Raw genomic sequence first — 43,445 nt, 5'->3', positions numbered from 1 at the left:
GGCGCCGCGGCGACGGTGGCGAAGGTGACGGCCGCCCATCTGCCGGCCGCCAGCCGCCGCGCCGGCGCCCTGGGCCAGCCGGGCGGGCCGGAACAGCTGAGACTCCAGTGGCTGACGGCGCTGGAGGTGCGCGGCATCCGCCCGTTCATCGACCAGCAGCGGGTACTCATCGCGTCCACCGGCCCGAAGAAGGGGGCGCCACAGCTGCGGCGTACCGACAAGAGCGCGGCGGCGCGCAGGCGCAGCGTCCTGGAGCGGTCCTTCGACCAACTACCGGAGCCCGACGGTCCGTTCGCGGGCCGCAGGCAGGAGCTGTCACGGGTGGCGCAGTGGGTGCACGCGGCCCGCGCGAGCACGGAGACCAAACCGACGGTGGTCGTGCTGCACGGCGCCCCGGGCTCGGGCCGCAGCACACTCGCCGTCCGCGCCGCGCACGAGCTCAAGGACCAGTTCCGGGGGGCGTGCGTGGTGGACCTGCGCGGCGACAGCCCGGAGGAGCCGCCGCTGCCCACCCGCGACGCGCTGCTGCACCTGCTCAACCGGCTCGGCGCCTCGCGCGAGCAGCTGCTGTTCCGGGAGCGCTCCTCGCCGGAGCAGCAGGTACGGCGGCTGAGCGAGCTCTACCACCAGCATCTGACCGGCCTGCCCGTGACGATCGTGCTGGACGACGCGAGCGATGCGGAGCAGGTGCGGACGCTGGTGCCCGAGCGCTCCGACAGCCTGGTCGTGGTCACCGCCCGCAAACCGCTCGACCTGCCCGCCGACCTCCCCGCCTGGGTGCATCAGCTCGCCGTGGAACCGCTGGACGCACCGGGCGCCGAGGAGCTGCTGAACGCGGCGGCGCAGGACACCTCGGGCCCGTACGACGCCGAATCCTCCGACCAGGTGCGGGAGTTGTGCGGCGGTCTGCCGCTGGCGCTGCGTATCGCGGGCTCGTCGATCGGCCCGCGTACGCCCCGGCAGCTCGCCTCGGATCTGGCGGCCTACGGCCCGGTCGAGCCGGCCGAACGGGCGCTGTGGCTGCGGTACACGGACCAGTCGGACTCGGCCCGGCGGCTGTTCAGAAGACTGGCCCTGGCGGGCCGGGCCTCGCTGGGCGCGGCCGCGGCGGCGGCCCTGCTGGCGACGGACGAACCGGAGGCGACCCGCCACCTTCAGGCGCTGTCACGCGCCGGACTGATCGACCACGTACGCGGCAGCCGCTACCGCCTGCACGACGTCGTCCGCGCCTTCGCGCAGGCCCGCCTGCTGGACGAGGAGGAACCGGCCGAGCGTACGGCCGCCCAGGAACGACTCATCGTGAACTACGGGGAGTTGGCGGACTCGGTGATCCGCCTGGTGGACGGCAAGACGTCGACGCGCGCTGACACGGTCGGCCCGCACGGGTTCACCTCGCTGGACGCGGCGCTGCGCTGGCTGGACGACGAGTCGAGCTTCATCACGGCGGCCCTGCGGCACGCGGAGGGCGTGAACCAGGCGGCGGTGCTGAACCTGCTCGGCGCCCTGTGCGACTACTGCCTGCTGCGCGGTGACCTCTACCGGCTGGGCGAGATCAGCGAGCTGACGCAGGCGGTGGACCAGGGATTGCTCATGCGCTCGGTCCAATGGCGCACGGGCATCGCCGCCCGTCAGCTCGGCGAGCTCGACAAGGCGCGGACGACCCTGACCTCGGTGGTGGACCTCTACTTCGAGGCCCACCACGACGCGGGCGCGGCACGCGCGCTCTGCTCCCTCGGGATCACGCTCCACCACCAGGGGAACCTGTCCGAGGCGGCGGCGAGGCTCCAGGAGGCCATGGACCTCCAGGCCTCCCCCGAGCTCGCGGCGGACCGTGCCTGGACGATGCACGCACTGGCGGCGGTGGAGCGGGACCGCGCCCGTCTGGCCGAGGCCCTGGATCTGCTGACCAACGCGCTGGTCCTGCACCGGCAGGGCGAGTCCGTGCACGGCGAGGCCTGGGCCCATTTCCAGCTCGGCCAGCTGGGGCTGCGCATGGGTGACGTACCGCGCGCCGAGGCGGAACTCCGCGACGCCCTCGAGCTGTACGGCCGCACGCGCGACGCCCGGGGCGAGGCCTGGGCCCTGACCCAGCTGGCCCGGGCCCGTCTGGTCGACGGCGATCCGTCCTCCGCGATGGACGGGCTGCGCCAGGCGGCCGCCCGCCACCGCGACAACGAGGACGCGCGGGGTGAGGCGTGGACGGTGTACTACCTGGGCCAGGCCCTGGAGGAGTCGGGCAACCGGGACCAGGCGGTCAGGGAGCTGGAGCGCTCACGCACGATGTTCTCCCGTATCCGCGACGTCTACGGTCTGGCCTGCGCCCGTCACCACTCGGCCCGCGCGACCCGTGACCAGCGGGCGGCCCAGACGGGCTCGCTGCGCAACTCGGGCTTCGCCCGTCAGCTCCTGGTGGACGCCCGCGCGGACTTCCAGCGCATCGGTGTCGCCCACGGCGAGGCCTGGACCTGCCTGGAGCTGGCGGTGGTGGACGCGGGCAACGCCCGTACCCAGTCCGCTCTCTCGCTGTGCGACGAGGCGGCGTCCCTGTTCGCCTCCTACGGCGACCGCCGAGGCGAGGACTGGGCCCGTTTTCTGAGGTGCACGTTGCTGCCGTACGCCTCCCCCGGCGGCGTCGAGATCGGCACCGCCGTCGCCCAGGAGGAACTGGCCCAGCTCTCCCGCACCGGTCATCCGGCCCGCGACGGGAAGCTGGACGACTACATCGAGGCGTATCAGCTGCTGCTGGAGCGGGGCGCCGACCTGGACGCGGGCTGGCAGGCGTGGCGGCTGGGGATGGTGCCGAACCGGCATGCCCGGGAGGTGATGGGAGTCACAGTGACGGCTCCGTCTTCGTAGGGGCGACGAGCCTTCGTAGGGGCCGACGATCCTTCGTAGGGGTCGACGAGGCGCAGCGGCCTGCGGACGCGCTCCACTCCGTCCACCGGAACTCCGTCCACCGGAAAGTCCGGGCCCGGCACGTATGTACCGGGCCCGGGTGTCGGCTCAGCCCTTCGCGGGCGAGGCCTTGCCTTCCGAGCCGCCGCCCTCACCGGAGTCGCCCCGCTCGGACGTCTCCTTGAAGTCGACCTTCCCCATATGCCGGTTCATCGACTTCATGAGCCCCCACACCGCGAGAGCCATCACCGCGAACACGATGAAGCCGAGGACACCAGGGGTCACCTTGTCCTCGTCGACCTCTTTCGCGAGAGGGACGAGTGCCATTGCCAGGCTTGCGCTTGCGCTCATGTCAGGCATTGTCGCGGATGCCCGCAAAGAGGTCGTCCTCGGGGAGGGACGTATCGACGAGAGACTTCGCGAGCTCGTACTCCTCCGTCGGCCAGACCTTCCTCTGGAGCTCCATCGGCACGCGGAACCAGCCCCCGTCGGGATCGATCTGCGTGGCGTGCGCGATCAGCGCCTTGTCGCGGATCTCGTAGAAGTCGCCGCACGGAACGTGCGTGGTCAGGGTCCGCTCGACGTGCTGGAACTCGTCCCAGCGCTTGAGCCACTCCCCGTAGGGGGACTCCAGGCCGCGCTCCAGCATGGCGTTGTGCAGCGCTTCGGTGCGCGGGCGGTTGAAGCCCTGGTTGTAGTAGAGCTTCTGCGGCTGGTAGGCCGGGCCGTACTCCGACTCCGGGTACGTCTCGGTGTCCGCCGCGCCCTCGAACGCCACCATCGAGATCTTGTGGGTCATGATGTGGTCGGGGTGCGGGTACCCGCCGTTCTCGTCGTAGGTGGTGATCACCTGCGGACGGAAGGAGCGGATCTTGCGGACCAGCTCGCCCGCCGCCTTGTCGACGTCCTCCAGGGCGAAGCAGCCGTCGGGGAGGGGAGGCAGCGGGTCGCCCTCCGGGAGGCCGGAGTCCACGAAGCCGAGCCACTCCTGCTTGACGCCGAGGATCTCGCGGGCCTCGTCCATCTCCTTCTTGCGTACCTCGTGGATGTTCTCCTCGACGTACTTGTCACCCTTCAGTTTCGGATTGAGGATGGAGCCGCGCTCCCCGCCCGTGCAGGTCACGACCAGCACGTCCACCCCCTCGGACACGTACTTGGCCATGGTGGCCGCGCCCTTCGACGACTCGTCGTCGGGGTGCGCGTGCACGGCCATCAGTCGCAGCTGGTCAGTCAAGACACAATCCTCGTATGTCGGCGCCCCGTGGGAAACGGTGCGATCGGCGGCTTCTATAGTGACCGAATCGGGGGGCGAAAAATTCCGGGGCCCAGTCCTGTGCGCCCCCGCAGAGAGGACGATCATGAGTACGGCGAGCACGCAGCTGCCCGAGGGCCGGTACGGCCACTCCGCGGACGAGCGTGCCGATCGCAAGCTCAAGATCGTCGGCAGCGTCCTGGGCGCCGCCCTGGTCGTCCTCATCGGCTGGTTCGCGTACCACTACGTGGCCGGCAACAAGATCAGCGCCGAAGTGATCACCTTCAAGACCTCCGGCACGGCGGTGCAGGTGCACTTGGAGGTACGCAAGGACGCGGACGCCAAGGGCTACTGCACCGTGCGCTCGCAGGCCGAGGACGGCGCCGAGGTGGGCCGCGCGGACTTCCGCTTCGACCAGGACGCCTCACGCATCGACAAGGTCGTCACGCTGCGCACGACCAGCCGGGGCACCACCGCGGAACTGCTCGGCTGCCACGCCGACTGAGACCGGCACGCCGGAGGACGCCGGACACGCCGCGAACCCGGGGCCGAGGGGCCACGGGCGCGCCGCGAACCGGGGCCGCCGGGCGCGTGGTGGCCGGATCCGCGCCCCCAACGCCCGAGGTCACCCCATGGAAACGGGACGCTGACCTGCGGTGACGCAAATCTGATGGCTTATGTCCTCCCCCTTCCGTCGCTGAATTGTTAGGCTCGTGGTTTCGCCCACCTCTGAAGGAACATTCTTCTGGGTAGGGCGATGCTTTGTATTCCCAGTACCGACGAGGAGCACCTGTGACCCAGACCAGCGAGAACGTCACCTGGCTGACCCAGGAGGCGTACAACCAGCTGAAGGCCGAGCTGGAGTACCTGTCTGGTCCTGCGCGCACGGAGATCGCCGCCAAGATCGCGGCCGCGCGCGAGGAGGGCGACCTGCGCGAGAACGGCGGGTACCACGCGGCCAAGGAGGAGCAGGGCAAGCAGGAGCTCCGGGTGCGCCAGCTGACCCAGCTCCTCGAGAACGCGAAGGTCGGCGAGGCGCCGGCGGCGGACGGCGCGGTCGCGCCCGGCATGGTCGTCACCATCGCCTTCGACGGCGACGAGGACGACACGCTGACGTTCCTGCTCGCCTCGCGCGAGTACGCGAGCGCGGACATCGAGACGTACTCGCCGCAGTCCCCGCTGGGCTCCGGCGTGAACGGCAAGAAGGTCGGCGAGGACGCCGAGTACGAACTGCCCAACGGCAAGTTCGCCTCGGTGAAGATCCTCGAAGCCAAGCCGTACGCGGCCTGAGCTCACACCCGGGTCCACGCGAACCGGCCCGCCTGTTCGGCCTGTCCGCCTGGACCGAGCCCGGCCGACGCAGCACCTCCGGTACGCCCCGGCGTTCCCGCGCCGGGGCGTAGCCATGCCCGCGTCACCTGCGTCGGCTTGCGGAATATTGATTCTCTGCAAGCCATTAAGGCTTACCGGGAAGTTTTTCCTCAAATAAAGCTCAAGTGACTCGATGTGCCGCCTGCGGGGCCACTTCTTCCAAGGCTTCCCGGACGCGAACTTTCCCCCCTACAGTGCTACGTGAAGTTGCATGAAAACGGGGAAGGAGTCCATCACTGTGACGAACCAGGAGGCGGAGCGTGACTACCTCCGCAGCCCACTTCACAGGTCCGGAGAAATGCACTGCCCGTGCGAACTCGCCGTTCACCCCGCCGGACACGAACCGGCGTTCAACGAGCTGACCGACCGCGAGAGGCAGGTCCTCATACTCCTTGGCGGTGGCCTGCCCAACCGCACCCTTGCCCGGAAGCTGGGCATCGCGGAGCGCACCGTCAAGGCTCACGTCGCGCACATCGTCGGAAAGTTGGGATTGCGGACTCGCCTTGAGGCTGCCGTTATCTCGAATGTCTACCATAACCAGATATGCCCGGGCCTGCATTTGAGGGATGGTTAGGGAGCCGGCGCTTCAAGTGCTGAAGTAAAGGGCGAAAGTCGGCCGCCGTCGGCAGGTCCACCACCACGGCTGACGGCGCCCCCCCCCGGCACCGGACTGGTCATTCCACACCGCCGCGAGTGCGGCCCATCCGAACTCCCGACGTGGAAAAGAAGAAATCACCGCCGCGCTCATTCCCGAGCGACTGTTGCCTCTTCGGGCAATGCACCAAGGTCCAATAGCGGCGGACACAGGGCGCAGGCAGGATGACATGTGCAGGCCAACCTGCCTGCTCCGCCCCGGAAGGAGTCAGCCCAGTGCGCACAAAGCGCTCCGTCGCGGCCACCGTCGCGACCCTTGCCCTGCTCGCCGGCAGTGCCGCCACGGCGAGTGCGACCGACGTATCCCCGGCTGCTTCGAAGGACGTCAGCGTCAGCGCCGTGAAGCTGACCCCGAAGCCGCCCAAGAGGAAGAACGGGCGCGTCTACGCCCGGGCGAAGATCACGGGCACGATGCCGAAGGGCGCCAAGACCTGCGTCTCACTGCTGCAGGCGCACCCGTACACCCCCGACGTCCAGGTCGCCAACGCCTGCACCAAGCGACGCACCGGCTGGGTGTGGACGTCGGTGAAGCTGGCCGGCTGCGGCTCGTACAAGTCGCTGTCGTTCTACAAGCACAACGACAAGACACGGCAGTTCAAGCGCTCCACCAGCAACGTGCACTGCTCCTGACGGCGGTCGCTGACCTGCCGTGGACGACGGCGTGGCCCCTGTGCACATCGTGCACCGTGGCCACGTCGTCCATACGGGACGCCGGGTCGTTCGTCAGGCCGTCGCCGAGCGGTACTTGCGCACGGCCAGGGTGCGGAAGACCACGATGATCAGGACGGCCCAGAGGATCGAGGCCAGGACCGGCTGCTCCATAGGCCAGGCCCCGGTCAGCGATTTGGGCTGGTTCGCGACGGTGTTGCCGAAGAGCTGCCTGGCCGCCGCCACGGTGGCGCTGAAGGGGTTCCACTCCGCGATGTGCTGCAGGAACGTGGGCATGCCCTTGACCGGCACGAAGGCGTTCGAGATGAACGTCAGCGGGAACAGCCAGATCAGGCCGCCCGACGTGGCCGCCTCCGGGGTCCGCACCGAGAGTCCTATCAGCGCGCCGATCCACGAGAACGCGTAGCCGAGCAGGAGCAGCAGGCCGAAGCCGGCGAGGACCTTGCCCATGCTCTCGTGGGTACGCCAGCCGATGAGCAGCGCGACGACCGCGAGCACGACGAGGGTGAGCGCGGTCTGCACCAGGTCGGCGAGGGTGCGGCCGGTGAGGACCGCGCCGCGCGCCATCGGCAGCGAGCGGAAGCGGTCGATGAGGCCCTTGTGCATGTCGTCCGCGATGCCCGCGCCCGCGCCCGCCGTGGCGAAGGTGACGGTCTGCGCGAAGATGCCCGCCATCAGGAACTCTCGGTAGGGCCCGGCGCTGCCTTCGGGGGCGCCGGGGATGTCGATGGAGCCGCCGAACACATACGTGAAGAGGACCACGAACATGATCGGCTGGATGAGCCCGAAGATCACCATCTCAGGGATGCGGCTCATCCGGATCAGATTGCGCTTGGCGACGACCAGGGAGTCCCGTACGGACTGACCGATGGCACCCCCCGGCTGTACGGCCCGCACCGTGTCGGTGACGGCACTCATGAAGCGGTCTCCTTCTTGGCCTTGGCCTTGCGGCCCTTCGTGTCCTGCACCACGCCGTTCCCCTCGTCCTCCGCATCGGCGTGGTGTCCCGTCAGGGACAGGAAGACGTCGTCGAGAGTGGGGCGGCGCAGGCCGATGTCGTCGATCTCGATACCGCGGGTGTCCAGCTCGCGGATCACCTCCGCGAGGAGCTTCGCGCCGCCGGCGACGGGCACGGTCAGCTTGCGCGTGTGTTCCTCGACGCTGGTCTCGCCCTTGCCGAAGCCGCGCAGCACCTCCGAGGCGGTCGCTATGTGCTCGCGCTCGTGCACGACGACCTCGACGCGCTCGCCGCCGGTCCGCGCCTTGAGCTGGTCGGAGGTGCCGCGGGCGATGACGCGGCCGTGGTCGACGACGCAGATGTCGTGGGCGAGATGGTCGGCCTCTTCGAGGTACTGGGTGGTCAGCAGCAGTGTCGTGCCGCCGGAGACCAGCTGCTTGATGACCTCCCACAGCTGCTGGCGGTTGCGCGGGTCGAGGCCGGTCGTCGGCTCGTCCATGAACATGACCGGCGGCGATACGACGAGCGCCGCCGCGAGGTCCAGCCGGCGGCGCATACCGCCGGAGTACGTCTTGGCCGTGCGGTCGGCGGCGTCGGCGAGGTTGAACTGCTCGAGCAGCTCGTCCGCTCGCACCTTCGCGTCCTTCGCCCGCATCTGATAGAGCCGGCCGACCATCTGGAGGTTCTCGCGGCCGGTCAGATACTCGTCCACCGCGGCGAACTGGCCGGAAAGGCCGATCGAGCGCCGCACCTCGTTGGGGTGCTTGAGCACATCGATGCCCGCGACGATCGCCTTGCCCCGATCGGGCTGGAGCAGGGTCGTCAGGCATCGCACCGTGGTGGTCTTGCCCGCGCCGTTCGGGCCCAGCAGGCCCAGGACGGTGCCCTCCGGGACATCGAGATCGACGCCGTCCAGAGCCCTTACGTCACCGAAGGTCTTCACGAGACCTTCGGCGTAGATGGCGCCTGGCATGTGAGTTCCCCCAAGGGTTGCGTTTCTACGGAAGGAGCTTGCTCGTGACGCAGCTGTGGCAGGTGACACACCGTAACGCGATGTATCGCGTTTCTCAACGGGTTTTTCCGACCTGAATCCGAGCGGCTCGGCAACACCGGGGCGAGCACCGCCGACGACCCGGTACGCGGCAGCCGTACACGACGTACGACGCCCGTACGCGGCGGCCGTGCCCTCAGTCGATGACCGTGTAACCCGCCTCCCGCAGCGCCAGGCCCACCTCGGCGCAGTGCGTCGGCCCCTTCGTCTCCAGGTGCAGCTCGACCTCCGCCTCCGTGAGCCCGAGCCGCGGATCGGTCCGTACGTGGCTCACGTCAAGCACGTTAGCGTCCACCACTGACAACACCCCGAGGAGCGTGGCGAGGGCGCCGGGGCGGTCCGTCAGGCGCAACCGGACCGCCAGGTAGCGGCCGCCCGCGGCCATGCCGTGCCGCAGGATGCGCTGCATCAGCAGGGGGTCCACATTGCCGCCGGACAGCACCGCCACGACCGGCCCCTCGAACTCCTCCGGCCTGCTCAGCAGCGCCGCGACCGGGCTCGCGCCGGCCGGCTCGACGACCAGCTTCGCCCGCTCCAGGCACAGCAGCAACGCGCTCGACAGGTCGTCCTCGGAGACCGTACGGACCTCGTCCACCAGCTCGCGGACGATCCGGAACGGCACGTCGCCGGGCCGCCCCACCTTGATGCCGTCCGCCATGGTCGCCGGGTTCTCGATCGACACCGGGCGCCCGGCCGACAGCGAGGGCGGGTACGCCGCCGCGCTCGCCGCCTGCACCCCGACGATCCGTACGTCCGGCCGCAGCGACTTCACGGCGACCGCGATGCCCGCGGCGAGCCCGCCTCCGCCGATCCCGACCACGATCGTGCGCACCTCGGGGCACTGCTCCAGGATCTCCAGCCCGACCGTGCCCTGGCCCGCGATGATGTCGGCATGGTCGAAGGGATGGATGAACACGGCGCCCGTCTCGGCCGCGTACTCCTGCGCGGCGGCCAGCGTCTCGTCCACCACCGTGCCGTGCAGGCGCACCTCGGCGCCGTAGTGCCGCGTGGCGGCGACCTTCGGCAGCGGGGCGCCCGTCGGCATGAACACCGTGGAACGCACGCCGAGCAGCGAGGAGGCCAGCGCGACGCCCTGCGCGTGGTTGCCGGCGCTCGCCGCGACGACGCCCGCGGCCCTCTCCTCGGGAAGCAGCCCCGCGATCCGCACATACGCGCCGCGCAGCTTGAACGAACCCGTCCGCTGCAGGTTCTCGCACTTGAAGTGCACCGGCGCACCCACCAGCCGGGACAGGTACCTGCTGCCCTCCATGGCGGTCACGCGCGCCACACCCGTGAGCATCTTCTGGGCGCCCCGCACGTCGTCGAGGGTCACCGTCGGCAAGGAGTCAGCCGTGCTGTAGCTCATGACCACCAGTCTCGCAGGCCACGCGGAGCACCATTGGTAGTGACCACGGTCCGGGACCGGTTTGCTCAGCCCCGGTACGGCCCGCGCCCCGTCCGCGTACTCTGTCCCCCAACCCAGCCCCACGCAATGAATAGAGCCCCCGGCCATGCCCACAACACCTGAAATGTCGATGGACATGACGACCGTCGGTGACACCGGTCTTCTCGAATCGCTCCAGCATGAGGTGGCGGTGTTCGCCCGCCGTGCAGAACAGACCCGCCTCGGCGGGGTCGGGCAAGTCCGCAACTCCATGGACCGAGCCGCGTATCTGCTGCTCAACCGCCTCGACAAAGAGGGCCCGATGGGCGTCAAGGCGCTCGCCGCGAGCATGGGCATCGACTCGTCGACGGTCACCCGTCAGGTCGCCCCGCTCGTCGACACCGGGCTCGTCAAGCGCACCTCGCATCCGGAGGACGGACGCGCGGTGGTGCTCCAGCTGTCGCCACGCGGACTCTCCCGCCTGGAGGAAGTCCGCTCCTCCAGGCGCCAGTTGATGGCCGAGCTCACGCAGGACTGGGCCCCGGAGGAGCGGGAGGCGTTCTGCGCACTCCTCACACGCTTCAACGTCGCGCTCTCGGCCCGGATGGCCACGCCTTCCATGGAGGAGCCGACGCCGTCCTGAGCGCCGCGCACCACGTACCGCGCACCGCGTGCCACGCCGCCACGCCGACCGACGGCGACCACGCACCGCGGACATGGCTGCGACCGATCACGCCCGCACAGCCGTCCGGCCGCCGGAATCCGGCCGCCGGGACTGCGTCGTGCCGGACTCTTGACCGGGGGGCCGTGCCTGGCCTCATATGAGACCGGGCCCCCTTGTAGTACACGACCAGTACGCGATCGCCCTCAGTGGTACGCCGCCGCGCTCGTCGTACGCCCGGGGCCCGGTTTCCCCGAGTCGGGAGGAGCGGTGCGAGAACGGCAGGCGTTCCAAGGCGCCCGCCGAGCCCGGGAGTTCGAGGCATTCGTCGCGGGCGCGGCAGGGCGACTGCTGCATGCCGCCACGCTGCTCACCGCGGAGCCCCCGCACGACAACCCGCGCGCGCGGCGCCTGCTCACAGCGGCTCTCGCCCATACGTACGCCATCTGGGACCGGCTGCGCGGCGAGGACCCGTACGACCGCGCCCGGGAGCAATTGGCGGTGCGCTTCGCGCGCGGGGCCTGGCACCAGTACGGCGGACTGGGCTGGGCACACCCGCGCGGCCGCCCGAACACCGGCGGCGTACTGCGCCACCTCACTCCCCAGGAGCGCCTGATCCTGGTCCTGCGGATGTACGAGGGCGTGGGCGAGGAGCAGACGGCGGCGCTGCTTGGGCTGCCCCTGGAGCGCGTACGGGCGATCTGTGCCCGCGCCATGGCGACCGCGCTGCATCCACCGCGGGAGCCGGCGCCGACGGTGGCGAAGGTGGCGCCGTCATGAGCGCGCTGAACCGCAGGGAGGACGCCGTCCGCCGCATGCTGGAGGGCGCGCCGCCGTCCGTGCCGCCCGACCTGCACGCGGATGTGGTGCGGCGCGGCCGCCGCATGCTGCGCCGCAGGAAGGCGGCCCGGCGCCTGCTCTGGCTGCTGCTGCTCGCGGCGGCGGTCGCCTTCGTGGTGTGGGCGTCGATGGCCCGGCCGTGGGTGGAGCCGCCGTCGGAGACGACTCCACCACTCACCGGCTGGTAGGCGTACGGGCTGGTCGGCGTTGCGGGCTGGTGGGCACCGCGCTCGGACCGGCAGGCGTTCAGCCGAGGGCCTGTGTGAGGTCCTGGAGCAGGTCGTCGGCGTTTTCGATGCCTACGGAGAGGCGTACGAGGTCGGCGGGCACCTCGAGCGCCGAGCCGGCCACCGACGCGTGGGTCATGCGCCCCGGGTGCTCGATGAGGGACTCGACGCCGCCCAGCGACTCGCCCAGCGTGAACACCTTGGCGCGGTTGCAGACCTCGACGGCCGCCTCCTCGCCGCCCTCGACCTGGAAGGAGACCATGCCGCCGAACGCCTTCATCTGCTTGGCTGCGACCTCGTGCCCCGGGTGCTCCGGGAGACCCGGGTACAGAACGCGCGTCACGCGCGCGTGCCGGGTGAGCATCTCGGCGACCTTCTCGGCGTTCTCGCTGTGCCGGTCCATCCGTACGGCGAGCGTCTTGATGCCTCGCAGCACCAGCCAGCAGTCGAAGGGCCCCGCGACCGCGCCCATCGCGTTCTGGTGGTACGCCAGCTCCTCGCCCAGCTCTTCGTCGTTCACGACGAGCGCGCCGCCGACGACGTCCGAGTGGCCGCCCATGTACTTGGTCAGCGAGTGCACGACGACGTCCGCGCCGAGCGCGAGGGGCTGCTGCAGGTAGGGGCTGGCGAAGGTGTTGTCGACGACCAGTTTGGCGCCCGCCTCACGCGCGATCTGGGCGACGGCGGCGATGTCGGTGATGCCGAGGAGCGGGTTGGACGGCGTTTCCACCCAGACGGCCTTCGTCTTCGGCGTGAGGGCGGCCCGTACCGCTGCCGGATCGCTCGTGTCCGCGACGGACCACTCGACGCCCCACCTGGAGACGACCTTCGCGAACAGACGGAACGTACCGCCGTACGCGTCGTTGGGGATGACCACGTGGTCGCCGGGGGCGAGCAGCGTACGCAACAGGCAGTCCTCGGCCGCCAGTCCGGACGCGAACGCGAGGCCGCGGCGACCGCCCTCCAGGGCGGCGAGGTTCTCTTCCAGGGCGGTCCTGGTGGGGTTGGCGCTGCGGCTGTACTCGTAGCCACCGCGCAGCCCGCCGACGCCGTCCTGCTTGTAGGTCGAGACCTGGTAGATCGGCGGGACGACCGCGCCGGTGAGGGGATCGGCGGTGTTCCCCGCGTGGATCGCCACGGTTTCGAAGTGCTGGCTGATGTGCCTGTCGCTCATGGGCACCGAGGGTAGTGCGCCGCGGGGATTCGTGACGGTGGATGGCAGCGGGTCGGCTCTGCGGGGGGGCGCGGGGCGCTGCGAGACACCTTCGTGACTCTCTGCTTCGTGACTCTCTGCGAGACACCTTCATGCCCCTCTCCGAGGCACTTTCGTGGCCCTCTCAGGACCTTTGTTCGTGACCAGGTTGGCCAATTGTCGGACCCGTCTGGTTCGCTTGTGTCATGGAGATTCTCTGGGTCCTGATGGCGCTGGTCATGCTGGGCTTCGTCCTCGGGCCGATCTTGATGCGCAGGCGTGCCGGCATCCAGCAGGTCGCACCCGGCGACCCGGACGCGGCCGACCCGGCGAACTACGGCTTCCTGCGCCAGGAGGAGCTGGACATCCGTATGCCCGGCCCCGACGAGGACCTGCTGGAGGTCCTGGACCTGGTGCAGCGCAGCCAGGATTACCGTGCCGCGTCGCAGCTCCTCGCCGGCACCGAGATGGACGGCGAGCTGCGCTGGCAGCGCGTACAGGCCTTCGCGGGCGCCGCGTCGCTGGAGCTGCAGCAGCGCCCGGGCGGGGTCGCCGAGAGCCCCGGCGGGCAGTGGCTGCGGGTGTGGCGGGCCGAGAATCCCAAGGACGCCGGCGGCGCTGCGGTGCACGCGGAGTTCCTGGTGCAGCAGGCATGGCGCACGTCGACGCCAGGGACGGACGAGTTCCGGATCATCATGGAGGAGGCCAGGGAGGCCTGCGGCGATGCGGCGCTGCTCTCCCCCGGTGACCCGATCCCGTACATCATCGAGCTGTCCGTGGGCCGCGGGCTGGCGTATTCGCAGGCGGAGTTCGAGAAGCTCTGGCTGAAGATCCTGGACCGCGCCCCGTCGCACATGGGGGCACATCTGGCGGCTCTGCACTACTGGTGCGAGAAGTGGCACGGCTCGCGCGAGATGGCGTACGCCTTCGCGGAGGCGGCGGCGGCGCGCGCGCCGCAGGGGTCGCTGCTCGCGGCGATGCCGCTCTTCGCGGTCTTCGAGCACCTGCCGGAGGTCAACCTCGTGCGGGCCTTCTACCAGAGCGAGGTCGTCACGAAGGCGGTCCACGGCGCGCTCTACGCGGTGCACGCGGCCCGCTCCGACGACCCGATGCTCGCGCACGTCCGCCACCTCCTGGTGTTCTTCCTGGTACGCGGCGAGCGCTGGGCGGAGGCGATGAACCAGCTGGTGCATGTCGACGGCCACGTGGGGGCGCTGCCATGGACGCTGACGCCGGACCCGGCGGCGGACTACGCGGTCTACCGGGCGCTGGCGGTAGCGGGGTACGAGGCGAACGGAGGAAGCCCCGCGACGCTGCCGCACTGAGCGAGCGGGACTGAGCGAGCGGGACTGAACGAGCGGGACTGAACGAGCGGCCAGGCTGACCGGGCCCCACGCGTCGCCACGACCGACGGCTGAGCCGCACGGCTTCAGCACTGCGGGGCACTACCTCGGCGATCGGGGGGCCACCTCGCGGTCAGCCTTCCGCGCGGGCGGGCAGCCGCCATCCCGGGCGCGGGAAGTGGCAGGTGTAACCGTCCGGGTAACGCTGCAGGTAGTCCTGGTGCTCGGGCTCGGCCTCCCAGAAGGGGCCGACCGGCTCCACCTCGGTGACGACCTTGCCGGGCCACAGCCCGGAGGCGTCCACATCCGCGATCGTGTCCTCGGCGATCCGCTTCTGCTCGTCATCCACGTAGTAGATCGCCGAGCGGTAGCTGAGGCCGATGTCGTTGCCCTGGCGGTTCTTGGTGCTCGGGTCGTGGATCTGGAAGAAGAACTCCAGGATCGCGCGGAAGTCGGTCTTCGCGGGGTCGAAAAGGATCTCAATGGCCTCCGCGTGCGTGCCATGGTTACGGTACGTCGCGTTCGGCACGTCACCCCCCGTGTATCCGACCCGGGTCGCCGTCACGCCCGGGAGTCGGCGGATCAGCTCCTCCATCCCCCAGAAGCATCCGCCGGCCAGCACGGCCCTCTGCGTCTGCGCAGCCATTACGGCCCCTCTCATATCTGTCAGCTCGGTCACTCGGGCTACTCGGCTCGCACACCACCGGCATCCCATGCCCACTGTCCTCAACGCGCGAGGGTTCCAAGCGATTCCGTGCCCGTCCGACCCGCCCTGCGGTTGGCCGCCGCGAGGAGTGCACCCACCTGTTGCCTCCCCACGCCGGTGCCCTGATCCGGAGACCCCTGTGGCTCACCCGTCGCAGGCGTAGACCTGTGACCCGCTCACCTGCCAGCGGCTGGCCGAGCCCGATGGTGATCATCACTCTGTCTGCCGCAGTGCTCCTCTGGTCCTTCTTTCACGCTCCGGTGACCAGCGGGCTCCGGTCAGAGGACGCGCCGACGACTGCCGTACCAACGCGACCGGCATCCTCATGGGCTGTCCTATCCATCAACACCGGTGACAGAAGCTCAAGATGCTGATCTTCCGGCGGCGAGTGCGCGAGTTCTGCTCTGGGCTGTTCTCGGACCGGAAGGCAGCCCTCATCACGCTCGCAGCTAAGTGACCCGTCCGAGACGAACTGGGGGGGCGTCCTGCCCGACGGGCATCGGCCCAGCCCCGGACAAGTACAGTCGACCCAGCGGGCTAGCTAAACAGCGGATAGGACCTGACCATCTCAGGGCCAACTGCCAAGCGATAGGGGTGGGTTGCCTGTATCGCGGCCCCCTGCTAGCCTCTGCCCCATCCCGCCAAGGCCCCATGTGCAGCAAAGATTAATTTGCGCACATGGAAAATTGGTGGGTAAGAAATAATTTAGCCCGCCGAGAGGCGGGTTTTTTGCGTATTCGGTCAAAACAAATTCGGGGCGGGGGTGAAATGCAAATGTGGAAGAAGCTAATTGAAGAGATTGGACGGACAGTCCGGCACGCGCTGGGGAGCTCCGACCGGACTGTCCGTCTCTGTCTGATCATGACCGTAGGTGCTGGCCTCCTGCTCTTCGCGGGAGTCATGCTCCTATGGGCACAGACCGCCAAAGTCTAGCCAGAGCACGATGGCTTGCCTAGGCAGTTTCGTTTGGATCAGTCGGTCGTTGGTCCAGGTGTGCCGTTGACTGATGCGCAGTGGGCGCGGATTGAGCCCTTACTCCCGGACCGGACGCCGAAACGGGGTGGCCGCTGGCGGGACCATCGTGAGGTGATCGACGCGATCGCCTACAAGCTCCAGACCGGTACCCAGTGGGTCCATCTGCCGGAGAAGTACGGCAACTGGCGAGGGGTCTACAACCGGCTGCGGATGTGGGCCGTCGACGGGACCTGGGAGCGGGTATTCACCGCGCTGATGGCCCAGGCCGACGCGGAGGAAGACCTCAACTGGGCGGTCTCGGTGGACTCCACGATCGTGCGGGCTCACCAGCACGCGGCCGGGGCCCGCAAAAAGGGGCCCCGGCCGGTGAACCGGACGACCATGCCATCGGCCGGTCCCGTGGCGGACTGACCACAAAGATCCACCTTGCTGCCGACGACCGCTGCCGGCCTCTCGCGTTCGTCCTGACCGCAGGCCAGGTCGGCGACGCACCTGCCTTCACGGACGTCATGGCCCGCCTGCGGGTTCCCCGCCGCCGAGGACGGCCACGCACCAGACCGGACGTGGTTCTGGCGGATAAGGCGTACTCTTCCCGCGCGATCCGCGAGCACCTGCGCAAGCGCGGCATCCGGGCAGTGATCCCCGTCCCCGCTGACCAGCGCGGACACCGGCTGCGACGGGGCAGCCAAGGCGGCCGGCCACCGGCCTTCGACCTGGAGGCATACAAGCAGCGCAACACCGTCGAGCGGTGCATCAACCGCCTGAAGCAGTGGCGAGGCATCGCCACCCGCTACGAGAAGACCGCCACCATCTACCTGGCCGGACTCCACATCGCAGGCATCTTCCTCTGGTCCGGCCGATGATCCAACGAGACCGCCTAGGCGTGTCAGGGGCTCGGCGGGTTCTCGGCGCTCGGCTGGCCTCCTGGGCCCGGATTTCTCGGCGCCCGGCGGGTCTCTCATGTACTGGGCGGCCTCCCAGCGCCCTACCGGTCCCGTGGCCCCGGCGGATACGAGTGCTCGGCAAGCCTCAGGGACTCGGCGCGGTCAGGTACCGCTGGATCGTCGGTGCCAGCCATGCCACGATCTCCGCCCGCGCCAGCCCCACCGCCGGTGGCATCCGCAGCACGTACCGCGTGAGCGCCAGCCCCAGCAGCTGCGACGCCATGAGTGCCGCCCGTGCCGGGACCTGCTCGGGGTCGGGGCACACCTGCCGGGCGACCGGCAGCAGCTGGTCCCGCAGGATGCCCTGCATGCGCTCCGCCCCGGCCTGGTTGGTCACGCCGACCCGCAGCAGGGCGGTGAGGACCTCGTTGTTCTCCCACATGTCGAGGAAGTGCTCGACGAGGATCCGCCCCGCGTCCTGCCGGCGGTCCGCCCCGCTCACGTCCGGCAGCCGCAGGTCGATGGCGACGGCCGCCGCGAAGAGGCCCTCCTTGTTGCGGTAGTACCGCATCACCATCGACGGATCGATGTTCGCGTCCTTGGCGATGGCGCGGATGGTGGCTCGCTCGTAGCCGTCGGTCGCGAAGCGCTCGCGGGCCGCCGCGAGGATCGCGCCGCGAGTGGCGTCGGAGCGGCGGGGGGCGCCGGAGCCGGGAACCGTGGAGGTGCTGTCGCTGCCGTTCATGCCAACAAGCGTAGGCCAACGGGCGTAGGTCAACAAGTGTTCGCCAACAATTGTTTGCCAACGACTGTTGACATCCTTCTTGGCGTCTCGCTATCTTCGTCAACGATCGTTGGCCAACATTTGTTGGCACTAGGTGAGGGCAAGCAAGCGTTGGCAACAGGAGGCCACCATGAACGGCACCGCCACCCACCGCACCGTGATCGTCGTCGGCTCCGGCCCCACCGGCCTCCTCCTCGCCGGTGACCTCGCCACATCCGGCGTCACCGTGACCCTCATCGAGAAGCGGCCGCGCAAGATCAGCAACCTCTCCCGCGCCTTCGGGGTGCACGCCCGCACTCTGGAGCAGCTCGACGCCCGCGGCCTCGCCGACGAACTCCTCACCACCGGCGACACCATCACCGGCCTGCGGCTCTTCCGCCGCCTCTCCCTCGATCTGAGCACGCTGCCCTCGCGTTTCCCGTTCCTGCTCATCACCCCGCAGTACGAGGTCGAGCGGCTCCTGGAGCGGCGGGCCCGGGAGGCTGGGGTCGCGTTCGCGTACGAGAGCGAGGTCGTGGGGCTGCGGCAGGACGACGAGGGGGTCGACCTCGACGTGCGCGGCGCGGACGGGGCGGTCGTCACCCGCCGGGCGGCCTATGTCGTCGGCGCCGACGGTCACCGGAGCGCCGTGCGGGAGGCGATCGGCCTGGACTTCCCCGGTGTCTCCGTCATCAAGTCGCTGATCCTGGCCGATGTCCGGCTGGCCGAGAAGCCCGGGGGCGTCCTCACCGTCAACGGCCGCGGCGACACCTTCGCGATGATCGCCTCCTTCGGCGACGGCTGGTACCGGGTCATGGGCTGGAACCGCCGTAACGAGGTCTCCGACGACGCCCCGCTCGACCTCGACGAGGTCAAGGAGATCACCCGCCGTGCCCTGGGCACCGACTACGGCATGCACGACGCCCGCTGGCTCTCCCGTTTCCACAGTGACGAGCGCCAGGCACCGCACTACCGGGTCGGGCGGGTCTTCCTCGCCGGGGACGCCGCGCACATCCACTCCCCGGCCGGCGGGCAGGGCATGAACACCGGCCTCCAGGACGCCGCCAACCTGAGCTGGAAGCTCGCCGCGGCCGTCCAGGGTCGGGCGCCCGAAGGGCTCCTCGACAGCTACGAGGCCGAGCGCCACCCGGTCGGCAGGGCGGTGCTGCGCAGCAGTGGCGGACTGGTCCGGCTGGCCCGCGCGCGGAATCCGCTGCTGCGTGCCGCCCGCGCCCTTGTCTCCGCTTTCGTCGACATCGCCCCGCCCGTCCAGCGCAAGGCCCTGGGTCAGATCACCGGGATCGGCTACGCCTACCCCGCCCCCCGCGGCGCCCACCGCCTCACCGGCACCCGCGTCTCCGACGTCGCCCTGAAGGACGGCAGGCTCTACGAGGCGCTGCGCGGCGGCCGGTTCGTGCTGATCACGCCCGGGACGTACGAAGGCCCCGGTGTCCGTGAGGGGTGGCTGATCGTGGAGCGCTGGGCGGGCGACCGCCGGACGACCGTCCTGGTCCGGCCCGACGGATACGTGGCCTGGGCGGCGGAGGGTGCGGACGCGGCGGGGATCGAGGAGGCGGTGGCCCGGTATCTGGGCTAGGCCCTCTCGGCTGGATCATCCCGGCGCCGCGGGGTCAGGGCGGTCGAGAGGCGCCGCACCTCACGGCCGGGCTGATCCGAACGACAGGGCCTAGTTCGGGCGTCGCCAAGGGGTGCCTTGACCCGCGAGGTCAAGGCACCCCGTACCACACCCACCCCGGGATGAGTTCACATGGCAGCGTGCGCTCACGGGGACGGGGGCAAGCCAAGTACCCCATTAGGGACGAACTGGGGAGCCTCCCGCCCGACGGGCGTAGCTCCGGCTCCCGATGCCACGGACAAGTAGCCAGTGCCGTGAGCCCAGGTGCCTGAAGAGGGCGGCCTTGGCACAGGCAAGACGTACTACGGAACTGCGGGCCTACTACGGAACCGCGGAGTCAGGAACCGGTCTTGGCCGCGCGGCGGCGTCGGGTCGCGATGATGATCGTGCCACCGCCCGCGAGGAGCACCGCGGCGCCGGCCGCGAGCGGCATGGTGGCGCTGCTGCCGCCGGTCTCGGCGAGGGGCGGATTGGAGCCGTTGGGCGTCGGCGCGGCCGGCGGGGTGGACGACTCGGACTCGGAGGGGGTCGGGCTCGACGGAGTCTCGGAGGCGGGCGGGGGCGTCTCGGATGCCGGAGTGGTCGGCGTCGGCGGCTGGGCGGGCTCGGGTGCCGTCGGGGTCGGGGTGCCCGGCGTTTCGGACGGCTGTTGCGTGCAGTCCTTCGTGCCGCCGTTCCATGCGGCGATCAGCTTGTCTTTGATGACCGGGCGGTCCGGGCCCTTGGGCAGGTCGCCGTGCTCGAAACCGTCGTTCGCGTCGAAGTGGCCGTCGAACTTGACCGCGCCGCGGTACAGGTCGATCTGCGCGAAGCAGCCCGCGTCCGGCACCGCGATGTCGAGGGAGCCGGTGGCGCCCGGCTTGACCGTCACGCTGTCGAAGTCGTGGAAGACCTGCAGGCCGGAGGTCTTGAAGGTGGCTCCGTGGGCGCGGTACGCGGCGAGCGAGGCGGTGCAGGTGGTGGCGTCACCGGCGGTACGGACCGTGACGTGGACCTTGCCGTCGTCGCTGGGCTTGAGGTTCTGGTCGTCGACCTTGACCGAGTCGTAGAAGTTGGCCCCGTCGAGGGAGAACTGGCAGCGATCGGTCTCAGTCTTCGTGCCCGCGCCTGTGCCGGGCTTGTAGCCGTCGTCGGACTTCCAGCCGTCGCCGCCGGGTGTACCGGTGGCCCAGGCGCCGGTGGCAGAGGCGGCGCAGAGGGTGATTGCTGCGGCGCCCGTCCCCAGCAGTCGTCGCAGGGTGACACGTCTCGCTATGGACATGCGGATCCCATTCTTGGCTTGTACAGGACCCGGGTGACGGCAGCAGGGCAGCACGCGGCGGCCGGCCGTACCGGGGTGAGTGGTCGAAGACTCACTGGGCTCATTGGTCACATGCGCCACAGTGAGACCACATGGTGGATCTCCTGCCCGGACACTGTCAACCTGCGGTAATACACAGGGAGTTCACACGCCATCACATTTCCGCCACAGAGGGAATGATCTGGTCCGCCACGCAACCGCGAACGCCGGGCCGAGCCTGAGATGTCCGTTCAGCGTCTTCCGTGGCGGTCGTATCCCCGCCGGGGGGAGGCGGCGGTCAGGGGTAGGCGGTGGTGCGGGCGACGTGGGTATGCCGGGCAGACGCGCTGGCAAACCGCTTCCAGTTCGTCGCCGACCGCCAGCGCCGCTTCGGCGTGGAGCGGCTTTGCGCCACCCTCGGCATCGCCCGCTCGAGCTTCTTCTACTGGCTCCAGACCACGCCCGCGAGGGCCGAGCGTCAGGCCGCCGACGCGAAACTCGCCGCGAGAATACGCAGGTGCACCACGAATCCGACGGCACCTACGGCGTCTTGCGCGTCACGGCCGAACTCCGAGCCAACCGCAGAAAGGACCATGAACGATGCTTGACCTGGGTCAAGCCGTCGTTCCTGTGGATGATGTACCGCTGCGGCTGGGGTACGAAAGCCGGTCAGGAGACCGCCCTGGCTGTCGAGATCACACGCGACGGCTTCGAGTGGGCGTTGCGCCACGCATGCCTGTCGAGCTACGTCCGCGGAGTGCACCCCCACCTCGCCACCTGGCAGCGCCAACTGAAGCGCGCGCCCACTCGCATCCAGTGGGACCCCGAGCGGGTGGACCGCTGTCTATTGACATGTACACAAGCCTTTCTTATGGTCCAGGCCAATCTTTCTTCATTCGGAACTGTGTTCTCATTCGTGAACAGAAGAGGTCATCGGATGACACGAACCAGAACCGCTCTGCTGAGTGTTCTCGCCCTACTGGCCGGCCTGCTGAGCCTTCAGCTCACCGGCCCGGCCCCACGGGCAACGGCCGCACCGACAACCTTCACCCACCCCGGCGTGCTCGTGAGCCGGGCCCAACTCGACTACGCCCGGTCAAAGGTGCAGGTCGGCCAACAGCCATGGAAGACCGCGTACGACAACATGATGGCCAGCTCCTACGCTTCACTGTCGCGTACCGCCAAGCCGCGGGCCGTCGTGGAGTGCGGGCCGTCGTCCAACCCCAACCGCGGCTGCACCGACGAGCGTCAGGACGCCATCGCGGCCTACACCCAAGCGCTCGCCTGGTACTTCACCAGGGACGCCAGGTACGCCAAGAAGTCGATCGAGATCATGGACGCCTGGTCCGCGACCATCACCGACCACACCAACAGCAACGCCCCGCTGCAGACCGGCTGGGCCGGATCGACCTGGCCGCGCGCCGCCGAGATCATCAAGTACACCTACGACGGCGGCTGGCCGGGCGCGGGCCGCTTCGCGACCATGCTTCGCACCGTCTACCTGCCCGAGGTGATCAACGGCGCAGCGACCAAGAACGGCAACTGGGAACTGGTCATGACCGAGGCGGCGATCGGTATCTCGGTCTTCATCGAGGACCGCACCAGCTACGACAAGGCGGTCAGCACCTACCTCGCCCGGGTTCCCGCGTACATCTACCTGACCAGTGACGGCGCCCTGCCGAAGCCGCCGGCGGGCAGCAGCATCGACACCAGCGCCGAGATCATCAAGTACTGGCAGGGCCAGAGCACCTTCACCAACGGCCTCTCCCAGGAGACCTGCCGGGACTTCGGGCACACCGGCTGGGGCATCGCTTCCATAGCCGACATCGCGGAGACCAGCCGCATCCAGGGCCAGGACCTCTATCCGAGGATCCAGGACCGGCTGCGCTACGCGCTGGGCTTCCACACTTCCTACGAGAACGGCACCGCCGTACCTTCCTGGTTGTGCGGCGGCTCGGTCAACAAGGGCCTCGACCAGGTCACGGAGGTCGGGTTCAACGCCCTCCAGAACCGCCTCGGGATCAGCATGTCCAACACCCAGAAGTACACCGAGGAACACCGGCCCTCCGGCACGGACAACTACTTCAACGCCTGGACGACCCTCACCCACGCCAACAACCCCAGCTAAGGACCACCGCCGACCCGCCCGGCCCCGCAGGGGCAGTACGTCGGCAGGATCCCTGCCGACCCCTGCGGGCTGAGCGGTACCGGGCTGATGGGCGTGCGCGTCGGCGGTTCCACGGAACTTCGGACGCTGGGCGACCGAGCACGGCGACGATCTTCTCTAAGCCCAGGAGAGCAGTGCCGCAAGAGGTCCGCGAGAGAGGCTTGACGTGTATCAAGCCGTCGTTCCTGTGGATGATGTACCGCTGCGGCTGGGGTACGAAAGCAGGTCAGGAGACCGTCCTGGCTGTTGAGGTCACGCGCGACGGCTTCGAGTGGGCGTTGCGCCACGCGTGCCTGTCGAGCTACGTGCGCGGGGTGCACCCCGACCGCGCCACCTGGCAGCGTCAGCTGAAGCGCGCACCCACTCGCATCCAGTGGGATCCCGAGCGCGACCTGCATCTGCACGCCCTGCCGTACCGCTCCCTGCAACTCGGCCTCGCCGGTGAGGCCGTACGGCGCTACGCGGACGAGTGGACGGTCGCCATCAGCGATGTGACCCCACTCGTACGTGAGATCCACACGCTCGTCGGCAGCGGCGACCTCGACTCGGCGGCCCGGCTACTGCCACAGGAGCGTCCCTACCCTGCCGCAGACGAACTGCTGACCCACCTGCGTCCGTGACCACAACCAACGGTCCCCAAGGGTCACATGGCATCACAGGCTCGCCGGGACGGGCGTCAAGCTAAGTACCCCGTTCGAGACGAACTGGGGAGCGTCCTGCCCGACGGGCATCGCCCCGGCGTCGGAAGCCACTGAGGGGCAGTCGCCGCCGGCGGGCCGGGAATTCAGTTGCCTCGCGTCACCCCAGGCTGGCTAGATTCTCCGCATGGCGGACATTCAGGGCTCATACGATGATCTGTTCACTGCCGTGCCCAGCGCGCTGGCGGCATTGCTGGACGAGGGAGACGCCGGTGGCTCGGTGGCCGTCTTCGTGGATGGCCGGCCGGTGGTGGACGTCTGGGGCGGATTCACCGACGCCGACCGTACGATCCCGTGGCAGCGCGACACGATCGTCAACGTCTGGTCCGTCACCAAGACGATGACCGCGCTGTGCGCCCTGGTTCTCGCCGACCGTGGCGAACTCGACCTGGCCGCGCCGGTCGCCCGGTACTGGCCGGAGTTCGCCGCGGCGGGCAAAGAGAAGGTGCTGGTACGCCACCTGCTCGCGCACACGGCTGGCCTGCCCGACTGGGACGGGCCGGTGGCGGAGCTGTACGACTGGACGTCCGCCACGGCACGACTGGCCGCGCAGGCTCCGCAATGGGAGCCGGGCAGCGAGGCCGGATACCACTCGCTCACCCAGGGATTCCTCGTGGGCGAGGTCGTACGCCGCATCACCGGCCGGACTCTGGGCGCGTTCTTCGCCGACGAGGTTGCCGGCCCGCTGGGCGCGGACTTCCACATCGGCCTGCCCGCCGAGCACGACCACCGGGTGGCGCTCACGATCCCGCCACAGTCCCGGGACGACGGCTACGCCGCGAGTGCCCCCGCCAGTGGCGCGACTCCCGCCGCCGGGACACCGATACGGGTCCACGACGGGAACAGCGTGGCCTGGCGCCGTGCGCAGATCCCCGCGGCGAACGGTCTCGGCAACGCCCGCTCGGTCGCCCTCGTCCAGTCCGTGATGGCCTGCGGAGGATCGGTGCGGGGGGCGCGGCTGCTGTCGCAGGCGGGTTGTGACCGTGCCCGGGAGGAGCAGTTCCACGGCGATGACCGCGTCCTGGGCATGCCGATGCGCTGGGGTCTGGGCTACGGACTCTTCGGCGACACCTACGGGTGGGGCGGTTGGGGCGGCTCACTGGTCGTGATCGATCCTGACGCCCGTATGGCAGTGGCGTACGTGACACATGAGATGCGCGAGCCCGCGGACGACAATCGGGGACTGGAGATCGTCACGGCTGCGTATGACGGGCTCACGGGTCTGCGCGCCTGATCCAATGGGTCACATGGCAGCACAGGCTCGGCGGGATCGGGGTGTCCTGCCCCATCGGGGTCGCGAGGGCCGACGGGTGAGCGCTGGGGTCACCCCCGCGCTGCCGGCGGGATTGTGGCAGGAACGGCGACCGTCGGGGCCGCCCATCGCCCACACGTTCCGCGGTACGTACGCGGACCGCTGGGTGCGCTTCCACAGCCTCCCCGGCTCGAAGCGCTACCCGGAGTCCGAGGACGAGTACGCGATCGTGCTGGACCGGTACAACACGATCCTCGACGAAGTGTTCGCGGGCGCGGAGGTGTTCGTGGTGACCATGGACTGGTCGACCACACCGACCGGGCTCGCCGGATACCCGACACCACGACGGACACTGCACCCCGACGGCATCCACTGGTGGACCGAGTCGGACCAGGACGACCCCGACCCGGAGTTCCACACCCACACACGTCTCTACGCCGACCGGCGGCCATGGCGACGCGGCTGCGTCGATGAACTGCTGCGCGCCGTCGCGGACGAGGCCCTCGTCGAGGTCTTCCTCACCGACACGGACCTTCGTCGCATCCACCACCCGTACGACGGCGGCGCAGACGTCATCCTCGCCACGCCCGCGGAACGAGACCAACTCCGCGACCAGCACACCGAATGGCTCTCCAGCCACCCGGCCGGTCTCTACCAAAGGAACGGCTGCTACTGCCGGCATCTCACCCGTCGGGGGCTGACAGGCTGGATGCACGTCGTGGGGGGCGATCGCTCGGGAACAGTCGCCTGCCACGCCTCACGGGGAGCGTCGTGCCCGACGGGGCATCGCCATGCCCGTACGGGCCGAACAGCCCCAGATCAGTCGCGGTCACCCTCGCGCGCTCGCCGAAGACCCGGTCCGGGTCGGCCTCGCCGTCGACCCCGGGTGCGTAACGGCGCAAGCTGCGATTCCTGCATGTATGGCCGCTCGCACGACGCCTTCCTCTGGTTCGATGATTTATTTCGGCTTATAGCCCAGGAGCGCGCCGAGAACCTTGAAAGACACGATGTAGACGTATGACATTCCGCTGGCAGGACCGATCAGCCCATACCTTCACGACCCTGGGTAAAAGCTCAACTGCCAATGCTGACCGACCTGTTGCAAGTAACGTCGCCGGTATGAGTCATGAAGTCCACATAGAACGCGCCCCCGCTCCCGGGGGCGGCATCCAGATCACGGTCAGCCTGTCTCCCATGGTTTTGGCAAAACTCCAAACGGAGGACTCCTGGACGGAAGAGATCAGCGAAGGCCAGGTCACGGGCGACGGACCGGCCATCAGCCAGATCGAGTTCAGGGTTTCGTAGGCCTCGTTGCAGTTCCTCCCTGTCGAATGCATGGCACCGGGTCCAGCTGAAATTGATGCTCAGCGTTGCCGGAATAGATCGCTTCAAGTCCAAGGTCCCGCGGGACGACCATCGGTCTCTCGTCCACGCGGCGCCCACAGCAATCCAGTGTGGTCCGCTCGTTTCAGGCGGCGGGCCTGGACTCGGCCGGGCGTCGCCGGAGCGTCGGCGTGGTGAGCGGGGGTGGAGTCCAGACGCCGTCCGGGGGGTAGACGTCGGTACCGGGTGGCACGATTTCGTCGATCCGGTCGAGGACGGCGTCGTCCAACATCACGGAAGTGCCCTTGAGCGTGTTCCGCAGTTGCTCCATCGTGCGGGGGCCGATGATCACCGACGTGACGGCTGGATGCGCGAGCGGGAAGGCTACGGCCAACTCCGGCAGCGAGCAGCCCACTTCCTCGGCCACGGAAACGAGTTGCTCGACCACCTCCAGCTTCGCGGCGGTGCGCGGCGCGGAGGGATCGAAGCGGTCCGGGTGCAGGGTGGGGCGTCCCCTGCTCAGATCGAGAGCCTGCCCCTTCCGGTAACGGCCGGTCAGGAACCCCGAGGCCAGCGGGCTCCACGTCAGCACCCCCATACCCAGGCGCTGCGCCGCCGGCAGCACATCCTTCTCGACGCCTCGGGCCAGCAGCGAGTAGGGCGGCTGCTCGGTGCGGAACCGCTGGAGCCCGCGGCGATCGGCCACGTGGTACGCCTCGACGATCTGGTCCGCCGGGAACGTGGAGCAGCCGAACGCTCTGATCTTGCCCTGCCGTACAAGATCGGTCAGGGCGGAGAGCGTCTCCTCGATGTCGGTCGTGTGGTCCGGCCGGTGCACCTGGTACAGGTCGATCCAGTCCGTTCCCAGCCGCCGCAGGCTGTCCTCCACCTCCCGGACGATCCAACGCCGCGAGTTGCCGCCGCGGTTGGGGCCGTCGCCCATGGAGAAGTGGACCTTTGTAGCGAGTACCACGTCGTCGCGGCGGCCCTTCAGCGCCTTGCCGACGATGGTCTCCGACTCTCCGGCCGAGTACATGTCGGCGGTGTCGACGAAGTTGATCCCCTCGTCGAGCGCGGCGTGGATGATGCGGACGCACTCGTCGTGGTCGGCGTTGCCGACGAAACCGAACATCATGGTGCCGAGGCAGTAGGGGCTGACCTCGATGCCGGTCCCGCCCAGAACGCGGTGGCGCATGCATCTCTCCTTGGACGTCGTCCTGTTGGGAATGCCGCGACCTTACGAGTTGAAGTCCGCTCCAGGGCAAGCATCGCGCCGCTTGCTCCGGGCGTCGTGGCCCTTGTCATGGTGGAGCTTGCCGGGCCTGCATGTTCCCCGAGCCGATCGCACGGCGGGACCAGCCAGAACGCGTTCCGCTCCCGTCCGGCGTTACGAGTCGTGGGCGCGCCGGGCGCTGCGGGCGAGCCAGGGCGTGAGCGTCGTGTCCACGATCAGTTCCTTGTACGTCTCGTCGCCGGGCAGAGGGACGACGAGCCACTGGCCCGGCGGGAAGAACCGGCCGCGCGTCCGGGCCAGCCCGCCGTACACCGAGTGGAGGAACGCGGGGGCGGAGTCCCGGGGGATGTCGTGGAACTCCACGTTGTCCACGGTGATCCAGGCGTCGTCCTCGGGGAAGAGGCGGACGCTCACCGCCGGTGTGCCGGCCAACTCGACGAAGGCCTCATGCGGCAGTGAGCCGTCGGGGTCGGTGACCGTGAATGCTCCGCTTGCTGTGCGGCGCGAGGTCCGGTCCGCGCCGATGTCATGGGTGACGGTGAACGGCACGCCGTACTCTTCCGCGATCTCGCGTATCGCGGCGACCGCCGCCTCAGTGGTCGGCAGATGCGGATGGCTCACGATCATTCCTCTTCGACGGGAGCTGTGGGACCGGCACCGGGCAGTGGCTAACGCAGGGCAGGACATGTCCACCTCGGCGATCGCCAAACGTGAGGCGGCACCGGCAGATGCGCTCAGGCCCGGTACACCAGCAGGTACCGCCAGAACAGCAGGCGGCGCATGGATGAGCCGGGCAGGAGTCGGGCGGATTCGGCGCGGGTCGCGGCGTACGTCAGCGGGGGCGGCCAGACCAGCGGGACCTCAACCGCCGGGGTGGGCCGGCGCTTGTCCAGCAGCCGGTTCGCCCTGAGGAGGGACAGTGTCGGCAGGGCCCACAGGAAGTCGGTCGCCGTCCTGACCGGATAGAGCCCCAGCACCGCCAGGACACCGCCCGGTGCGAGGGCCTTCCTCAAGGTCAGCACCGTGTCGAACGGCATGTGGTGCAGACTGGCGATGCACGAGATGAAGTCGTAGCGGGAGTCGGGCAGTTGCTCCTCCCGCACGTCGGCCTGACGGTACCTGGGGCCGCCGCCTGCCGCTTGCGCCGCCGCGACGATGTCCGCACTGGCATCCACGCCCTCAACATCCAACCCTCGCTCCGCGAGCAGCCGCGCAAACCGCCCCGTCCCACACCCGACGTCGAGAGCCGACCGTGCCCCGGGCGGCACCTGCTTCAGCAACAGCGGATGGTAGTGATCGTTGAAGTTCAGGCCCATGCGGACGGACCCTATCCACGCCCGCCGGCGGGCACCACGGACTCCGGCACGAAGGTGACGCTTGTCGGCCAGGTCCGACAGGTGCCTGATCGCACAACTCAGAGGGTGAAGTCATGGCTCAGCCGCGCAGTGCGACGAGGAACTGATAGAACGTGAATCCGAATCCTGCGCCCGCCAGGCCCATGCCGATCACTGTCATAAGAGCCATCATGAACTGGAGGTAGGGGGACAGACGGGTGGCGGCTCGGCTCGGTTTGCGCGGGTCGTAGCTGAGCCCGCGACGCCAGCGCCGCAGCGCTGCCGCGCAGCACGAGAACAGGCAGCGAAGGTGTCGTCGTCACGCCCGTATGACCTACGTGACTTGCGAAAGGTTGCGCGCCGGCCCTCGGGACGACCGGCTGATCTCACGGCATCGGCGAAGCGTGACAAGTCGCGGCCTTCCTCCCCCCGTGCGAGTCTGAGTTCATGATCGGGCGGTCAGCTTGGCCGGGTGCCGAGTGCCGTCGTCCTGTTCCCGCTGATCCGGTGGGTGTGTGCGGTGGCTCGGCCTGCCTGCCTCGCGGGCGGTCGCCTCACCCGGCCGCCGGAACGGGGCCCGTTGGCTCATGTGGGTGAAGGCTCTGGCCGGGTGCCCGTCGGGCGGGACGCTCGAAAGGAGATGCGCCCCCCATGATTCCTGTCACCCCGTCACCTGTGCGTATCGAGGCGACTCTGGAGCCTCGGCTGTCCAGATGGCTCTGGCTGGTGAAGTGGCTCCTCGCCATCCCGCACTACATCGTGCTGTGTTTCCTCTGGATCGCATTCGTCCTGGTGACGATCGTCGCGTTCTTCGCCATCCTGTTCACCGCCCGGTATCCGCGGGCCCTCTTCGACTTCAATGTCGGCGTACTGCGCTGGAACTGGCGTGTCAGTTACTACGCCCACACGGCCCTCGGCACCGACCGGTACCCGCCTTTCACCCTCGCGGACGTACCCGACTATCCGGCGCACTTCGATGTCGCCTACCCCGAGCGTCTCTCCCGCGGTCTGGTGCTGGTGAAGTGGTGGCTGCTGGCGATCCCCCAGTACATCGTCGTCGGGATGTTCGTCGGCGGCTGGGGCGAGAGCGAGGACGGCTGGCGCGGCGGCGGCCTGATTCCCTTCCTCTCCCTGGTCGCCGTGGTCATCCTGGCGTTCACCGCCCATTACCCGGGGCACCTCTTCAACTTCCTGCTGGGCCTCGCCCGCTGGGTCGCACGCGTCACCGCCTATGCCGCGTTGATGACCGATCAGTACCCGCCGTTCCGACTCGACATGGGCGGGCTGGACCCGGCGGCGAAGCCCCCGGCCGCCGATTCCGGACCGTGACCGCCGGGGCTCGGGCTTGAACTGAACCTCCACAGAACAATGGCACCCGCCCCGGCAGGGGGCGGGTGCCATTGTTCTGTGGGGACTAACCGGCCATGGACGGGGCGTACGGAGAACCCGCCGGCGCGAGCTGCACTCCGGGGGCCAGGCCGAGGGCGACGAGGGCGTCGGGCAGGCCCCGGCCGACGCGGGCCGCCTCCATCGTGCCCGGGGCGGCGAGCGGACGGCAGCTGGCCGCGATGATCTCGAAGAGATGCTGCACCCGGCCAGGTCCCCGGGGCAGCAACTGGCCGTGGAAGTCCTCGTGGTGGGCGAGGACGAGTGCGGCGAGACCGACGATGTGCGCCGAGGCCGTGCCGGTGCCGTCGAGGGCCGTGTATCCGCCGCGCGGCGAGCACGACAGGACCGCCACTCCGGGGGCGGCCGCGTCGACGCCGGAGCCGTAGCAGCTGAACGGCGCGGCGAACAGGCCTTCCGGTGTCAGCTGCGGGCCCGTGTGGGTGGCTTGGGACGAGTCCGGCGGATAGGAGCCGAAGACTCCCAGCGCGCCCACGGTGAACACGGTCGGCAGCGTGCCCGGGAAGGAGACCGGTCCGGCGGTGTCGCCCGCGGGGGCGACGCAGGCGATACCCGCCGCGTTGGCGTCGGCGAGTTTGCGTGACACCAGCGCCGACGCGTACGGGGTCGCCACCGCGATGTGGGCGATGTCCACCTCGTGTTCGACGCAGTGGTCCAGAGCGGCGATCAGGTCGCTGAAGCAGCCGTCCGGCAGCACCTGACAGACCTCGATGTCGGCGTCGACCGCGATGCCGATGATGCCCTTGCCGGTGTCGGCCCCGGCGATGATGCCCGCCGCGTGGGTACCGGTGCCCACCGTGTCCTGGGTCCAGCCCTCCTCCGTGCCGCGGACGACATCGACCCCCGAGCGCACCCGTTGCTTCAGGTCGGGGTGCTCGGCGGCGACACCCGAACCGATGACCGCGACCCTGACCCCGAAGGCACGGAAGGTGGGAGGCAACGGATCCAGCCGCATGGCCTGCTGGCCCCAGCCGTACTGCTGCCGGTCGGCCAGCCCCGGGTACACCTCGGCCAGCGGTGTGAGGGTGACCAGGTTCTCCCTGGTCACCGACAGGTCGGGGCGGTTGATCCAGCGGTCCGCGTACCCGTCCGCGGGCCGGACATACAGGGACTGGACGGACTCCGCAGTCTCCGTGGTCAGCGTAACGGTGACCCTCCCGTCGGCCCCGGTGGTGCCCTGAGCCGGCCATGACGCCCCGATCAGGAACACCCCCGCGCCGGCCAGTGGTTCGCCCTTCGGGTCGCAGACCCGCAGCGAGATCTCCACGGGTTCGTCCAGCGGCATGACCAGCCCCGGGTCGCGGAGCGGCAGGATCGCCGCGGTCGGCATGGCGACGGGTCCGATGCCGGTCCCGGTTCCGGACAGGGGCAGGTCCGGCTCGATGTGTACGTGCAAAGACCTCATCGCCGGCACCTGGGCCCCGGCCGCCTCGACGACCGCGATCTCCGGACAGGAGGGGTGCAGTCCGGCCGACTGGAGCTTCTCCGACGGCCGGAGTCTTCGGATCACCTTGACCTCGGGCATCCGGTCCAGCCGGTCGCACACCGCGTCCATGCTGAGTTCGGTCACTCCTGGCGGGAGCAGATGCTGCGGCAGCGGTGTCACCATGTACCGCTCCCGGCGCGGTTCCACCGGGAGCGGTGACTGCGCGCCTTTCTTGCGTGGCTCCGTCTGCCTGCCCTCGGATCCGGGCCCAGCCGTTCCCGCACCCTCGGCCCCGCTCTCGCGGCTGTTTCCGGGCCTTTCCTTGACCATCACGTCCACCTTCACCACGCCTACGTCCTGAGTCGTCACTAGTGCTCCTGATGGGGCGACGGGGCAGCTCGCGCTTCCACGGTGATGCGGTGTGCCCGGGGCACTGCCCCTGGCACACCGCATCAGGCCGCCCGAACGTCAGCCCATGCCCCCGAACGGCATGCCCGTCTGGAAGCCGAAGCCGGGCTGCTGCTGGTACTGCGGGTACTGCTGGCCGAACCCGCCGCCGAACATCTGGCCCTGCTGACCCTGACCCTGGCCGTACTGGCCCTGCTGACCCTGGCCGTACTGGCTCTGCTGGCCCTGCTGGCCCTGCTGGCCCTGCTGGCCCTGCTGGCTCTGCTGGAGCAGCGCCACGATCGCGGTCGGCAGCGCCTGCTGCACGGACTGTTCCACGGCGTGCCGGATCCCGGAGTGCAGCGAGCGGTGGAGCGCGAGCGCGAGGTACGGGTGCGCCTGGTGGGCCATGCCCTGCTGCTGGAGCTGCTGCTGGATCTGCTGGATCTGCTGGAACGTGTGCTGCACTTGCTGCGCGACCTGCTGGGCCGTCTGCTGACAGGCCTGCTGGATGGCCTGCTGGACCATCTGGGCGATCTGCTGCTGCTGCCCGAACTGCGGCTGGCCGAACTGCTGTTGGCCGAACTGCTGGGGAGTACCGGTCATCACCGACATGAAAAGCTCCAATTCGATGCCACCAAGGGAAGGCCGATATAAGGGGCACATCGGCCTTATCGGGTAACCCGACATCCCGAAGCTAAGTTGGTGTCGGCTCAGCCGCCATCGGACGACCGGCACCCGTGTGAGCATCCCGATCGGCATATCGACTCGACCGGCACACGGGGCGCCCGGCAGCCCAGGGCCGGCGGTACGGCGCCGTGCCGAGTGGCCGTCCAGGGGGCGCGACTCACAGTCGACGGACCCACGCCGCCGACCGGGTGATCACCGCCGCCGGCCGCCCGGTGCGCCGGGAGGCACTCCTACGCGGACTCGTCACCGCTGCCGTAAGGCCTGGTCAGGATCTCCAGGTTGTGGCCGTTGGGGTCGTCGAAGTACGTGCCGCGGCCGCCGTCGTTCCTGTTGATCTCGTTGACGCGGCGGTGGAACGGGTCCGCCCAGTACGTCAGGCCGGCGGCCTGGATGCGGGCGAAGACCGCGTCGAAGTCGTCCTCCGAGACCAGGAACGCGTAGTGCTGCGGCGCGATGGGGTCGTCGGCGTCCATGTAGTCGAGAGTGACGCCGTTGGGTATCTGGACCGGGATGAACGGGCCGTACGGCGGGCTCACCTCCAGGCCGAGGACGTCGGCGAGGAACTGGGCCGAGGCCTTCTTGTCGTGGGCGGCGACGATGGTGTGGTTCAGCTCGACGGTCATCGTACGGACCTCCTCGGCTTGCCGTCGTGACACTTCCACGCTAAGGGCCGCTACGACGGAAGGCAGCTCACGGGCTCGACCACCCCACCCGGCGGTGCGCCTACGCGGCTGCAGCGAGGTCCTTGCGGCGTACGTACCGCAGACCGCATATCCCTTCGTACAGATCGCCGTCCTCGTTGTCGCCGACCGTGCCGCGGGACACACGGCCGGTGAGGAACGATATCCACGAGCGGAGCCAGTAGTACGGCTGGAGCGGCAGCCAGCACAGGCCGGAGAGCCAGCGCCAGATGAGGCGGAACGGGCCGGGGCGGCGGCCGTCGGCGGCACGGACCACGCGGACGCCGCTGATCAGCTTGCCCACGCTCGCCCTCGTCATCAGGGTCAGCAGCACCTGGTTGGCGAAGGAGACACCGGCGAGGACACCGACATGCACGCCGAGCTCGGCACCCGTGGGCAGCCCCGGGAGCCACGCGCCCTTGTCGAGCGTCGCCGCCACGCCGTACCAGACGGACCAGGCGAGGACCGCGTCCAAGGTCACGGCGCAGATACGCCGCACGTCGCTCGCCTGCCGCGGCACGGCGGACCGCGCCAACCTCAGGTTGCCGTAGGCCTGTTGATGCGCCTGACCGTACGGCACGGGCACGGCGTACGCGCTCTGATTCCCCCGTGGATCATGCATGCGGCCATCATGCACGACCCCACTGACAACGCCGGGGCCGGAACCGTGTCACCGGCCCCGGCCCTCACCGAACCACCACGGGAACGTCAGATCGTCGCCGTGTCGATCACGAAGCGGTACCGCACGTCACTCGACAGCACCCGCTCGTACGCGTCGTTGATCTCGGAGGCACTGATCAGCTCGATCTCGGCGCCCAGACCGTGCTCGGCGCAGAAGTCCAGCATCTCCTGGGTCTCGCGGATGCCGCCGATGCCGGAGCCCGCGAGGGTCTTGCGGCCGGCTATCACGGAGAACAGGTTGATCGAGACGGGCTCCTCGGGGGCGCCCACGTTCACGAAGGCACCGTCCGTCTTCAGCAGAGACAGGAATACGTTCAGATCCAGCGGGGCCGAGACGGTCGACAGGATCAGGTCGAAGGAACCCCGCAGGTCCTCGAAGGTCTTCGGGTCGCTGGTCGCGTAGTAGCGGTCGGCCCCCAGCTTCAGGCCGTCGTCCTTCTTGCGCAGGGACTGCGACAGGACGGTCACCTCGGCGCCGAGCGCGTGCGCGATCTTGACGCCCATGTGGCCGAGACCGCCCATGCCGAGGACGGCGACCTTCTTTCCGGGGCCGGCGTTCCAGTGCCTGAGCGGGGAGTACGTGGTGATACCGGCGCACAGCAGCGGCGCGGCGACATCGAGCGCGAGACCGTCGGGGATCCGCACGACGAAGTTCTCGTCGACGACGATCTTCTCGGAGTAGCCGCCGTAGGTGGGCTCACCGTTCTTGTCGAGGGCGTTGTACGTACCGACGTTGCCCTTGAGGCAGTACTGCTCGAGGCCCGCCTCGCAGTTCTCGCACGCGCGGCACGAGTCGACCATGCAGCCGACGCCCACGCGGTCGCCGACGGCGAACCTGGTCACGCCGGAGCCGGCCTCGGTGACGATGCCGGCGATCTCGTGGCCCGGGACCATCGGGAACATCGCCTCGCCCCAGCCCTCGCGGGCCTGGTGGATGTCGGAATGGCAGATACCGGCGAACTTGATCTCGATCAGGACATCGTGCTCACCGACCGGGCGACGCTCGATCGTGGTGCGCTCCAGCGGAGCCTTGGCGGCGGGCGCGGCGTACGCGGCAACAGTGGTCATGCTGGACTTCTCCCGGTGACTGGTTCCGTGCCCGGCGAGCCTTCGGCCCGGGCACGATCACCAGCCTGCGCCTGCGCGCGACGTTTACCCAGGCCACGGTTGTGCCTACGTCCACTGGTCCTACTACTGGCGGGGTTACGTTCACAGGCGTACGACCGTGAATACTTGAAGCATGGATGAACAGCGCTCTGGGGCGACCGCGGACGAGGCGGGCGGGTCGCTGGACCGGCGTGCCGAGCTCAGCGAGTTTCTGCGATCCCGCCGGGCCCGGCTGAAGCCGGAGGACGTCGGGTTGCCGGACTTCGGGCGGCACCGCCGGGTACCGGGGCTGCGGCGCGAGGAGCTGGCGCAGCTGGCCGGGGTGTCCGTCGCGTACTACACGCGGCTGGAGCAGGGCAACGGGCGGAACGTGTCGGCGGAGGTGCTCGACGCGATCGCGCGCGCCCTGCGCCTGACGGACGCCGAGCACGCGCATCTCACGCATCTCGCGAAGCCGAAGCGGCACAAGAAGAAGCCGTCGGCCCGGCAGCAGCAGGTGCGGGTGTCGCTGCGCGAGCTGATCGACACCTTCGACAACGTGCCCGCGTACGTCGTGGGACGGCGCTCCGAGATCCTCGTCTGGAACCGGATGGCCGCTGCCGTCTTCGGCGACTGGTCGGAGCTGCCGCCGCAGGAGCGGAACTGGGCGCGGATGGTGTTCCTCAGGCCCGAGTACCGCGAGCTGTTCGTGGACTGGGACCAGAAGGCGTCCGACATAGTGAGCATCCTGCGCATGGACGCGGGCTGCCATCCCGACGATCCGCGTCTGTCGGCCCTCGTCGGTGAGCTCTCCGTGAAGAGCGAGGAGTTCCGGCGGCTCTGGGCCACGCATGACGTCAAGGAGAAGAGCCACGGGGCGAAGCGGCTGCATCACCCGCTGGTCGGTGAGCTGACGCTCTCCTTCGAGTCGTTCAAGCTCGTCGACGACGACGAGCAGTCGATGATCACTTACCACGCCGAGCCGGGCTCGGCCTCCGCGGAGGCGCTGCGGCTGCTGGCCAGCTGGGGCACGGACGCGATCAGCGCGGGCACGACAGCACCCCAGGCGTGACACCCCGGTCTCGCCCGGTCTCAGTCCTCGACGCCCAGGTCCTCGCGCATCAGCCGCCGCATGGCGGACAGCGCGGGCTCGGCCTCCTTCAGGTCCACCAGCGCCCGCTCGGGACTCTCGCCCTCCCGGGCCATCCCCCGGTCGAGCCGCTTGACCACGGCATCGGTGCCCGCGAGGACGTGGTTCACCGCGCGCGAGGCTTCCAGGATCCGCTCCGGCACGATCATCTGTGCCTCGGCGTACCGGTCCCGGTAGTCGCGGCGCGCTTCCTCCAGCTGGTCGCGGTCCTGACCGGTGTAGACGCCGTCACGGATGCGGTGCAGGGCGTCCTTGAGGAGCGTGTGGAACTGGCGCGAGGAACGGTTCATCGCCGTGTACGCGGTACGGCGCTCCTCGAACCGCTGCCTGCGCTCGGCGCTTTCGGCGTCCTCGGCCCGCTGCCGCGCCGTGAGCCGCTGGCTGAGCACGGGCGCGAAGAGCGTACCGAGGACTCCCACGACGGCGGTGATCATGGCGGTCACGGCGGCGGTCATGGCGTGACCCTAATGGACCCGTGATCCTTGGTTCACCCCTGATCCCCGGCTCACCCTGATCCGTGGCTCACCCTGATCACCGGCTCACCCTGATCCGTGTTTCACCCTGATCCGCGGTTCACCCCCGGAACGGCGGAGCCGCCCCCCACGTCCACTTCGGCACCGGCTGCTCCGCCGGCGGCTTCGCGTCCGGGCCCGAGAAGTACACCGCGAGCCGCGTGCCCCACTCCGCGTACGCGACGAACGCCGAGCGGAACTCGGCGTCGGTCGGCAGGCCCGCCTCGTCCGCCGCGTCCTGGAGGAGGTTGACCCAACGGCGGCGCTGCGCCTCCGTGATGCCCTTGCCCAGGTGCTTGGCGACCATGTGGCCGTGGCCGCCCTGCGTCTCGGAGTAGGCCGCCGGGCCGCCGAACACCTCCCCCAGCCAGAGCGCCACATGGGCCGCGTGCTCGGGCGCGAGACCGGCGAAGACGGGCGCGAGGACGTCGTCCTCGATCACCTTGTCGTAGAAGACCTCGGTGAGCCGCGCGAAGGCCTCGGCGCCGCCCGCCCAGGCGTACAGCGTCGGTACGGACCCGCCCGTGCCGCGTACGGTGGTCGGCTTGTAGTGGCGCATCTCCTCGATGTGGCCGACGTAAGGGCGGATCTCGGCGAGGAACGCGGAGAACAGCTCCGACTTACGGAATCCCTCGATGTGGTCCTCGGTCGAGGTCCAGGTGATGCGCAGGACGAAGTGTTCGAAATCCTCCTCGCAGCGCGACAGCTCGTAGTCGATGCACTGCTCGGCCGCGGCGAGTTGGGCGGCGGCCCGGGTGTAGGCGGCCAGGAACTCCGCCGACTGCTGCTCGGGAATGCGGTACCGGATGTATTCGACGGTGTGGGCAGTCATGGGGCCACAGAAACACGGACGCCCGCCGGAAGGGGCACTTCCGGCGGGCCGTTCGCTATTGGCTCACTTCCCGTAGTACGCGTTGTAGATCGAGATCGTCGACTTGTTCCCCTTCTTGTCGGCGATCTTGGCGTGGAACGAGATGGCCTCGCCCTTCGCCGGGTTCTTCACACTGATCCTGCCGTTGTCGACGGAGACCTTCTTCCAGGTCTGGCCGTAGTCGTACGACACGTACACCAGCAGCGACTTGAGGTTCTTGCCCGCGGCCGCGCCCTGGACGGTGACCGGGACCGAGACCTTCTTGCCGGCCGTGACCCTGCTGTCGAGCCCGACGGCCGCGTTGAAGCGGACCATGGAGGCCGGCAGCTTGGCGCTGGTGACCTTCTTGGAGCGGAAGGTCCAGCTGGCGTCGATGCGGGTGGAGGCCGCGGCGACCTTGACGCTGCGCTTGACCGAGGTCGTCAGCTTGTACGTGGCCTCGGCGGCCGGCACCTTGAACTTCTCCCCGCCGAACAGCGGGTCGTCGTTCGAACCGACCTTGGTGCCGTTGCGGTACAGCGTCGTGTTGACCGAGGTGAAGAGCGAGGAGCCCGCGTGCGTCTTGCCGTCGGCGAACAGCGGCACGACGCCGGAGATGTTGTTGCCCCTGCGGAAGAGGCCGTACTCGGAGCCGAGGCGCGGACCGAAGACGGCCGTGTTGAAGACCTTCTCGTACTTCTTGCCCGCCTTGAAGGCCTGCGCGTTGCCGAGCGTGTAGGAGGCCTCGGTGATCGGGAAGCCGTCCGCGTCGACACCGCCGGACTGCTCGAAATCAAGGCCCCACTTCACGCCGTTCGCCGTGGACAGGTACAGCGTCCGGGTGCTGGGCAGCGGCTGGAGCACACTGATCGAGGAGGCGATCACGCTGCCGGGCAGCCAGCCCACGGCCGAGACACCGCCCTTCTTGCCGCTTGCCGCGCCACCGAGGCCGACCTTCACCGTGGCCAGTTCGCTCGCCTTGTAGTGCTTGGTGTAGCCCGTGGCGAGCTGCTTGACCTTGCCGCCGGCGATGGTGTCGTACTGCTCGCCGTCCTTGGCCCAGTGGCCTCCCCACTGCTGGAACAGGGTGCCGTCGGTGATCTGCGGACCGAGGTGTGCGGTATGGAAGTTGGCGTAGGTGTCCAGGAACCAGCCGTACGTGTAGGTGCCGCCCGGCACCTCGACCGTGTAGTCCGGTGACGCGAACTCGGACTTGGCGTCCTTGTCGGGCACGGTGATGTCGACCGGCTTCGCGGTCCGCGCGTCCACCGTGAGCGTGGTGTTCTTCGTGATGCTCAGCTTCGGCTGGGCGATCCAGTCGATGCCCTTGGCGGCGTCCTCCGGATCCGCGAAGACGGAGCTGTTGAAGAGGTAACCGCCCTTGGGCACGCGGATCTTGACGGTGCCGGACTCGTCGTACGGCATGTACGCCTTGTCCCGAGCGAGGCCGGAGACCCCGCTCAGGTCGGCGTTGTAGTACTGGGCCGGCTTGCCGTCACGGTCGATGAACTTCAGGGTGAGGTCGTACGACTCCACCTCCCGCTGCACCGCCGCCGCCGTACGCACGGTCTGGCCGCCGCCGGTCGCGGTCACATACGCGGAGTAGGCGCCGTCCGTCGTACCGCCGAGTTTGGTGTTGGCGGTGAGGTCGGCGGAGGCCGTGCCGCCGGCCGGGACGGTCAGCGTCTTGGCGCCGAGGGTGAAGAATCCGGCCGGGGCGGCCTGGCCCTTCGGGTTGGTGGCCGCGACGGACAGGTTCAGGGTGACGTCGGTCGTGCCGAGGTTCTTGTACGTCACCTTCTTCGTGACCGGGGTGTCGTCGGTGTGCGGCCACTGCTGGATGCCGAAGCCGACCGACGAGGGGTTGGCGATCACGGACTGCTTGAGGGCCTTGTCGACCTGGATGCGGCCCGAACCCTGCTGGAACGGCGTGTACTTGCCGCCCTTCGCGGAGCCGGTCAGCGCGCCCTTGAGCTCGGTGTACGTCCACTGCGGGTGCTGCTGCTTCAGGATCGCCGCCGCGCCCGCGACGTGCGGGGTCGCCATCGACGTACCGGAGATGGTCAGGTAGCCGTCCGGCTTCTGGCCGACCTCCTGCTCGATGACGCTGCCCGGAGCCGCGGCGGCGGTGATGTCCACGCCGGGCGCGGTGACGTCCGGCTTGAGGGCGCCGTCGAGGCCGGGGCCACGGCTGGAGAAGGGCGCCAGCTTGTCCTTGTCGTCGACGGCGCCCACGGTGAGCGCGGCCTCCGCGCTGCCGGGAGAGCTGACCGTCTGCTCGCCGAACTCGCCGTCGTTGCCCGCCGCGATCGCGAAGAGGATGCCCTTCTCGGCGGACAGCTTGTTGACCTGGGCCTCCATCGGGTCCACCGCGGGGGTGTCGCCGCCGCCCAGGCTGAGGTTGACGACGTCGGCGCCCTGCTCGGCGGCCCAGTCCATGCCCGCGATGATGCCCGAGTCGTCGCCGGAGCCGGTGTCGTCGAGCACCTTGCCGTTGAGCACCTTCGCGCCTGGTGCGACGCCCTTGTACTTGCCCGCCGACTTGGCGCCCGTACCGGCCGCGATGGACGCGACGTGCGTGCCGTGGCCGAACTTGTCGCTCGTGCTCGTGGTCGGGGTGAAGTTCTTCTCCGCGACGACCTGGTCCTTGAGGTCCGGGTGGGTCGCGTCGACTCCGGTGTCGAGTACGGCGATCTTGACGCCCTTGCCGTCGTAGCCGGCCGCCCACGCCTTGTCGGCGCCGATCTGCGGGACGGACTTGTCGAGGCTGGCCTTGCGGACCCCGTCGAGCCAGACGTGGGCGACGCCGGAGGCGGTTTTCGCGCCGCCGTCCCGCGCGTCGGTGACCGCGGTCCACAGGTCGCCCGCGTCGTCCTTGGGCGTCAGCACGGCTTGGGCGTTGAGGGTCTTGAGGGTTCGGCGGACCTGGGTGTCACCGGCGTCGCGTACGTCCGCCTTGGCCTGCGTGGCGGCGCCCCGGTAGCCGACGATCACCTTGAGGCCCTGCTTCTGGGCCTTGCGGTTCGCGGACTTGTTGAGCTCGGTGATGTCGAAGAGCCGCCGGTCGAGCTTGCCGGTGGCGATCAGACGCGCCGCGTCGGCCGGTACGACGAGGGTGTGCCCGTCGGCCTTGCGGACCTGGACGGGTATCCCCTCGCGGCCCTTCGCGTGCTCCAGGCCGACGACGCGGCCCTTCGCGTCGACGACGACACGGTCGCCGGTGATCAGGGTGATGCGGTGCTTGGCGGAGTACTGAGCGGCGGCCCCATCGGCCGTGCTCTCCGCCTTGGCCGACGCCGGGTTGGTCATTCCCGCCGCCAGGGCCACGGTCGCGGCCGTGGCGATCGTGGCCGCGCACGCTCTCTTCACTTGTCTTCGCAAGTCTCCCCCTGGAGATGAAGTCCGGACGAAATCCCCTTCATCCGGCCGGGGAAAGGCTCGAACGCATGCGCGCACGCCCCCGGAATACGCAGTATGCCGGGGGGCTTACGGGTGCTCAATAGTGAGGCGGCTGCTAGGAGTTGGCGTTCTCCTGAACCGTGATGCGCCCCTGGCGGATGGTCACGAGCCGCGGAGCCCTCTTCGCGATCGTCGAATCGTGGGTGACCATGATGAAAGTGAGTCCGTGTTCCTTCCACAGGGACTCGAGCACCTCCATGATCTCGTCGCGCATGGACTCGTCGAGATTTCCGGTCGGTTCGTCGGCGAGCAGCACCTTCGGCTGTTTCACCAGCGCGCGGGCGATGGCGACACGCTGCTGCTGGCCGCCGGACAGCTCGGCCGGCAGATGCCCGAGCCGCTCGGCGAGTCCCACGGACTCCAGTGCCGCCGCGGCCCGTTCACGCCGCTGCCTGCCCTGCACTTTCAGGGGGACGAGGGCGGTTTCCACGTTCTCCAGGGCGGTGAGCGTGGGAATGAGGTTGAAGCTCTGGAAGACGAATCCGATGTTCTCGCTGCGCACCTTGGTGAGTTTGGACTCGGACAGGGTGGCCAAATCCGTGCCGTCGAACACGACACTGCCCGAGGTGGGCCGGTCGAGCCCGCCGAGCATCTGCAGAAGGGTGGACTTGCCGCCGCCGGTGGGGCCCTGGATGACCAGGCGGTCGCCGTCCCCGATGGTCAGGTCTACGCCGTCGAGCGCGTCGACGGTTTCCTTGCCCCGCGTGTAGCGCTTGGTGACGTCTCTGAGTTCGTACATGGTGCAACTCCTGGTGTGTGGATGCGGCTCGGCTGCTACTCGACGCGGCGCAGGGCGTCCGCGGGACGCAGCCGGGAGGCGCGCCAGCCGCCGAAGGCGCCCGCGATCAGTCCGCCGGTGACGGCGAGGCCGACCGCCATGGCGATGGTCGCGAGGCTGACGGGAGCCGTCAGCGCGACGTCCAGGGCCTTGGTCGCGGCCTGCCGGGCGGCATCGCCCATGGGGCCGGGGCCGCCGCCACCGGGGCCGCCCGGCCCTCCGCCCGTGGCGCCGATGTCGGCCCGCAGGGTGGGGCTGATCGCCGTGACGAGGTACGCGCCGCCGAGGCCGAGTGCGATGCCGAGGGCGCCGCCGACCAGACCGTTGACGAGGGCCTCACCGACGACCTGCCGGGTGACGCGCCCCGACTTCCAGCCGAGCGCCTTGAGGGTGCCGAACTCGCGTACGCGCCGGGAGACGGCCGAGGAGGTGAGCAGCCCCGCCACCAGGAAGGCGGCCACGAGCACCGCGATGGACAGCCACTTACCGACGTTCGAGGCGAGGTCGGAGGCGGTGGAGAGGGAGCCGGAGACGGTGTCCGCGAGATCGGCGGAGGTCGTGACCGTCGTACCGTCGACGTTCTTCTGGATGGCCGACTTCACGGCGCCGATCGCTTGCGAGTCGGACGCCTTGACGTAGATCGTGGTGACCTTGTCCTTGGAGTCGCTCAGCGTCTGTGCCTGCTTGAGCGGGATGTAGAGGTTGGCGGCCGCGTCCCCGCTGTCGGGGGTGGCGATACCGATGACCTCGAACTTGACGCCCTTGATGGTGACGGTGTCGCCGAGTTCGAGCTTCTTCTGCTTGGCGTAGGAGCTGTCGGCGACGACGACCTCGGCGGCGGTCTCGGACGTCTTGAACGTACGACCGCTGGTGATCTTCGAGGAGGTCAGCGGGCCGAGCCCGGGCTTGGTGACGTCGGTGCCGTACACGGAGTAGCTGTTGACGTCGAAGTCGGCGCCGCCGCCCTCGACGCGGCCCTGTGGCCCGCCGCTGGGAGCGGCGCCGGGCCCACCGCCCTGCTGGTCGCCGCCGTTCTGGTCCTGCTGGAACTCGCCCTGCCGGAACTGGCCGCTGACCTTGAGGACCTGCAGGCTCAGCCCGCCGACGGCGTCCGATACGCCGCTCTGTGCGCCGACCTTGGAGACCGTCGCGGCGGACAGGGTCTGGAAGCCCTGCACCATGACCCGGTCGCTGCTCTGCTCCTCGTCGGAGTCATTGCCCTGGGCGTCGAATTGGAAGCGCGGGCGCTCGCCGCCGTCCGCCCCGGCCTGTGCCGCCTTGGTGACGGTCATGTCCGTGCCCAGGCCGTACAGGGACTGGAGGACCTTGCCCTGCGCCTTCTCCATGCCGGACGAGACGGAGCTGACGACGATGACGAGCGCGATGCCGAGCGCCAGACCGGAGGCGACGACGAGGGCCGCCTTTCTGCGGCGGCGCAGTTCGCGCCTCAGGTAGGTGAAGAACATGGCCGCAAGGTAGGTACGGCACGTGATGGCGGGATAAGGCAGGCATAAGAGAGTGATGAGAAGGCTGTGGCGAGCCTGGGGAACCTGTGAGAACGCCGATGGCGTCGGCCGCCCCCGGTGTGGGG

Annotated in this window: 40 protein-coding genes and 2 pseudogenes; 20 read left to right on the top strand and 22 right to left on the bottom strand. The window is 69.3% G+C overall.

Annotated features, from left to right (window positions below; translation table 11 throughout):
* On the top strand, positions 1–2,856 hold a 2,856-nt coding region (locus FGD71_RS26375), incomplete at its 5' end, for a tetratricopeptide repeat protein (protein ID WP_140935948.1).
* Positions 2,857–3,003: 147 nt separating this feature from the next.
* Here FGD71_RS26375 and FGD71_RS26370 read toward each other — a convergent pair.
* A complete protein-coding gene (locus FGD71_RS26370; protein WP_119103008.1) occupies positions 3,004–3,255 on the bottom strand; it encodes a hypothetical protein in 252 nt (83 codons plus the stop codon).
* The gene (mca, locus tag FGD71_RS26365; RefSeq protein WP_119103016.1) at positions 3,248–4,108 is read right to left on the bottom strand and encodes a mycothiol conjugate amidase Mca; all 861 of its coding nucleotides are present in this window, start codon (positions 4,106–4,108) and stop codon (positions 3,248–3,250) included. The genes FGD71_RS26370 and mca overlap by 8 nt, the downstream gene beginning before the upstream one ends.
* Before the next feature lie 145 nt (positions 4,109–4,253).
* Between mca and FGD71_RS26360 the strand changes: the two genes are divergently transcribed.
* The 5 genes and pseudogenes from FGD71_RS26360 to FGD71_RS26340 all read left to right on the top strand — a co-directional run bounded on the left by FGD71_RS26360 (position 4,254) and on the right by FGD71_RS26340 (position 6,802).
* A complete protein-coding gene (locus FGD71_RS26360) occupies positions 4,254–4,652 on the top strand; it encodes a DUF4307 domain-containing protein (protein WP_119103007.1) in 399 nt (132 codons plus the stop codon).
* A gap of 287 nt (positions 4,653–4,939) precedes the next feature.
* On the top strand, positions 4,940–5,437 hold the full coding sequence (gene greA, locus FGD71_RS26355; RefSeq protein ID WP_119103006.1) for a transcription elongation factor GreA: 498 nt from the start codon (positions 4,940–4,942) through the stop codon (positions 5,435–5,437).
* A 319-nt stretch (positions 5,438–5,756) separates the two neighbouring features.
* On the top strand, positions 5,757–6,092 hold the full coding sequence (locus FGD71_RS26350; RefSeq protein WP_338120082.1) for a LuxR C-terminal-related transcriptional regulator: 336 nt from the start codon (positions 5,757–5,759) through the stop codon (positions 6,090–6,092).
* 41 nt (positions 6,093–6,133) lie between these two features.
* Positions 6,134–6,275, top strand: a pseudogene (locus FGD71_RS49085) (IS5/IS1182 family transposase); the annotation flags it as partial.
* 113 nt (positions 6,276–6,388) lie between these two features.
* On the top strand, positions 6,389–6,802 hold the full coding sequence (locus FGD71_RS26340) for a hypothetical protein (protein ID WP_119103005.1): 414 nt from the start codon (positions 6,389–6,391) through the stop codon (positions 6,800–6,802).
* Positions 6,803–6,895: 93 nt separating this feature from the next.
* On the opposite strand, the gene FGD71_RS26335 is transcribed toward FGD71_RS26340, so the two are convergent.
* The 3 genes from FGD71_RS26335 to ilvA form a co-directional block, all read right to left on the bottom strand.
* Complete coding sequence (locus tag FGD71_RS26335; protein WP_119103004.1) at positions 6,896–7,759, bottom strand: ABC transporter permease; 864 nt, start codon at positions 7,757–7,759, stop codon at positions 6,896–6,898.
* Positions 7,756–8,772: an ATP-binding cassette domain-containing protein gene (locus FGD71_RS26330; RefSeq protein ID WP_119103003.1), complete on the bottom strand. Its 1,017-nt coding sequence runs from the start codon at positions 8,770–8,772 to the stop codon at positions 7,756–7,758. The genes FGD71_RS26335 and FGD71_RS26330 overlap by 4 nt, the downstream gene beginning before the upstream one ends.
* Positions 8,773–8,986: 214 nt before the next feature.
* Positions 8,987–10,216: a threonine ammonia-lyase gene (ilvA, locus tag FGD71_RS26325; protein WP_119103002.1), complete on the bottom strand. Its 1,230-nt coding sequence runs from the start codon at positions 10,214–10,216 to the stop codon at positions 8,987–8,989.
* A 163-nt stretch (positions 10,217–10,379) separates the two neighbouring features.
* Between ilvA and FGD71_RS26320 the strand changes: the two genes are divergently transcribed.
* From FGD71_RS26320 to FGD71_RS49075, 3 genes are all read left to right on the top strand, one after another.
* The gene (locus FGD71_RS26320; protein WP_181359278.1) at positions 10,380–10,877 is read left to right on the top strand and encodes a MarR family winged helix-turn-helix transcriptional regulator; all 498 of its coding nucleotides are present in this window, start codon (positions 10,380–10,382) and stop codon (positions 10,875–10,877) included.
* A gap of 288 nt (positions 10,878–11,165) precedes the next feature.
* Entirely contained in the window at positions 11,166–11,675 is a 510-nt protein-coding gene (locus FGD71_RS49080; RefSeq protein WP_119103001.1) for a sigma factor-like helix-turn-helix DNA-binding protein, read from the top strand.
* Positions 11,672–11,923, top strand: coding sequence for a hypothetical protein (locus tag FGD71_RS49075; protein ID WP_420878350.1), 252 nt, complete (start codon positions 11,672–11,674; stop codon positions 11,921–11,923). The genes FGD71_RS49080 and FGD71_RS49075 overlap by 4 nt, the downstream gene beginning before the upstream one ends.
* 58 nt (positions 11,924–11,981) lie before the next feature.
* Here FGD71_RS49075 and FGD71_RS26305 read toward each other — a convergent pair whose 3' ends face one another.
* Positions 11,982–13,136: a cystathionine gamma-synthase gene (locus tag FGD71_RS26305; RefSeq protein ID WP_162931226.1), complete on the bottom strand. Its 1,155-nt coding sequence runs from the start codon at positions 13,134–13,136 to the stop codon at positions 11,982–11,984.
* A gap of 224 nt (positions 13,137–13,360) precedes the next feature.
* Here FGD71_RS26305 and FGD71_RS26300 point away from each other — a divergent pair, with 224 nt between their 5' ends.
* Positions 13,361–14,479 carry a hypothetical protein gene (locus FGD71_RS26300; RefSeq protein ID WP_119102999.1) on the top strand — a complete coding sequence of 373 codons (1,119 nt, stop codon included), beginning with the start codon at positions 13,361–13,363 and terminating at the stop codon, positions 14,477–14,479.
* Positions 14,480–14,630: 151 nt separating this feature from the next.
* On the opposite strand, the gene msrA is transcribed toward FGD71_RS26300, so the two are convergent.
* Positions 14,631–15,143: a peptide-methionine (S)-S-oxide reductase MsrA gene (msrA, locus tag FGD71_RS26295; protein ID WP_033323708.1), complete on the bottom strand. Its 513-nt coding sequence runs from the start codon at positions 15,141–15,143 to the stop codon at positions 14,631–14,633.
* A 1,026-nt stretch (positions 15,144–16,169) separates the two neighbouring features.
* On the opposite strand from msrA, the gene FGD71_RS26290 reads away from it, so the two are divergent.
* Positions 16,170–17,041, top strand: a protein-coding gene (locus tag FGD71_RS26290) for an IS5 family transposase (protein WP_420878349.1) whose coding sequence is annotated in 2 segments (ribosomal slippage) — positions 16,170–16,536 and positions 16,536–17,041 — 873 coding nt in all. Because the reading frame shifts where the segments join, the coding sequence is not laid out codon by codon here.
* Positions 17,042–17,207: 166 nt separating this feature from the next.
* Here FGD71_RS26290 and FGD71_RS26285 read toward each other — a convergent pair.
* Positions 17,208–17,807: a TetR/AcrR family transcriptional regulator gene (locus FGD71_RS26285; protein WP_119102998.1), complete on the bottom strand. Its 600-nt coding sequence runs from the start codon at positions 17,805–17,807 to the stop codon at positions 17,208–17,210.
* 169 nt (positions 17,808–17,976) lie between these two features.
* Here FGD71_RS26285 and FGD71_RS26280 point away from each other — a divergent pair, with 169 nt between their 5' ends.
* Positions 17,977–19,422 carry an FAD-dependent monooxygenase gene (locus FGD71_RS26280; protein WP_119102997.1) on the top strand — a complete coding sequence of 482 codons (1,446 nt, stop codon included), beginning with the start codon at positions 17,977–17,979 and terminating at the stop codon, positions 19,420–19,422.
* Positions 19,423–19,798: 376 nt separating this feature from the next.
* On the opposite strand, the gene FGD71_RS26275 is transcribed toward FGD71_RS26280, so the two are convergent.
* Entirely contained in the window at positions 19,799–20,722 is a 924-nt protein-coding gene (locus tag FGD71_RS26275; RefSeq protein WP_119102996.1) for an LAETG motif-containing sortase-dependent surface protein, read from the bottom strand.
* Positions 20,723–21,071: 349 nt separating this feature from the next.
* Here FGD71_RS26275 and FGD71_RS50225 point away from each other — a divergent pair.
* The 6 genes and pseudogenes from FGD71_RS50225 to FGD71_RS26245 form a co-directional block, all read left to right on the top strand.
* A pseudogene (locus FGD71_RS50225) lies at positions 21,072–21,563 on the top strand (DUF4291 family protein); the annotation flags it as partial.
* Between the two features lie 114 nt (positions 21,564–21,677).
* Positions 21,678–22,868, top strand: a complete 1,191-nt coding sequence (locus FGD71_RS26270; RefSeq protein ID WP_240436777.1) for an alginate lyase family protein — start codon at positions 21,678–21,680, stop codon at positions 22,866–22,868.
* 149 nt (positions 22,869–23,017) lie between these two features.
* Positions 23,018–23,527, top strand: coding sequence for a DUF4291 domain-containing protein (locus tag FGD71_RS26265; RefSeq protein ID WP_240436779.1), 510 nt, complete (start codon positions 23,018–23,020; stop codon positions 23,525–23,527).
* Between the two features lie 205 nt (positions 23,528–23,732).
* On the top strand, positions 23,733–24,839 hold the full coding sequence (locus FGD71_RS26255; RefSeq protein ID WP_119102994.1) for a serine hydrolase domain-containing protein: 1,107 nt from the start codon (positions 23,733–23,735) through the stop codon (positions 24,837–24,839).
* Positions 24,840–24,915: 76 nt separating this feature from the next.
* On the top strand, positions 24,916–25,878 hold the full coding sequence (locus FGD71_RS49070; RefSeq protein ID WP_240436776.1) for a DUF3885 domain-containing protein: 963 nt from the start codon (positions 24,916–24,918) through the stop codon (positions 25,876–25,878).
* A gap of 98 nt (positions 25,879–25,976) precedes the next feature.
* Entirely contained in the window at positions 25,977–26,162 is a 186-nt protein-coding gene (locus FGD71_RS26245) for a hypothetical protein (protein WP_119102993.1), read from the top strand.
* Between the two features lie 163 nt (positions 26,163–26,325).
* On the opposite strand, the gene FGD71_RS26240 is transcribed toward FGD71_RS26245, so the two are convergent.
* From FGD71_RS26240 to FGD71_RS26230, 3 genes are all read right to left on the bottom strand, one after another.
* On the bottom strand, positions 26,326–27,375 hold the full coding sequence (locus FGD71_RS26240) for an aldo/keto reductase (RefSeq protein WP_119102992.1): 1,050 nt from the start codon (positions 27,373–27,375) through the stop codon (positions 26,326–26,328).
* 192 nt (positions 27,376–27,567) lie between these two features.
* Entirely contained in the window at positions 27,568–28,035 is a 468-nt protein-coding gene (locus FGD71_RS26235; RefSeq protein ID WP_119103011.1) for a hypothetical protein, read from the bottom strand.
* 113 nt (positions 28,036–28,148) lie between these two features.
* Positions 28,149–28,730: a class I SAM-dependent methyltransferase gene (locus FGD71_RS26230; protein WP_119102991.1), complete on the bottom strand. Its 582-nt coding sequence runs from the start codon at positions 28,728–28,730 to the stop codon at positions 28,149–28,151.
* Positions 28,731–29,399: 669 nt separating this feature from the next.
* On the opposite strand from FGD71_RS26230, the gene FGD71_RS26225 reads away from it, so the two are divergent.
* Positions 29,400–30,077, top strand: a complete 678-nt coding sequence (locus FGD71_RS26225; protein WP_119102990.1) for a DUF4389 domain-containing protein — start codon at positions 29,400–29,402, stop codon at positions 30,075–30,077.
* A gap of 85 nt (positions 30,078–30,162) precedes the next feature.
* Here FGD71_RS26225 and FGD71_RS26220 read toward each other — a convergent pair whose 3' ends face one another.
* From FGD71_RS26220 to FGD71_RS26200, 5 genes are all read right to left on the bottom strand, one after another.
* A complete protein-coding gene (locus FGD71_RS26220; RefSeq protein WP_240436775.1) occupies positions 30,163–31,950 on the bottom strand; it encodes a S8 family serine peptidase in 1,788 nt (595 codons plus the stop codon).
* Positions 31,951–32,049: 99 nt separating this feature from the next.
* Positions 32,050–32,583, bottom strand: a complete 534-nt coding sequence (locus FGD71_RS47505) for a hypothetical protein (protein WP_181359277.1) — start codon at positions 32,581–32,583, stop codon at positions 32,050–32,052.
* A gap of 305 nt (positions 32,584–32,888) precedes the next feature.
* Positions 32,889–33,281 carry a VOC family protein gene (locus FGD71_RS26210; RefSeq protein ID WP_119102989.1) on the bottom strand — a complete coding sequence of 131 codons (393 nt, stop codon included), beginning with the start codon at positions 33,279–33,281 and terminating at the stop codon, positions 32,889–32,891.
* Positions 33,282–33,381: 100 nt separating this feature from the next.
* Positions 33,382–33,960: an RDD family protein gene (locus tag FGD71_RS26205; RefSeq protein ID WP_119102988.1), complete on the bottom strand. Its 579-nt coding sequence runs from the start codon at positions 33,958–33,960 to the stop codon at positions 33,382–33,384.
* Positions 33,961–34,046: 86 nt separating this feature from the next.
* Positions 34,047–35,087, bottom strand: a complete 1,041-nt coding sequence (locus FGD71_RS26200; protein WP_119102987.1) for an NAD(P)-dependent alcohol dehydrogenase — start codon at positions 35,085–35,087, stop codon at positions 34,047–34,049.
* Positions 35,088–35,259: 172 nt separating this feature from the next.
* On the opposite strand from FGD71_RS26200, the gene FGD71_RS26195 reads away from it, so the two are divergent.
* Entirely contained in the window at positions 35,260–36,177 is a 918-nt protein-coding gene (locus FGD71_RS26195) for a helix-turn-helix domain-containing protein (RefSeq protein ID WP_119102986.1), read from the top strand.
* Positions 36,178–36,197: 20 nt separating this feature from the next.
* Here FGD71_RS26195 and FGD71_RS26190 read toward each other — a convergent pair whose 3' ends face one another.
* From FGD71_RS26190 to FGD71_RS26170, 5 genes are all read right to left on the bottom strand, one after another.
* Positions 36,198–36,710: a hypothetical protein gene (locus tag FGD71_RS26190; protein ID WP_119102985.1), complete on the bottom strand. Its 513-nt coding sequence runs from the start codon at positions 36,708–36,710 to the stop codon at positions 36,198–36,200.
* Between the two features lie 118 nt (positions 36,711–36,828).
* On the bottom strand, positions 36,829–37,599 hold the full coding sequence (locus FGD71_RS26185) for a group II truncated hemoglobin (RefSeq protein ID WP_119102984.1): 771 nt from the start codon (positions 37,597–37,599) through the stop codon (positions 36,829–36,831).
* Positions 37,600–37,662: 63 nt separating this feature from the next.
* A complete protein-coding gene (locus FGD71_RS26180; RefSeq protein ID WP_240436774.1) occupies positions 37,663–40,986 on the bottom strand; it encodes a S8 family peptidase in 3,324 nt (1,107 codons plus the stop codon).
* A 145-nt stretch (positions 40,987–41,131) separates the two neighbouring features.
* On the bottom strand, positions 41,132–41,815 hold the full coding sequence (locus tag FGD71_RS26175; RefSeq protein ID WP_119102983.1) for an ABC transporter ATP-binding protein: 684 nt from the start codon (positions 41,813–41,815) through the stop codon (positions 41,132–41,134).
* A 35-nt stretch (positions 41,816–41,850) separates the two neighbouring features.
* Positions 41,851–43,320 carry an ABC transporter permease gene (locus FGD71_RS26170; protein WP_119102982.1) on the bottom strand — a complete coding sequence of 490 codons (1,470 nt, stop codon included), beginning with the start codon at positions 43,318–43,320 and terminating at the stop codon, positions 41,851–41,853.
* Positions 43,321–43,445: the final 125 nt, after the last annotated feature.

Source organism: Streptomyces sporangiiformans (assembly GCF_005768555.2).
Classification (GTDB): domain Bacteria; phylum Actinomycetota; class Actinomycetes; order Streptomycetales; family Streptomycetaceae; genus Streptomyces; species Streptomyces sporangiiformans.
This window is presented reverse-complemented; position numbering and strand designations above follow the sequence as displayed.

Coding starts and splice junctions, on each gene's coding strand:
- FGD71_RS26370 (WP_119103008.1), bottom strand. CDS start 3,255: ATGCCTGACATGAGCGCAAGCGCAAGCCTGGCAATGGCACTCGTCCCT.
- mca (WP_119103016.1), bottom strand. CDS start 4,108: ATGGCCGTGCACGCGCACCCCGACGACGAGTCGTCGAAGGGCGCGGCC.
- FGD71_RS26360 (WP_119103007.1), top strand. CDS start 4,254: ATGAGTACGGCGAGCACGCAGCTGCCCGAGGGCCGGTACGGCCACTCC.
- FGD71_RS26335 (WP_119103004.1), bottom strand. CDS start 7,759: ATGAGTGCCGTCACCGACACGGTGCGGGCCGTACAGCCGGGGGGTGCC.
- FGD71_RS26330 (WP_119103003.1), bottom strand. CDS start 8,772: ATGCCAGGCGCCATCTACGCCGAAGGTCTCGTGAAGACCTTCGGTGAC.
- ilvA (WP_119103002.1), bottom strand. CDS start 10,216: ATGAGCTACAGCACGGCTGACTCCTTGCCGACGGTGACCCTCGACGAC.
- FGD71_RS26320 (WP_181359278.1), top strand. CDS start 10,380: ATGTCGATGGACATGACGACCGTCGGTGACACCGGTCTTCTCGAATCG.
- FGD71_RS49075 (WP_420878350.1), top strand. CDS start 11,672: ATGAGCGCGCTGAACCGCAGGGAGGACGCCGTCCGCCGCATGCTGGAG.
- FGD71_RS26305 (WP_162931226.1), bottom strand. CDS start 13,136: ATGAGCGACAGGCACATCAGCCAGCACTTCGAAACCGTGGCGATCCAC.
- FGD71_RS26300 (WP_119102999.1), top strand. CDS start 13,361: ATGGAGATTCTCTGGGTCCTGATGGCGCTGGTCATGCTGGGCTTCGTC.
- msrA (WP_033323708.1), bottom strand. CDS start 15,143: ATGGCTGCGCAGACGCAGAGGGCCGTGCTGGCCGGCGGATGCTTCTGG.
- FGD71_RS26285 (WP_119102998.1), bottom strand. CDS start 17,807: ATGAACGGCAGCGACAGCACCTCCACGGTTCCCGGCTCCGGCGCCCCC.
- FGD71_RS26280 (WP_119102997.1), top strand. CDS start 17,977: ATGAACGGCACCGCCACCCACCGCACCGTGATCGTCGTCGGCTCCGGC.
- FGD71_RS26275 (WP_119102996.1), bottom strand. CDS start 20,722: ATGTCCATAGCGAGACGTGTCACCCTGCGACGACTGCTGGGGACGGGC.
- FGD71_RS26270 (WP_240436777.1), top strand. CDS start 21,678: ATGACACGAACCAGAACCGCTCTGCTGAGTGTTCTCGCCCTACTGGCC.
- FGD71_RS26255 (WP_119102994.1), top strand. CDS start 23,733: ATGGCGGACATTCAGGGCTCATACGATGATCTGTTCACTGCCGTGCCC.
- FGD71_RS26245 (WP_119102993.1), top strand. CDS start 25,977: ATGAGTCATGAAGTCCACATAGAACGCGCCCCCGCTCCCGGGGGCGGC.
- FGD71_RS26240 (WP_119102992.1), bottom strand. CDS start 27,375: ATGCGCCACCGCGTTCTGGGCGGGACCGGCATCGAGGTCAGCCCCTAC.
- FGD71_RS26230 (WP_119102991.1), bottom strand. CDS start 28,730: ATGGGCCTGAACTTCAACGATCACTACCATCCGCTGTTGCTGAAGCAG.
- FGD71_RS26225 (WP_119102990.1), top strand. CDS start 29,400: ATGATTCCTGTCACCCCGTCACCTGTGCGTATCGAGGCGACTCTGGAG.
- FGD71_RS47505 (WP_181359277.1), bottom strand. CDS start 32,583: ATGTCGGTGATGACCGGTACTCCCCAGCAGTTCGGCCAACAGCAGTTC.
- FGD71_RS26210 (WP_119102989.1), bottom strand. CDS start 33,281: ATGACCGTCGAGCTGAACCACACCATCGTCGCCGCCCACGACAAGAAG.
- FGD71_RS26205 (WP_119102988.1), bottom strand. CDS start 33,960: ATGCATGATCCACGGGGGAATCAGAGCGCGTACGCCGTGCCCGTGCCG.
- FGD71_RS26200 (WP_119102987.1), bottom strand. CDS start 35,087: ATGACCACTGTTGCCGCGTACGCCGCGCCCGCCGCCAAGGCTCCGCTG.
- FGD71_RS26195 (WP_119102986.1), top strand. CDS start 35,260: ATGGATGAACAGCGCTCTGGGGCGACCGCGGACGAGGCGGGCGGGTCG.
- FGD71_RS26190 (WP_119102985.1), bottom strand. CDS start 36,710: ATGACCGCCGCCGTGACCGCCATGATCACCGCCGTCGTGGGAGTCCTC.
- FGD71_RS26185 (WP_119102984.1), bottom strand. CDS start 37,599: ATGACTGCCCACACCGTCGAATACATCCGGTACCGCATTCCCGAGCAG.
- FGD71_RS26175 (WP_119102983.1), bottom strand. CDS start 41,815: ATGTACGAACTCAGAGACGTCACCAAGCGCTACACGCGGGGCAAGGAA.
- FGD71_RS26170 (WP_119102982.1), bottom strand. CDS start 43,320: ATGTTCTTCACCTACCTGAGGCGCGAACTGCGCCGCCGCAGAAAGGCG.